We start from the raw sequence: 54,709 nt of genomic DNA on the forward strand, positions 1-54,709 counted from the left end.
CCAGGGCGCGGAACACGTGCGGGGCGTCTCCGGGGTAGCTGGCGTAGTCGCCCGGGCCCAGCTCGACCGGTGCCTCGCTCGGGCCGACCAGGGCCCGGCCCGAGCCGATCATCACGTGCTCCACGGTGCCGGGCATGTGCGGGTCGGAGGCCCGGGTCTCGCCCGGTTGGGCCTCGATCCGGTAGATGTCACGCCGGGCGTTCGGCGGGCAGGAGGAGAGGACGGTGGCCGCGTAGTTGGCCTGCTCGGAGTGGGTCACCGGGCCCTCGCCGGCCCGCAGTACCTTGACGGTCGGGCGCGGCGGGTCGACCAGTCGGCTGAACGGTACGTTCAGCGCGACTCCGAGGGCCCAGAGCGTCTCCACGCTGGGGTTGCCCGCGCCCGACTCCAGCTGGGAAAGCGTCGACTTGGCGATGCCGGCCCGGCGGGCCAGCTCGGTCATCGACAGTCCGCTGCGCTCGCGTTCGCGCCGGATGGACGCGGCGATCTGGCCGATCAGCTCCGTGCCGGAGCCGTTGGCGCCCTCGGGTCGGGCGGTCCGGTCACTCATGGTCGCCACTCACGCGTTCTCCAGGCCCCTTCGGTCGGCTTCCCAATGCTGGTGCCGGTGTCGGCTGGTGTCGACGGGTTCCGGCTGGTTGGCGTTCATGCTGCCACGGCCACCCCGGGGGGTGTTGCCGACCAATCCCGTTCGCCCTGTCGGTCCTCCTGTTCGCCTTGACGAACTGAGCCTACCGGGTTCACCCTGATGGACATGCGTTCGCTACTCCGAACACTGGAACACGCCACCGTGCGCGACATCGCCCTGGTCTGCCTCGCCGACGGGCTGGTCGGTGCCTCCTTCGGCGCCATCAGCGTGTCCGGCGGCCTGCCGCTCTGGGTGCCGATCGCCCTCTCCGTCCTCGTCTTCGCGGGCGGCTCGCAGTTCGCGGCCGTCGGCGTGGTGCTGTCCGGCGGCGGCGCGCTCGCGGCCGTCGCCACCGGACTGGTGCTCAACGCCCGCCTGCTGCCGTTCGGCTTCGCCGTCGCCGATGTCCTCCAAGGCCCTTGGTGGCGAAGGATGTTCGGCGCGCAGATGCTCACCGACGAGAGCGCGGCCTTCGCGTTGCAACACGGCGATCCACGGCGCCGCCGGGCGGCGTTCTGGCTCTGCGGGGTCTCGCTGTTCGTGGCGTGGAACGTCTCGGTACTGCTCGGAGGGCTCGCGGGCGGGCTGATCGGGGACACCGACGTGCTCGGCCTGGACGCGGCCTTCCCGGCCGTACTGCTCGCACTTGTGCTGCCCTCGCTCAAGGACCGCGGGACCCGTACGGCCGCGGCCGCGGGTGCGGTGGTGGCCGTCGTGGTCACGCCGTTCGTGCCGGGCGGGCTGCCGGTGCTGCTGGCCCTGGTCGGGCTGCTGTTCGCCGGGCGGCCGCGGCCGGCAGAGGCACAGGAGTCGCACGGGGAGGCGCCGCCGGATCGGCCGGTGGCGGAGCCGGGAGTTGCCGTGGGGGTCGTGAAGGAGGACGTCCGATGATGCCCTGGTACGCCGTCCTGCTGCTGGCCGCAGGGACGTACGCCTACCGCGTGGCCGGTCCGCTGCTCGGGCACCGGCTCGCGCTCTCCGACCGGCTGCGGCACCTGCTGGCCGTTGCGGCGGCGGTGCTGCTGGTCGCACTGGCGGCGACCGGTGCGCTGACCCAGGGGCACGGCTTCGCCGGGTGGGCCCGGCCGGCGGGAGTCCTGGTCGCGGGCGTGCTCGCGTGGCGCCGGGCACCGTTCCCGGTGGTGGTCGTGGCCGGCGCGGTGACGGCGGCGGTGCTGCGGCTGTGCGGGGTGGGATGACGGCGAGCAATGTTCAGCGAACAGATTTCAGATAACAGATAACAGATTTCGAAATCTGTTATCTGAAATCTGTTCGCTGACATCTGTCACCCGTCACTCGCCACCCTCACCCGTCAGCCGCTCCGCCTGCACCTCGGGCCGCTTGCTGTCCCACAGCATCTCCCACACCTTGAACACGCAGTGGTAGTCCCGCATGCTCCCCCGCGAGATCAGCAGATAGGTGTCCCCGTCCCGCAGCAGCGTCTGCTGCCGGCTGCCCATCGGGTGTTCCGGGGTGTAGGTGGGGACGATCCGCCGCAGCTCCGCGACGGCCTCCTCCCGGGTGCCCTCGACCTCGGCCAGCACCTTGTTGCCCCAGGTCCGGTCCTTGCCGATGCCCACCGTCTCCTCGACGACCAGCGCCCAACGCGCCATGCTGCCCCGCCTCCCCTTCCGCGTTCCGTATCGACTGTGCCCGTTCGGCCCGTTCGGTCCGGCAGATCTCCTCAGCGCACCAGCGACTTGAAGAAGATCATGGTCGGCCGCAGCGCGCCGGTCGGATCGGCCGCGACCTCCGGGACGAGCGCCCGCCACCACACCGCGGAGTCGTCCGGGTCCAGCGGGGCGAGGAACCCGACCGAGGCGCCGCCGTCGACGGTCGCCGTCAGCAACCCGGCGAACTCGCCCACCGAGCCGTCCAGTTCCTCGGCCGTCACCTCGTCGACCACGTACGCCGTGCCGGACATGTCGCCTTCCTCACTCGCTCCCGTCGGCCCCCGGCCGGGCGGGTTGCGGAATACTCGCCGATGTCCCGCCGAGACTACAAGGAGCTTCAATGTCGAAGCCGACCCGGATCGACCCGTCCGACCTGCTCGCGGTCGGCGACCTCCTCACCGACGAGGAGCGGCTGATCCGCGACACCGTCCGCCGGTTCACCGAGGAGCGGATCCGCCCGCACATCGGCGACTGGTTCGAGCGCGGTGTCTTCCCGGCCCGCGAACTCGCCCCCGAACTGGGCGCCCTGGGCGTGCTAGGCATGCACCTGGACGGCTACGGCTGCGCGGGCGCCGGCGCCGTGGCGTACGGGGTCGCCTGCATGGAGCTGGAGGCGGCCGACTCCGGGCTGCGCAGCTTCGTCTCCGTCCAGGGCTCGCTGGCGATGCGCTCGATCCACGCCTTCGGCTCCGAGGAGCAGAAGCAGCGCTGGCTGCCCGGGATGGCGGCCGGTGAGCTGATCGGCTGCTTCGGCCTCACCGAGCCCGACTTCGGCTCGGACCCGGCGAACATGCGCACCCGGGCCGTCCGCAAGGGCGGCGCGGGCGGCGACTGGGTACTGTCCGGCAGCAAGATGTGGATCACCAACGGCAGCATCTCCGACGTCGCCGTGGTGTGGGCGCAGACCGAGGAGGGGGTGCGCGGCTTCCTGGTCGAGCGCGGCACCCGCGGCCTGACCGCGACCGACGTGCACGGCAAGCTCTCGCTGCGCGCCTCCGTCACCAGCGAGCTGGCCTTCGACGAGGTGGTGCTGCCCGCCGACGCCGTGCTGCCCGGCGTCACCGGCCTGCGCGGGCCGCTCTCCTCCCTCAACGAGGCCCGCTACGGCATCCTCTGGGGCACCGTCGGCGCCGCCCGCGACTGCTACACCGCCGCCCTGGACTACGCGAAGAGCCGGATCCAGTTCGACCGTCCGATCGCCGGCTTCCAGCTGACCCAGCAGAAGCTGGTCGAGATGATGCTGGAGGTCGAGAAGGCGTACCTGGTGGCGCTGCGGATCGGCCGCCTCAAGGAGGAGGGCGCGGCCCGCGCGCCGCACGTCAGCTTCGGCAAACTCAACAACGTGCGCGCCGCGCTGGAGGTCGCCCGCAGCGCCCGGACCGTCCTCGGCGCCAACGGCATCACCACCGAGTACCCGGTGCTGCGGCACGCCAACAACCTGGAGTCGGTACTCACCTACGAGGGCACCAGCGAGATCCACACCCTGGTCCTCGGCGAGGCCATCACCGGCGAGTCCGCCTACCGCTGACGGGCCGCCCGCCCCGCCCTGAGCAGCGAAAACCGGTGGCCGGGCCCCTCGCGGCCCGGCTACCGTCCCCACCATGACCAGTCAGCCCGTCCGGCAGCAGCCCCCGACCACCACCCTCTGGCGCCCCACCGGCCCGCAGGAGCTGGCCCTGGTCGAGGCCGCCGACTGGCGCGCCTGGCCGCCCCGGCTGCCCGAGCAGCCGATCTTCTACCCCGTGCTGAACGAGGACTACGCGGTCAGGATCGCCCGCGACTGGAACGTGCCCGCCTCCGGCGTCGGCTACGTCACCCGCTTCGAGGTGGAGACGGACTTCCTCGCCCGCTACCCGGTGCAGCAGGCCGGCGGCCGGACGATCCTCGAACTCTGGGTCCCGGCCGAGGAGCTGGCGGAGTTCAACCGGCACATCGTCGGACGGATCGAGGTCGTCCACGAGTTCCGGCCGGAGCCCTGACGGCCATGGGCGCGCCCGTCCTGCTCACCTCCGCCCAGCCGACCGGCACCACCAGCCTGCTCACCGCGGCCGCCGCCCGCCGGGGCCTGGCCACCGCCGTACTGGCCGGGCCGGACACGGTCGGGCGGCTCGCCGGGCGGCCCGTCCACTGGTACGGCGGGCCGCTCGCCGCGGCCCGGATCGCGGCGCCGCTCGGGCTCGCCCTGCTCGAACCCGCGGACGACTGGCTCGCCCGCCTCCCCGAGGAGTTCACCCGCCGCCGGATCGAACTCACCACCCTCGCCGAGGCCTGGACGCTGCGCCACCCGGCCTTCGTCAAGCCGCCCGCCGACAAGTCCGTCCCGCCCGCGGTCTACCCGGACGGCTCCCGGCTGCCCCGCACCGGCGAGCGGATCGGCCCGGACACCCCCGTCCTGGTCAGCGAGCCGGTGACCTTCGCCGCCGAGTACCGGCTGTTCCTGCGCGACGGCGAGGTGCTCACCGGCAGCCGCTACGCGCGCTTCGGCCGGCTCGACCCGGCGCCGCTCGCCGACGCGGCCACCGCCTTCGCCCGCCGTCTGCTCGACGCCGTCGGCGACACCCTGCCCAGCGCCGTCGCACTGGACGTCGGCCCGATCGCCGACCCGTACGACCCGGCCGAGCACTGGGCCGTGGTCGAGGCCAACCTGCCCTGGTTCGCGAACTGCTACGCCGCCGACCCGGACCGCGCCCTGGACGTCGTCCTGCGGGCGGCGGGGCCGGCCGCCGACCTCGCGGAGTCCGACCGCCGCTTCGTCCGCGCGGCGACCTGCTGACCGCCGCGGTCCCCGACCGGTCGACCGGCTGACGACTGCGAGCCCCGCTCGCCCGGTCGGTCGGCTGACTGCCAGGGGCTCCGACCGGCTGACGGCTACGGGCTCCGACCGGACGACGGGTTGACGAACGCCCGGGCGCCCGCGGAAGGTCGACCTCCCGACACCCCGCGGACACCCGCCGTTCGGCACCCCGTCGCCGCCCGGTACGGCTGGCCGTGAAGCATGGCGCGGTCGGCGGCGCCCTCGGCGGGCGCGGCCGGGTGTGCACGACCGAAAGGAAGCTCCACCATGTCCGCAGCCCAGTGGCCCCGCCCCCGCGTCCTCGTGGTCGGGATCGACGGAGTCCGCCACGACTACCTCGAGCAGGTGCCGATGCCGCGCCTCCAGGAGGTCGCCGAGGCCGGGTTCCTGGTGCCGGTCACCGTCGCGGACTCCACGCCCACCATGTCCGGACCGTGCTGGGCCACCATCGTGACCGGCGTCGAGCCCGCCAAGCACGGCGTCTGGGGCAACCACCTGGGCGGCAACCGGCTGGACGTCTTCCCCGACTTCGCCACCCGCCTCAACCGCGGCGACCGCCGCCGCACCTTCGTCGCGGCGGGCTGGGACCCGCTGATGATCAACGAGTCCGGCGGCCCGCTGTTCCGCGCCCCCGGCCGGCTCTCCTACGTGGCCCCGGCCGAGGACACCCCCGAGGCCTGGGAGGCCGTCGACGAGGAGGTCACCCGGGAGGCCGTCCACGTCCTCGGCACCGCCGACCCCGAGGCCTCCTTCGTCTACCTCGGTGCCGTGGACGAGACCGCCCACTTCCTCGGCTGCGGCGAGGAGTACCGCGCCTCGATGCGCACCGCCGACGAGCGCCTCGGCCGCCTGCTCGACGCCGTCCGCGGCCGGGCGCACTACGCCGAGGAGCAGTGGACCGTCATCGTCGTCACCGACCACGGGCACGTCGACGCCGGCGGCCACGGCGGCCGCACCGTCGAGGAGCGGACCGCCTGGGTCGCCTGCGCCGGGCACGACATCCCGGCCGGCCCGCCCACCGGCGAGATCCGCCACCCCGACGTCGCCGCCCAGGTGTACGCCTCGCTGCTGCGCCCGATCGACCCGCACTGGACCCTCGACGGCCGCCCCTTCCCCGTCGCCCGGCCCGTCCCCGCGACCGTCTGACCCGCCCCCGCCCGCCGCGGGCCGGTGCCCCGGGTGCAGCAGGCCGGGCTGCGGCGGAGCCCCGCTTGAGTCAGGCTCGATCGGGGCTCGGGACGTACCCGAACCCGGCGTGGCAGCCTGAGCGCCGGAGCGGCACGTACCTCCGGGGCCGGGCCCACGGACATACGCCTGAAGGTGGAGACGGTACCCCGTGGGTTGGGTGCAAGATCGCGACCTGGTGGTGACGCTCCGGAAGGTCGGCCCGGGCCACCATGGATACACCCGGACGGCGCACCGTTCAGCCCGGACGGGGAGCGGACGGACCGGCGACGGCCCCGCCCGCACCGGAAGTACTTGAAGTACCCGCAAGTACCTGAAGTACCTGAAGTACCTGAAGCATCGGACGTACCGGACGCACCGGACGCATCGGCACCGCACACGGAGAGGGCAGCCAGGCATGAAGGGCATCGTGAGCAAGGTCGCGCTGGGAGTCGCGGGCACCGGCATGGCCGTCGCCGTGGCAGCGGTGGCAGTCGGCCCGCGGGTGTCCGAGTGGTACGACGGGCGCCACCAGGAGCAGGCCGCCTACGAGAGCGGCTCGCAGGCCAAGGCCGAACGCCGCTCGATGCCGGCCTGGCTGCCCGACAACGCCTCCTCGGTCAGGTACCTGATGTCCACCACCGGCGACGACCGGCTGCTGCGGGCCACTCTCCCCGAGGGCAGGCTGCCCGCCGGCTGCAACACCGGGGTGCCGGGCAAGAGCCCGCACCCGGTGCCGGTCTCGCTCAAGGCGGGCTGGTTCCCGGAGGGCATCGCGGCCAAGGCCAGCGGCACCTGTGGGCACTACAATGTGACGCTCACCGGCAACCAGCTCTACGCGTGGCAGGACGGCGCGACGCTGCAGGCGGCCCTTCGCGCCGAGCACGTCGCCAAGCACTGAGGGTGCTGACCGGGCGCCGATCGCCGATCAGCCGTCCTGACCAGGGAACGAACGGCCCGCCGGGCACCGGAAGGTGCGGGCGGGCCTTCGTCGTGCGCGTGCTGTGGATCGGCCGGTGGGCGGATCCGTCCCGGTGTACCCCTGCCGTCGTCGCGACCTCCGGGCTGCGATAGGACGGATCGCGAACGAACCCCACGTCACCGCGTCCGTTGACCGCGTCCGTTAGGAGAACCATGCCCGGCCCGACCGTCGGTCCCACCGACGACACGTCGACCGCTCACGTACCAGCCCCAGCCCCAGCCCCGGTGACCGGCAGGTCGGCGGCCGCCGGCCGGGCCACCGTCGTCGTCCTCGGCGGCCTCACCGCGCTCGGCCCGCTCACCACCGACCTCTACCTCCCAGGCCTGCCCGCCATCGCCGACGACCTGACCGCCGAGCCGGCCGCCGTCCAGCTCACCCTGACCTTCTCGATGTTCGGGGTCGCGGCCGGACAGCTGCTCTTCGGGCCGCTCAGCGACCGCTTCGGGCGCCGCCCGCCGCTGCTCGCCGGGCTGGTGGTCTACACCCTGTCCAGCGTGGTCTGCGTGTTCGCGCCGAACCTGGCGGTGCTGATCGCGGCCCGCTTCGTCCAGGGCGCTGCCGGATCGGCTGGGCTGGTCATCGGACGGGCCGTCGCCCGGGACCGCTTCCAGGGCGTGGCGATGCTGCGATTCCTCGCCTCGATCGCGCTGATATCCGGGTTGGCGCCGATCCTCGCCCCGATCATCGGGGCGCAGCTGATGCGGTTCACCTCCTGGCGCGGCACCTTCGGGGCCCTGACGGCGCTCGGACTGCTGCTCACCCTGGCCGCGTTCGGCGCGCTGCGCGAGACCCTGCCGCCGCAGGCCCGGAACGGTGGCGGGGTGGGCGCGACGCTGCACGCGATGGGGCGGCTGCTGCGCCACCGGCCCTTCCTGGGGCTGGCGTTGACCAGCTCGCTGGCGTTCGGCGCGCTGTTCGGATATATCAGCGGGTCGTCGACGGTGCTGCAGCACGTCTACCAGGTGTCGCCGCAGACCTACAGCCTGCTGTTCGGGTTGAACTCGCTCGCCATCGTGGTGATGACCCAGTTGAACGGGCGGGTGCTGGCGCCGCGCTTCACGGCGCGGTCGCTGATGCTGGCCGGGCTCGGGGCTGCGGTCGCGGCCGGGGTCGCGCTGGTGCTGCTGACGACGGTGTGGGACTTCGGGCTGGCCGGGTTCTGCCCGCCGCTGTTCGTGCTGATGGGCAGTCTCGGAGTGGTGCTGCCGAATACGGCGGCGCAGGCGCTGAGCCTGGTCGAGCCGCAGACGGCGGGGACGGCCTCGGCGCTGCTGGGGACGGGCAACTTCCTGGCCGGCGCGGTGGTCGCGCCGCTGAGCAGCGTGGGCGGACGGCCGTCGGCGGCGCTACTGGCGGTGGTGGTCCTGGGCTGCGGGGCGCTGGCGTTGGCGGCGTACGCGACGCTGTGCCGGCCGGGGCGGCCGGGGGAGGCGAGCGGGTGACAGCTGACAGAAGACAGATAACAGCTGACAGATGATGAAATCTGTCAGCTGTTATCTGTCATCTGTTCGTCGTCAGCTGTCAGCTGTCCGTCGCCCGTCCTCGGGAACCCCTCGCTGCCGTCAGACGATCGAGAAGTCGTCCCCGTACACGCTTCCCTGCCCGTACCACCCGTGCAGGTACACCGTGACGCTGCCGGAGGCATCGGTGGTGAAGGGGACGGAGAGCTTGGTCCAGCCCGAGGAGATGGTCCAGGTGCTGGCGTTGGCGCCGCCGCTGACGCCCAGGTAGGCGTAGTTGCCCTGCACCCAACCACTCAGCGTGTAGGCGGTGTTGGGCTTGAGCGCCACGGTCTGGGTGCAGTCGCCGGCCTGGCTCGCCGAGGTCGCGGCCTGGAGCGCGTACGAGCCGGAGTGGACCGGTGTGGTCACGATGCCGCCGCCGCTCTGGCAGGTCCACGGGGCCGGCTTGCCGGTCTCCAGATCGCCGTTGACCAGGCCGGTCGACGGGGCCGTGCCGGTGACGGTCAGCGTGTAGGTCGCCGCGTGGCTGCCGGAGGTCGCGCTCCCGGTGACCGTCAGCGGGTAACTCCCGGGCGCCACCGAGGAGGTGGTGGTGATGTTCAGGGTGGCGCTGTTGCCGGCGGTGACGCTGCCGGGGGTGACGGTGGCGGTGACGCCGGCCGGAGCGCCGCCGACCGAGAGGCTGACGCTCTGCGCCGACCCCGCGGTGACCGCTGTCGAGATGGCCGCAGACGCGGACGAACCGGCCGCCACCGTAGCGGAGTTCGGGTTCACCGCGACCGAGAAGTCGCTGGTCGCCGTCGAGCCGCTGGTGAACGGTGCGAAGGTGTGGGTGAAGTCCCAGGTGTTCTGGGTGAGGCCGGAGCAGGAGTCGTCCCCACCCTTGCCCGGGCAGCCGCCGTTGTCGCGCTGGAGCGCCCAGAAGGACAGCGTGTTGATGCCCTTCGACACCGCCCAGTTGTACACGGTGGTCGCGTTTGCCACCGTGAAGGTCTCGGCCGCGCCGAAGTCGTCGATGCCGGGCATCTCGGTGATCCCGATCGAACCCCACAGCTGGGACGGGGACTTGGCCGGGTAGAGGCCGGCCAGCTGGTTGTACAGGCCCTGTGCCGAGGTCTGGGTGTCGGCCGCCATGTCATGGGCGGCGTTGTCGTAGTAGTCGAAGGTCATCATGTTGACGACGTCGATCCGCGCCTTGTTGCTGACGGCGTTGCGCAGCACCGCGAGCCCGTTGTCGGCCAGCCCGCCGGTGGTGGTCGGCAGCGTGTAGGAGAACTGGACGTTGCGCCCGTTGGTGGCGGCCCAGTCCTGCACGAGCTTGATCGCCTTGTTGCGGCGGTCGATGCCGGCCGTGTTGGTCAGCGAGTTGTCCTCGATGTCGAGGTCGATCCGGCTGATGTCGTAGGTGGTGATCAGGTTCTCGTAGGCGCCCGCGATCTGGTTGACGTCGGTGCAGCTGTCGGCCAGTTCGGTGCCGGTGTTGTCGGCGGTGTAGCCGCCGAACGAGGGGATCACGTCCCCGCCGTTGGCGCGGATGGTGGCGATGTCGGCGCCGAAGGTGGCTGAGGACACCGGCTTCGAGGTGTCGCCGTTCCAGTACGGGGTGCAGGAGCCTTTGGTGGCGGCCTGGAGGAAGGCCATCGTCAGGTACTTGGCGCCGGACTGGGCGGCCAGGGTGGCGGGGCTCTGGCCGGTCCAGGATTCGAAGTAGGGCGCGAAAACCCGGGTGGGCAGCGGGGTGGCGGCCTGGGCTGAGCCCGTCCCGGCGGCGACCAGGCCGGCCGAGGCGGCCAGGGTGGCGCAGGCCGTCAGCGCGGCCTGGAGGGTTCGGCGAAGACGCATGGATTCTCCAACAGACTTGGTGGGGCAGGACGTTGGGGATGTCGGGCCGCCGGGGGGCGTCGACGGCCGTGTGGGGTCGGCCGCGCGGGCGCCTGGTCCGGGGCGTTCGGTGCTGGGGTGTTCGATGCGGACGCGGGGGCGTGCGGAACCCGCCGACTCGTGTGGAGGCGGGCGACGGTGCGAAGGTGCGCATGCCGTACGGAGTGGGGGCGGAGTGGAGCAGGGCAGGGCGGTGCCTCAGCCGCCGGTGGCCACACCCCCACAGTGCATCCCGGTCGGATCGACATGCTTATGTTTGGACTAGACCACTGGCCTGTCAAGGGACGTAGCAGTTCGTCAGCAAACGGCCCCGGCTGTCGAAGGGGCGCGATCGGCGGCCAGGTGCGGCGAGCCGCTTCGAGCAGGCGACGTGCATCGGCAGGAACCGGAGTCCGAGGATGCGGCGGTGCGGGTACCAGGTGCGGTGGTGGATGAACCGGGCGTTCCAGTCCTCCTCCGGGTCCCGCGGGAAGGAACCCACGGTGAGCCCGCCAGGCCGACGTCGGACCCCTTGGTCAGGAGGTTGATGCCCTTCATGCTGAAGACCGGTCTTCCCGGCTCACCTTCCAGCGACCCTGCCTCGCTCCCGCGTTTGCTCGTACGGGAGTTCGGCCCGTTCGGCCCATTCGTTCTCCGAGCGGGGTGCGGACCGTGCGGGGGGCGGGGACGCCGATGGCCGCGCACCCGGCGGGCGGGGCGCGGCCACGGCTGCCCGGAGCTCAGGACGCCGGGCGGTTCGGGGGGCGGTGTGGGCGGCGTCAGCGCGGCGCCGGGCAGAGGGTGGCGCGCAGCGCGTCGTCGATCTTCGCTGCGGTGTCCGGTCCGAAGCCCTGCGGATGCTCGGGCGAGGTGAAGTGCTGACTCGCCAGTTCGGCCAGCTTCGCCTTGTCCTTGGGGAACTGGTACATCGCCTGGCACTGCTTGCGGGCCTGTTCCACCACCTGGTCGGGCTTGCCGCCGACGATCGCCGGGTCGATCGCGTTCAGTGCGGCGACCACCTTGCCGGTCAGGTCGGCGTCCGGCTTGGCGGGCAGTCCGGCGCCGGCGGGCGGCGCGGGCTTGGTCGGGGCCGATCCGTCCGAGCCCGGTGCGGAGGCCGGGGCGGAGGGCGCGGACGGTGCGGCCGTCGTGGGCGCCGAGGCGGTCGCCTCTGCGGTGGCACCGGCGGTGGTGGCGGCGACGGTGGGGGAGCCGGCCGCGACGGTGGCCTTGTCCGAGCCCGAGCTGGAGCCGGAACCCGAGCTGGAGCAGGCAGCGAGGCTCACCGCGGCGAGTGCCGTGAGGGAGGCGGCGAGGAGACGAGTGCGCATGGCGCCACACTGTCATGTCCGCGGCGCGGAAGGGAAGGTCTCGTCGGGCGCCCGGGAGGGGCTCGACGCGGCTGACGGCGGCGCGGAGGGAACCCCCTCCGTGCCGCCGTCAGCCGTCAGCCGTCAGCCGGTCCGGCTCGCTCCGGGCCGGTTCACGCCAGGGCCGGGCCGTTCGGACCGTCAGCCGAGCCCGTTGGCCTTCAGCCAGTCCTTGGCCACCGCCGACGGGTCCTCCTTGTCGACCGAGACGCGCTTCATCAGGGCCGTCAGCCCAGCGGTGTCGAGCTTGGCCGACACCGCGTTGAGCGTCGCCGTCGCGTTGGCGTCCACGCCCGCCTTGTTGATCAGCGGGGTGACGTTCTGCGCGCCGAAGACGTTCTTCGGGTCGCTCAGCGGGACGAGCTTGTACTGGACGATCTTCGGGTCGGTGGTGAACACGTTGCCGACCTGGATGCTGCCGTCCTTGAGCGCGTTCGCGGTGGTGTCGGCGGTGGGCTTCCACTCCTTGAAGGTCAGCCCGTAGACGTCCTTGAACTGCTGTTCGCGGCGGGTCTTGAACTCCGGCGGGCCGCCGATGGTGAACTCACCGGCCTTGGCGGCCAGGTCCGCGATGCTCTTGAGGTTGTACTTGTCGGCGGTCTCCTGGGTGACGCTGAGCGAGTCCTTGTCCTCTGCGGGGGAGGAGTCGAGGACCGCCAGCGAGGCCGGCAGAGCCTTGGCCAGCGCCGCGTTCACGTCCTGGGTGGTGACGGCGGTGTTCTTGGCGTCCAGGTAGGCGAGCAGCGCGCCGTTGTACTCGGGTAGGACGGTCAGGTTGCCGCTCTGCAGCTGCCCGTAGAGCACCTCGCGGCTGCCGATGTTGAACTTCTCCTCGACCTTGACGCCCTTGGCCTTGAGGGCCTGCGAGTAGATCGAGCCGAGCAGGACGTTCTCCGGGAAGTTCGCCGAGCCGACGACCACCGTCCCGCCGGAGCCGCCGGAGCCGCCGGAGCCGCCGGAGCCGCCCGAGGCGGCGCCGCTGCCGGCGGCCGTGGAGCCGGAGGAGGCGCTCGTCCCGCCCCCGAGCGGGTTGCTGCTGCCCGAGGAGCCGCAGGCTGTGGCGCCCAGGGCGAGCGCGGCGAGCGTGCCGAGGAGCGCGGCGCGGCGGCTTCTCTTCATTGTCGACATGGTGACAGTTGTCCTTCCGGAGCGGATGGGAGAGGAGGGCCTCAGCGGGTCCGGCGCTGCACGCGCACCCCGGGCGGGAGCGCGAACCGGGCGAGCAGGGCGAAGAACAGTTGGGCGCCGACCGCGAGCAGGACGACCAGCAGTGCGCCACCCACGGTCACCGCGTACTGCCGGGTGGCCAGTCCGTCGATGACGTAGCGGCCGAGGCCGCCCAGTCCGACGTAGGCCGCCACCGTGGCGGTCGCGATCACCTGGACGGTCGCGGTGCGGAAGCCCGCCAGCAGGGTCGGCGCGGCGGACGGCAGGCAGACCTGGAACAGCACCTGCGGGTGGGTCAGCCCGATGCCGCGCGCGGCGTCCCGGACGTCCGGGTCGGTGCCGCGCACCCCCTCGACGGCCGCCACCAGCAGCGGCGGCGCGGCCAGGGCGACCAGCGGGAACAGCACGGCGGTGTCGCCGACCCCGGCGAGGAGGACCGCGAGCGTGACCAGGCCCAGGGTGGGCAGGGCGCGGGCGGCCCCGGCGAGCGCGGTGACCACGGTGACGCCGCGCCCGGTGTAGCCGATCAGCAGCCCGAGCGGGACGGCGAGCAGCGCGGCGAAGAGCAGGGCCTCGCCGGAGAGCAGCAGGTGCTCGGAGACCCGGTGCACGATCGAGTCCGGGCCGCTGCGGCGGTCCGGGGCGGAGAAGAAGTCGCTCAGCCAGTTCAGCCAGTTCACGCGCCCGCTCCCTGCTCCCGGACGGCCCACGGCGCGAGCAGCCGGCGGGCGGCCACCAGCAGCAGGTCGACGGCCAGCGCCAGGGCCGCGATCAGCACGATCCCGGCCACGATCGGGGTCGGGAAGGTGCGCTGGAAGCCGTCGATGAACAGGTAGCCCAGCCCGCCGCGCCCGATCAGTGCGCCGACGCTGGCCAGCGAGATGCTGGACACCGCGGCGACCCGCAGTCCGGCGATCAGGTACGGCACGGCGGCGGGCAGTTCGACGGCGGTCAGGCGGTGCCACGGCCCGTACCCCATCGCGGTGGCGGCCTGCCGGACGGAGTCCGGGACGGCGCGCAGCCCGTCCACGGTGGTCGGCAGCAGGACGGCGAGGGCGTAGAAGGTGAGCGGGATCATCACGGTCGCCTGGGTGGCGAGCCCGGTGTACGGGATCAGGACCACGAAGACGGCCAGCGAGGGCAGCGCGTAGACGATGTTGAAGACAGCGGACAGCGGCTGGTACAGCCGGGGGAAGCGGGCGCAGGCCAGGCCGAGCGGGACGGCCAGCAGCAGGCCGATGAGCACCGGGACCAGGGCGATCACGGCGTGGTCGGCGAGCAGGTTGCCGAGGTAGCCGAGGTGGTCGCCGATCCAGTACCAGCGGACGATCGGTTCATCGTCCACCGTCGGCTCCGTCCGCCGGCTCTTCCGGGTCCGCCGGGTCCGCCGGGTCCGCTGGGTCTTCCGGGGCCGCGGGGTCTGCGGACTTCGCGGACCCCGCCGAGGCTGACGGCTCCGCCGGCTCCGCCTTGGTCATGGTGACGGGAGTGAGCGCGGCGAGGACGGCCTCCCGGCTCGCGGTGCCGAGCGCCCGGCCGTCGGCGTCCAGCGCGACCGCGACCCCGGCGGGGGAGAGCACGGCGGCGTCCAGGGCGGCGCGCAGGGTGTCGGCGTCCGGCCGGTAGCCGCCGACGGGCTGCAGGTCGGTGGCGCCGGCGGCGCGGTCGATCCAGCCGATCGGGCGACGGTCGTCGTCCAGGACCAACTCCCAGCCCCCGTGGCGGAGTCCTTCGCCGACCGGGCGGAGTCGGACGGCCTTCGCTGGCCGCAGGCCGAGGCCGCGCAGGCCCCGGTCGCGGCCGAGGAAGGCGGCCACGCCGTCGTCGGCGGGGGAGGTCAGCAGGGTGTGCGGGTCCGCCAGCTGGGCGATCCGGCCGTGCTCGCGCAGCACCACGACCTGGTCGCCGAGCCGGACGGCCTCCTCGATGTCGTGGGTCACGAACAGCACGGTCTTGCGCAGCTCGGACTGCAGCCGCAGCAGCTCCTCCTGGAGCCCGGCCCGCACCACCGGGTCGACGGCGCTGAACGGTTCGTCCATCAGCAGCACCGGCGGGTCGGCGGCCAGCGCCCGGGCCACGCCGACGCGCTGCTGCTGGCCGCCGGAGAGCTGGAACGGGTAGCGCTTGGCGGTCTCGGGGGCGAGGCCGACCAGCTCGAGCAGTTCCGCGGCCCTGGCCCGGGCCTTCTTGCGGTCCCAGCCGAGCAGGTAGGGGACGGTGGCGATGTTGTCGATCACCTTGCGGTGCGGGAACAGCCCCGCCTGCTGGATCACGTACCCGATGCCGCGGCGCAGCTTGGCGGGTTCCAGTTTCGCGACGTCGGCGCCGTCCAGCAGCACCCGGCCCGAGGTGGGCTCGACCATCCGGTTGACCATGCGCAGCAGGGTGGTCTTGCCGCAGCCGGACGGTCCGACCAGGACGGTTATCCGGCCGGTCGGGACCTCCAGGTCCAGTCCCTCGACCGCGATGGTGCCGTCGGGGTGGCGCTTGCCGGCGCCCTCGAATCTGATCACGGAGTGTTTCCTTGTCAGGGCGCCCCGGGGAGGCGGCGCCTGTGTCGGTCGGTCTTTCGGGTCGGTCGGTTGGCGGCGGCTTCACCGCCCGGGCGTTCTTCCGCCCGCCTGGCTGCCCAGCTTCGGACCGGCGGAAACTCTGATCAGCCTATGACCTGCGTTATCTCCTGTCCCTGATTTACGGCCCGGCACGCGGTGTGACTCACGGCTCAGCCGCCGGGCAGAAGCGAGGTGGCCCCGGCTCAGTCGGCCGGGGACACCCCGCGTGACCTCGGTTCAGTCGCGGCCCGGGCGCGTCGGCAGTCCGGCCGCCGCCCAGCCGACGAAGCCGCCGTCCAGATCGGTCGCCCGGTGCAGCCCGAGCTCGCGCAGCGAGGCCGCGGCCAGGCTGGAGGCGTAGCCCTCGGAGCACACCACGATCACCTCGACGTCGTAGCCCGAGGCCTCGGGGATGCGGTGACTGCCCGTCGGGTCGAGCCGCCACTCCAGGACGTTGCGTTCGATGATCAGCGAGCCGGGGATCCCGCCCTCGGCGGCGCGCTGCGCCGCCGGACGGATGTCCACCAGCAGCGCGCCGTCCAGCTGGGCCTGGTACGCCTCCCGGGCGCGCGGCCGGTGGACGCCCTCCCGGGCCCGCTCCACCAGGTCGTCGATCGTGGTCACCATTGTTCCGGTCCTTCCTCCGAGGTGCGGACGAGCCCGCCGGCCCGCAGGTCGTAGTGCGCCATCGAGCCGAGCGGGGGCGAATAGGCGTGCAGGGTGACGGCCGGGCCGGAGGCGGTGTTGCGCACGTCGTGCACGTACTCCGGGCCGAAGGCGCGGGCGGTGCCGGCCGGGACCCTGCGGATCAGCAGGCCCTGCTCCGGGCCGCCGAGGGACAGCTCCTCCAGTTCGCCGAGCGCGACGGCGAACGCGCCTCGCGAGCCGCCGTGGTCGTGGAAGCCGGTCGACTGGCCGGGCAGCCAGCTGATCAGCCAGACCTCGTGGTCGTCGTCGGCCACCAGACGTCGGTACCAGCGCTCCTCGGTGGAGAGCCGGACCAGGTGGATCCACTGCTCGGGCTGCTCGGCCAGCTCGCGGACCACGGTCCGCAGGGTGCTCGGCGTGAGCGGGGCCCGGGGGGATTCGTCGGCGGGAGGCGTGTCGGGGGCGTGGGGCGGGGTCTCGGCTGCAAGGTCCAGGCTCATGGGGCGTCCTCGGGTGAGGCGGGAACGTCGGGAGGGTGCGCTCGGGTCCGGCGGGCTGCGGCTGCGGCTGCGGCTGCGGCTGCGGCTGCTGTGGCGTGGCCGTGACGGGCGCGGGCCGACGGAGCGGCCCGGCCCGACCGGGCACGGCACACGCGGGTGCCGCCGGGCGGGCGGTTTCAGGACTGCGGGTACGGGTGCGCGGTGCGGGCCCTGGCAGTGGTCACAGGGCGGAACCGGCGGAGCAGAGCAAGGTCAACAGGCACAGATGGAACTCGCCTGGCGCCGCAGATCGACGTGCAGGCGGCAAACCAGAGTGGTGCCGGAGTCCATGCACCGGATCCTTTCCGAGCGGGTCGGACGAAGTCAAGCCGGGGCGCCCGCTTGTTGCGGCCTGTTTCGGCCGGTGAAACGGACGGCGCGATGCCCGGTTCGGCTTCCCGGTTCAGCTCTCGGCTCGTTTCCCGGTTCAGTCCTCAGCCCTCAGCCCTCAGCCCTCAGCCCTCGGCCCGTTCCTCGGCCCGTTCCCCGGCTCGGTCCTCGACGGGCCGGTCCGGTGCTGCGGCCGAGCTGCCCTGTGGTTGCGCGGGCACGGCCGCAGGTGGGGCGGCGCCGGTCGCGGTGGCGGCCGACAGCGCCTGTTCGATCACCGGCCCGGCCTGCTCGCCCAGGTAGCGGCCGAGCGTCTGGTAGGCGTCGAACTGCTGGTGGTCGAACCACTGGTCGCTGGTCTCGTCGTTCGGGAAGGCCCGGTTGGCCACCGCGTAGGACTGCAGCTCGTACGGCATATCGGCGGTCAGCACCGCCTGGAGGACGATCAGGGTGCCGTGCCGCTCGGAACCGGGCTCGCCCTCGACGGCCGGGTAGTGGACGTCCCCGGTGATCACGCCCCGGGCCGAGAGCCGGTCGGAGAGCTGGGCCGCCAGCCCGTGCAGGGGCGTTTCGCGGTCGGCGGTGGCGCTGCCCGGGATCAGCAGCTCCGGTTGGTGCAGGGTGATGACGATGCCGAGCTCCTCGCGGGCCAGGGTGATCGCGGCGGCCAGGTTGGCGGCGTAGCCGGAGTCCCCGCTGGCGTCGATGCACACCGCCGTCCGGACCCGGTGGCGCAGCAGCTCGACCAGCCCGAGGTTCTCGTAGTGCCCGCCGTCGGTGGTGAGCAGGAAGCGGTCGTCCGCGGGGAACCGGCCGGTCAGCTCCCGGAGTTGGTACGGGAGCCGACGGACGGCGGGCTGCCCGGGACGGCGCCAGTCCGGCGCGCCGGACCAGGCCGGGCCGAGCTCGGCGGGGTTGGGCAGCCACGTCCCGAGCCGGGCGTTGGTCACCGCGAACAGTCCCTGGTAGACCCGGGATTGGCGGCCCATCGCGGAGGAGAAAGCGGCGCCGGACACGGCCATCGCGGACTGGACGGTGAGGTCCCGGGCGATGTGCCGCCGGGTGCGCCGCTCCAGCAGGTCGGTGCGCGCGTAGCCGACGTCCGGGCCGCCCACGTAGTCGTACGAGAGAGAGAAGGAGACCGCCCGACGGCCGGGCGGCGTACGGGAGTTGCCGGAGAGGTTGGCCGCCGCCGAGAAGATCACCTGGGGGAAGTCGGGGTGCCGGGCGGCGTAGTGGCTCAGCCAGGTCTGCTCACGGTAGAAGTCGTACTGGCGGGCGAGCGAGCGGCCGCCCTCGGTGGCCCGGCGGACGGCGAACGCCGAGGCCAGGCGCAGCCGGTAGAACGGGTGCAGGCTCATCCAGGTCTGGTCGAGGTTGAGCCCGACCGCGCCGAGCACCAGCGGCAGCAGCACCTGGACGGCCGTCGGCCAGGCGTACCCGGTGGCCACCGCCCAGCCCAGGGCCAGCAGCGCACCCGCCGTCAGGGTGCCGAGGGCGGCCCAGACCACCAGGTACTGCGGGAGGTTGGCGGTCAGCCCGCCGCCGATCCGGCCCGCGCCGCGCAGTGCCCCGGCGGCCGCGCGCACGCCGCTGCCGATCGTCCGGCGGTCGCGCCAGAGTATGCCGAGCAGCAGGGCGAGGTAGCTGAGCACCACGGTCAGGCTGAGTCCGGCGCCGGTCAGTCGCGGGCCCGCCGCCAGGGCCTGCTGGAGCCGGACCGAGCCCCAGGCCAGGCCCGGCACCGCGAGCACCCCGAGGGCCAGCAGCCCGGCCAGCGCGAGCGCGGCGTAGTTGAGGCGGCGCAGCGTGCGCGGCAGCAGCGCGTGCCAGCCGAGTGGCGGGAAGGCCAGCAGCCACAGCAGCCAGCAGCAGGCCGCCGCGGCCAGCAGGACGCCGAGGGCGGCCAGTGCGGGGGCGCGGAACCCCAACCCGCCCGGCACGGCGCCCGGGTGGCGCAGGCCGGCGGCGGACAGCGCGTCCAGGTCGGTGAGCGGGACGGCGTGGTAGAAGCGGCTGAGGCCCAAGCCGAGCACCAGGACGGCGGCCAGCAGCAGGGTGAGCGCCGAGAGCACGCCGCGCAGCAGCGTCCCGAGGGCGACCAGCCACTCGCCGGTGCCGTCGGCGATGTACTTGCTGTGGCGGCGGAGGTGGTCCTCCTCGGGGGAGCCGGGCTCCATCACCGTGTCGGCCGTCAGCCCCGAGACGGCGTGCACCGGGCTGCCGGGCGCGGAGTCGCTGAGCGCGAGCTGCAGGGCGCCCACGGTGTAGCCGCCGCCGGAGACGGAGACCAGGTAGCGTGCCCGTTTCAGCCACGGGCGCAGCGCCTGGAGCGCGCCGAGCGTGACGCAGGCCGAGCGGATGCCGCCGCCGGAGGCGCAGAAGCCCAGTTCGGCGGGCTCGCGGCCGGGCGGCACCCGGCCGGCGTCCCGCCAGTGGGCGTGGGTGTCGGGGGTGCCGGGGGTGCCGGGGGCGTCGGCCACCGGCGCCTTCCGCTGCGGGGGCTCGTGCTGCGGGGGCTCGTGCCGCGGGGGCTCGTGCCGTGACCCGTGCGGCGTGCGGCCGTGCCGGGTGAGGACGGGCCAGGGCGGTATCAGTGCCGGGCGGTCGGGGTCGGCGTCGCCCCCGGGTTTCGCCGTGGCGGGCCGCAGCCCGCGGACGGCGCGGGCTGCCGTCACTGCGAGCAGGCCCGCCGCCGTCACCCCGGCGGGCAGGAGCAGCAGCCGGCTGACGGTGGTGAGCGCAGCCGCCACCGCGAAGGGGGTGCCGGAGCCGGCGTGCTCGAGCCCCGGGCGCAGCAGGAGGTTCGCGCCGAGGTCGCAGCCCGCGGCGAGCAACCCGCCGACCCCGGCCACCAGGGCCGGGCCCAGCCGGTGGCGCCGCCCGAGGACGTACCCGCCGAGCAGCGCCGCGGCCGGCAGTGTCAGCCCGTAGCCGCCGATCAGCCAGAGTTCGGCGCGCAGGGCGGCCAGGTACGTGGCGGAGTGCTCGCCGACCACGGCCTCGACGGCCGCCCGGGAACCGGCCAGCTGCAAGGCGCTCAGCCGCGCCTCCGGCGGCCGCCCCGAGGCCAGCAGGAGACCGAGGGCGAGCGGCAGCAGGGCCCCTGCGGCGAGCAGCAGGCCCGCCCAGGCGGGCAGGGCCGGCGACCGCCCAGCCGGTGCCGACGCACCCGCGGTGCGCTCGTCCGTCGCTGTCATCAGTACCACCCCCCGTTCGGCCCGCTGCCGACCGTCGATCCCCGCGTCCGATCCCCGGATGACCAGCTCGCGACCAGCGCATGATCAGCCCACGATCAGCGCATGATCTGCGAATGATCACCGAAGTCGCCCCGTACGGGCGTCAGATGACGATCTGTCGCACCGTTCAGGCGCGTTCTACCCCGTCGTGGCCGATTCCGCACCCCCGGTGCTCGCTTTCACTCGAATGGGTAAGGAGGTCACCAACGGGGTAGATGAGCCATTCATCCCACCCGGGACCACCTGCGTGTCCGCGTAACAAGATCGCCCCATAGGCGTTACCGCCGACGTATTGTCAGGCGACCGAAGCCCGGCCTACCGTCTACAGATCGCTTTCTACGCACGTAGACCCTTCCCGTAGACCCCTGCGGTTCCCCGAGCGGAGCCGCGGGTGAGACCCGCCCCGTCAACCCTCAGACCGCGGGCCCGACCGCACGGCCGGGACGCGGAGTTGCGGAGGTAACCATGTCGCAGATCGTCCGTGCCGCGCTCGTCCAGACCCGCTGGACCGGCGACCAGGAGAGCATGATCGCGCTCCACGAGCGGTACGCCCGTGAGGCCGCCGCCCAGGGCGCGCAGATCATCGGCTTCCAGGAGGTCTTCAACGCCCCCTACTTCTGTCAGGTCCAGGAGCCCGAGCACTACCGCTGGGCCGAGGCCGTCCCGGACGGGCCGACCGTTGGCCGGATGCGGGACCTCGCCCGCGAACTGGGCATGGTGATCGTCGTACCGGTCTACGAGGAGGAACAGGCCGGCGTGTACTACAACACCGCCGCGGTGATCGACGCGGACGGCAGCTACCTCGGCAAGTACCGCAAGCACCACATCCCGCAGGTCAAGGGCTTCTGGGAGAAGTACTACTTCAAGCCCGGCAACCTCGGCTGGCCCGTCTTCGACACCGCCGTCGGCAAGGTCGGCGTCTACATCTGCTACGACCGGCACTTCCCCGAGGGCTGGCGCGCCCTGGGCCTGGCCGGCGCGCAGATCGTCTACAACCCCTCGGCCACCAGCCGCGGCCTGTCCGCCTACCTGTGGCAGCTCGAACAGCCCGCCGCCGCCGTCGCCAACGAGTACTTCGTCGCCGCCATCAACCGGGTCGGCACCGAGGAGTACGGCGACAACGACTTCTACGGCACCTCCTACTTCGTCGACCCGCGCGGCCAGTTCGTCGGCGACGTCGCCTCCGACAAGGAGGAGGAACTGGTCGTCCGCGACCTCGACCTCGGCCTGATCGAACAGGTCCGCCAGCAGTGGGCGTTCTACCGCGACCGCCGGCCCGACGCCTACGGACCGCTCGCCGAGGCCTGAGGAGCACCGCGATGACCACCCGTGACCCGCAGCAGCGCACCGTCGTCCGCGGCGGCCTCGTCATCACCGCCACCGAGGAACTCCACGCCGACGTCCTGATCGAGGGCGAGCGCGTCGCCGCCCTCGCCCTCACCGGCAGCGCCGCCGCCGAGGCCTGGACCGCCGGGACCGTCATCGACGCCACCGGCCACTACGTCATCCCGGGCGGGGTCGACGCCCACACCCACATGGAGCTCCCGTTCGGCGGCACCGCCGCCTCCGACACCTTCGAGACCGGCACCCGCGCCGCCGCCTGGGGCGGCACCACCACCATCGTCGACTTCGCCGTCCAGCCCGTCGGCGGGGCGCTGCGCGAGGGCCTGGACGCCTGGCACGCCAAGGCCGAGGGCAACTGCGCCGTCGACTACGCCTTCCACACCATCGTCTCGGACGTCAACGAAGCCGTCCTCAAGGAGATGGACGCGCTGGTCGACTCCGGCGAGTCCACCTCCTTCAAGCTCTTCATGGCCTACCCCGGCGTCTTCTACAGCGACGACGGCCGCATCCTGCGCGCCATGCAGCGCGGGGCGGCCAACGGCGGTCTGATCATGATGCACGCCGAGAACGGCATCGCCATCGACGTCCTAGTCGAACAGGCCCTCGCCGCCGGCCACACCGCCCCGCGCTACCACGGCGAGGTCCGGCGCGAACTGCTGGAGGCCGAGGCCACCCATCGGGCCGTCAGGCTCGCCCAGGTCGCCGGCAGCCCGCTGTACGTGGTGCACGTCTCCGCCGCCGCCGCGCTCGACGAGATCGCCCGGGCCCGCGACTCCGGGCTCCCCGTCTTCGGCGAGACCTGCCCCCAGTACCTCTTCCTCTCCACGGACAACCTCGCCGAGGAGGGCGCGGACGGCTTCGAGGGCGCCAAGTACGTGTGCAGCACGCCGCTGCGGCCGCGCGAGCACCAGGAGGCGCTCTGGCGCGGGCTGCGCACCAACGACCTCCAGGTGGTCTCCACCGACCACTGCCCGTTCTGCTACGTCGGGCAGAAGGAACTCGGCCGCGGCGACTTCTCGAAGATCCCCAACGGCCTTCCGGGCGTGGAGAACCGGATGGACCTGCTGCACCAGGCCGTGGTGGACGGGCGGATCAGCCGGCGCCGCTGGGTCGAGATCGCCTGCACCACCCCGGCCCGGATGTTCGGGCTGCACCCGCGCAAGGGCACCATCGCGCCGGGCGCCGACGCCGACCTCGTGGTCTACGACCCCACCGCCGTGCAGACCGTCTCCGCCGCCACCCACCACATGAACGTGGACTACTCGGCCTACGAGGGCCGCCGGCTCACCGGGCGGGCCCGCACGGTGCTCTCGCGCGGCACCGTGGTGCTGGACGACGGCCGTTGGCTCGGCCGGGCCGGGCACGGCACCTTCCTGCGCCGCGACACCTGCCAGTACCTGACCTGACCCCTCTCCCGTCCGGGGCCGCGCGCTGTGTTGATGGCTCTGCGCTTCGCTGAGCTGAGCTGAGCTGAGCTGCGTTGCGCTGAGCGGCGCAGCGCGTGCCGGCCCCGGGTCGCCCTCCCACCCCTCCCGGAGCACCCCATGGACATCGGCCTCGTCCTGCAGACCGACCCGCCCGCCCGCCTGCTCATCGACCGGATGATCCGCGCCGAACAGGCCGGGTTCAGCCACGGCTGGACCTTCGACTCCTGCGTGCTGTGGCAGGAACCGTTCGTCATCTACAGCCGGATCCTCGCCGAGACCGAGCGCCTCACCGTCGGCCCGATGGTCACCAACCCCTCCACCCGCACCTGGGAGGTCACCGCCTCCCTGTTCGCCACCCTCAACGACATGTACGGCAACCGCACCGTGTGCGGCATCGGCCGCGGCGACTCCGCCATGCGGGTCGCCGGACGCCGCCCGGCCACCCTCGACCGGCTCTCCCAAGCCATGCACGCCATCAAGGAGTTGGCCGAGGGGCGCACCGTCGAGGTGGACGGTACCGAGATGCACCTGCCATGGGTCGGCGACGGTGCCTCGCTGCCGATCTGGATGGGCGCGTACGGCCCCAAGGCGCTGGCCCTGACCGGTCGTCAGGCCAATGGCTTCATCCTGCAGTTGGCCGACCCTTACCTCACCGAGTACATGGTCAAGGCCGTCCGGTCGGCGGCCGTCGAGGCCGGGCGGGACCCGGCCGACGTCACCATCTGCGTCGCCGCGCCCGCCTACGTCACCGCCGACGACTCGCCCGCCGCCCTCGCCCACGCCCGGGAGCAGTGCCGCTGGTTCGGCGGGATGGTCGGCAACCACGTCGCCGACCTGGTCAGCCACTACGGCGAGCACTCCGACCTGGTGCCCGACGCCCTCACCGACTACATCAAGAACCGCCAGGGCTATGACTACAGCCACCACGGCCGGGCCGGGAACCCCGACACCGCCTTCGTCCCGGACGAGATCGTCGACCGCTTCTGCCTGATCGGGCCGGCGGAGACCCAGCGCGCCCGGCTCGCCGAACTCCGCTCGCTCGGCGTCGACCAGTTCGCCGTCTACGCGATGCACGACGCGGTCGAGGCGACCATCGACGCCTACGGGGCGGACGTCATCCCGCACCTCTGAACCCGGGGTTCCCGAATTCGTGTTCCCCTGTTCCCCTGATCCCGCATGTGGCAGACGGGAGTTGCCCATGGCCGACACCGCGATCGGCGGCGGCGGACAACGGCGGCACCCCGACGGCCGGGTCGAACTCGACCCGGCCGAGGGGGTGTTGCCGCTCAACGGTTTCACCAGTGACGACCTCCGGCCGGTCCCGGTGCAGCGGCGCACCTGGACCACCTACAACTTCCTCGCACTCTGGGTCGGCATGGCCCACAACATCCCGTCCTGGACGCTGGCTTCGGGCCTGGTCGCGATCGGCATGGACTGGAAACAGGCGGTGCTGACCATCGCTCTCGCCAACCTGATCGTGCTCGCGCCGATGCTCCTCACCGGGCACGCCGGGACGAAGTACGGCATCCCCTTCCCGGTCTTCGCCCGGGCCTCGTTCGGGCTGCGCGGCGCCAACCTGCCCGCACTCATCCGGGCGGCCGTCGCCTGCGCGTGGTTCGGCATCCAGACCTGGATCGGGGGTGAGGGGATCTTCCTGCTGGCAGGCCGGCTGTTCGGCGAATCGTGGCGGACCGCAACGGAGTTCGGCGGCTACCCGTGGACCCAGTGGGCCTCCTTCCTGCTGTTCTGGCTGGTCGAGATGGTCATCATCGCCCGGGGTATGGAGGCGCTGCGGCGCTTCGAGAACTGGGCGGCGCCCTTCGTCATCGTCGGCGCGCTCGCTCTGCTGGTGTGGATCGGCATCAAGGCGGGCGGACTGGGGCCGCTGCTCGACCAGCCGTCGAAGCTGGGCTGGGGCGGCGGGTTCTGGAAGGTCTTCTTCCCGTCGCTGATGGGGATGATCGGGTTCTGGTCCACGCTGGCGCTCAACATCCCCGACTTCACCCGCTTCGGCGGCAGCCAGCGGGCCCAGATCCGCGGCCAGGCGCTCGGCCTGCCGACGACGATGACGCTCTTCGCGCTGCTCTCGGTGCTGGTCACCTCGGGCTCCGCGGCGGTGTACGGCGAACCGGTGTGGGACCCGATCAAGCTCGCCGCGAAGATGGAGAGCCCGGTGGCCCTCCTGTTCGCGCTGCTGACCGTCCTGGTGGCGACCCTGTCGGTGAACATCGCGGCCAACGTCGTGTCCCCGGCCTACGACCTGGCCAACCTGGTGCCCCGGTTCATCAACTTCCGTACCGGGGCGCTGATCACCGGTGTGGTCGGGATCGCCATCTTCCCGTGGAGGCTGACCGCCGACCCGCACGTCTACATCTACGTCTGGCTGGGTGTGGTCGGCGGACTGCTCGGGACGGTCGCCGGGGTGCTGATCGCCGACTACTGGGTGCTGCGCCGCACCAAGCTCCGACTCGCCGAGCTCTACCGGCCGTTCGGCGCTTACTGGTACACCGGCGGGTGGAACTGGCGGGCGGTCACCGCGCTGCTGGTCGGCGGCCTGTTGGCGGTCGGTGGCTCGTACTCCACCACGGATGAGCACGGGGTGAAGCAGGGGCCGTTCCCGGTGGACGGTCTGGTGCCGTTCCTCAAGCCGTTGGCGGACTACGGGTGGGCGGTGGGGCTCGCCTCGTCGGCGGTGCTGTACCTGGTGCTGAGCGGGGCCCAGGGGCGGGGTGGGGCAGCGAGCGACGGGTGACAGATGACAGGTAACAGATGACAGATAACAGCGAACAGATTTCGAAAGCTGTCATCTGTTATCTGTTCGCCGTCATCTGTTCGCCGTCGCCTCCACCGCCGCCAGGACCTTGGCGGCGCCGTCCTCGGTGGCGAGGGCGGCGGCGACGGACCGGGCCCGGGTGCGGTAGCGGGGGTCGTCCAGAGCCTGGCGGATGGAGGCGGCGAGGCGGGTGGCGGTCAGGGTGCGCAGGGGCGCCGGGCCGGGGGAGACGCCGAGCGCGGTCAGCCGGGCGGACCAGAAGGGGGCGTCCAGCTGGCCGGGCACCGGAACGGTCGGGGTGCCGGAGCGCAGCGTGGCCGCCGTGGTGCCCGCGCCCGCGTGGTGGACGGCGGCGGCGGTGCGCGGGAACAGCCAGTCGTGCGGGGTGTCGTCGATGGTCAGCACGGTCTCCGAGTCCTCGGCGGCCAGCCCGCTCCAGCCGGACTGCAACAGGAGGCGGACCCGGGCGGCGCGGGCGGCGGCGAGGACGGTCGCGGTGAGCCGCTCGGGCTCGGGCACGACCAGGCTGCCGAAGCCGACGAAGACCGGGGGCGGTCCGGCGGCCAGGAAGTCCAGCAGTCGCCGTGGGGCCTGCCAGTCGGCGCGCTCGGCGGGCCACCAGTACCCGGCCACGTCCAGCCGGGGATGCCAGTCCGTCGGTCGGGGGACGACCCGCGGTGAGAAGCCGTGCAGGACGGGGTGGTCGCGCCGGGCCCGGGCGACGCCGAGCGGCGGCAGGCCGAGCCGTCGGCGCAGTCCGCGGACGGCCGGGACGAACAACTGGTCGGTGGCCACCTGGACGGCGTGCCCGGCGAGCAGGTTGCCGGGACGTCCGAGCGAGCGGGCGCCGGTCACGGCGGGGGCGAACTCGCGGGTGGGGGAGAGGGGTTGGAGGTACAGCCCGATGGTGGGGATGTCGGCCGCCTCGGCCACGACCTGCCCGAGTGCGCTGGTGGTGCTGGTGGTGAGCAGCAGGTCGGTGCCGAGCGCCGCCGCGTCCGCGATGCCCTCGCCGAGGGCGGGCATGAACCTCCGCCCCAGGCGCAGGAGTTGCAGGACGACGCCGGGTCCGCCGCCGGCCCGCAGCAGTCGTCGGCCCTCGGCGGAGGCGAGTTCGGCGCGCGGGTCGACGGGCAGGGGGCGGAACTCCAGGCCGGCGGCCCGTACCGAGTCGGCGAAGGTGGTGTGGGTGGCGACGGCCACCTGATGTCCGGCCGCCCGCAGGCGGACGCCGAGCCCGGTGAAGGGGGCGACGTCGCCCCGCGAGCCGGCGGTGGCGATCAGGATGCGCATGGCCGCAGTATTTCGGCGGGTGCGACCGCCGGGAAGGACGCCACGCGCGGACCGCCCGGTTCCGGGTGGCCGGATCGGGGCGCCAGGCCGGACCGGCCGGAACCGGCGCGGCGGGCGACGGCGTCTCCCGGTGCAGAGCGCGCGGGACGGGGCCGTCGCGCCACGGACGGGAGGGACGGGTCGGATGAGCGTCATAGCGTGGATCGTGCTGGGCCTGGTGGCCGGAGCCCTGGCCAAGCTGTTGCTGCCGGGGAGGGACCCGGGCGGCCTGATCGTGACCACCCTGATCGGGATCGCCGGCTCCTTCGTCGGCGGCTGGATCGCCTCGCACTTCCTGCACCGGTCGATCACGGCGCGCTTCTTCGACGGGCCGACCTGGGTGGCCGCGATCGGCGGCGCCCTGGTGCTGCTGATCGTCTACCGACTGCTGTTCGGCAACTCGCGCCGCTGACGGACGAGCTCCGGTGCGGCCCCCGCGCCCGGGAGGGGCGGGGCGGGGCCGCGAGGAGATCCGTCGGCCGGAGCGGCGGCGCCCGGATGCCGGGATGCCGGGATGCCGGTTGGAGCCGGTCCTTTGCCGGCGCTGGAACGGTGCGAGGCCCTCGTACGTCCTTCCGGTCGGACCCGGGGGCTCGACGGGGTCGTCACACCGATGACGCAAGGGGCGGCGGATGAGCTGGATGGCGTGGATCGTGCTGGGCCTGGTGTCGGGGACGCTGGCCAGGATGGCGATGTCGAGGGGGGAGCGCGGTCTGATCGGCAGCACCCTGATCGGGATCACCGGTTCCTACATCGGCACCTGGATCGTCCTGCACTGGATGCACGGGACGGTGAAGCTGAGCCTGCTCGACGTCACGACCTGGGTGTCGGCGATCGGCGGCGCGATGGTCCTGCTCCTCGGCTACAAGGTGCTCCGCTTCCTCGCCCGCCGCTGACCGCCCGGCGTTGACCGCCCGCTGCTGACCACCGGGCGCCGACCGCGGGGCGAGGAACCCGGGGCCGGGCCTGTCCCGGCGCTTCCGGCGCTCCGGCTACCGGGCGGCAGCCCAGTCCGGCAGCTCCTCGCAGGCCGCGAGCCAGTCGGCCGGCACGTCCGCCGGCCCGGTGCGGGCGGCGACCACGCCGGCGGCGATGGCGCAGGTGGTGTCCATGTCGCCCCAGCCCTCCAGGGTGTGCCAGATCGCGTCGGGCAGCGAGTCCAGGTGCCCGGCGGCGGACCAGAGGGCGAACGGGACGGTGTCCGGCGCGGAGATCATCAGCCCGGAGCCGAGCACATTGGCGGCGTGCCTGATGCTGGTGTGCTCCGGCATCCGGGCGGCGATCCGCAGGCCGGAGCGGACGTCGCTGTCCGGCAGCCGGTCGGCGACCTCGGTGAGCAGCTCGGCTCGGCCCGGCGCCCGCCCGCCCCGGCTGCGGACGGCCAGCGCCGCGGCGAGCGCCACCGCCACCGCCCCGGCGACCGCCTCGGGGTGGAAGTGGGTGGTGAGGGCCTGGAGTTCGGCCTGCCGGGCCACCTCGTCGAGGTCCTCGGCGAACCAGGCGCCCAGCGGGGCGACCCGCATCGCGGCGCCGTTCCCGTACGAGCCCTGGCCCTCGAACTGGCCCGAGGTGATGGCGTGCCAGTCCCCGCCGGCACCGATCCCGCGCAGCACCCGGTGCATCGACGGGCCGTACTTTCGCTGGTACTCACGGGCGTACTCGGCCGCGAACTCCCCGGCCAGCGCGTCCTGCCGGACCTCGCCGTGGGCGGTGAGGTGGCGGACCAGGACGAGGGTCATGGCGGTGTCGTCGGTCCAGTGCCAGGGCGCCGGGCGGACCAGTCGGGCCGCCAGGGCGGCGGGCGCCTCGTCCACCGGGACGGAGAACCACCGGTCGCCGAAGGCGTCGCCGAGCGCGAGCCCGCGCAGACTGTCCAGGACCGCACCGGCCGCACGCATGTCATCCTCCAAGTGAGATCAACTGTGTGCGACAGTCTGCCCGACGCGACGAGGCGCCGACGACCGGATTTCCTTCCGGTCGTCGGCGCCTCGTCGTCCGGCGGTCAGCCACCCCCGCTCAGGTCCGGCCGTTTCAAGGCACGGATGCCTCGGAGCCCGGCCTTTTCACAGCCGGGGCGTTTCGGAGCGCGCGCTGTTTCAGGGCGCGGTCGGCTCGTACCCGGCCGGCTCGGGGCTCGGCTTCGAGGACTTGCCCTTCAACCCGCCGAGTACGAGCTTCCACACCGCCGCGAAGCGCTCGTCGGCGGTCGGCTCGGACCAGGTGGAGGCGAAGACCGGGTTGTGGAAGGGGGCCGTGGCGTCGAACACGGCGCGGGCGGTCGAGGGGACGTGGGCGAGGCGGAAGTCCTTCTCGTCCATGCCGTCGTGGACGATCTGGGCGATCTGCTTGACCAGCGTCTCGATGTGCGCGTCGACCACGGCGCTGTTCTCCTCGGCCAGCACCAGGTAGGTGGCGAACAGCTCCGGGTCGTCCAGCGCCTTCTTGCGCTTGGCCTCGAACAGCGTGGTCAGCCAGCGGTGGAGGCGGTCGACGGCGCCGCCGGTGTCGTTCGCGACCATCTCCAGGTCGTAGTGCGCCTGGTTCAGCCAGCGCTGGGTGACCGCCTCGCGCAGGGCCGCCTTGCTGGCGAAGTGCCGGTAGACGCTGCTGTGGCTGACGCCGAGTTCCCGGGCGACGTCCACGACGGTGGCCTTGGCCGGGCCGAACCGCCGGAGGGCTTCCTCCGCCGCGATCAGGATCTGCTCGGCGGTGAGTGCGGTGTCCGTGGTCACGGGGCCGTCCTTAGGGTCGTGCGGTCAGGGTGGTGCGGAGGGTTCTCGCTGGTCAGCGTCGGCCGGTCGGTGTCGGCCGGTCAGCGCTCGCTGTCCAGGCGCGCCATCTGCGCGGCAGCGTACCGGTCGCCGGCTGCTGCCCCGGCCGGGACGGCGGCCTCGATGGCGGCGAGGTCGTCCGGGGTCAGGGTGACGTCCAGTGAGCCGAGCGCCTCGGCCAGCCGGTCCCGGCGGCGGGCGCCGACCAGCGTGACGACGTCCTCGCCGCGCGAGGCCACCCAGGCGATGGCGATCTGGGCGACGCTGGCGCCCTTGGTGGCGGCGACCGCGCGCAGCGCCTCGACCAGCGCGAGGTTGTGGGCCAGGTTGTCGCCCTGGAAGCGCGGGCTGTGGGTGCGGAAGTCGGTGCCCGCGAGCGAGCGGTCCGGGTTCCAGTGGCCGCTGAGCAGGCCGCGGGAGAGCACACCGTACGCGGTGACGCCGATGCCGAGTTCGCGGGCGGTGGGCAGGACGGCCGCTTCGATGGAGCGGCTGAGCAGCGAGTACTCGATCTGCAGGTCGCTGATCGGGTGGACGGCGGCGGCCCGGCGCAGGGTGTCGGCGCCGACCTCGGAGAGGCCGATGTGGCGGACGTAGCCGTCCTTCACGAGGTCCGCGATGGCACCGACGGTCTCCTCGATCGGGACCTTCGGGTCGAGGCGGGCCGGCCGGTAGACGTCGATGTGGTCGGTGCGCAGGCGGCGCAGGGTGTACGTCAGCGCGGTCTTGGTGGCGGCCGAGCTGGTGTCGTAGCCGAGCCACTGGCCGTCCGGGCCGCGCTGGGCGCCGAACTTCACACTGATCTGCACGCCGTCGCGGTCGCGGCCGCGCAGGGCTTCGTGGATCAGCAGCTCGTTGTGGCCCATGCCGTAGAAGTCGCCGGTGTCGAGGAGGGTGACCCCGGCGTCCAGGGCGGCGTGGATGGTGGCGATGCTCTCGGCCTCGTCGGCCGGGCCGTAGAGGTCGGACATGCCCATGCAGCCGAGGCCGAGAGCGGAGGTGACGGGGCCGGTGGCGCCGAGGGGACGCTGGGCGGGGCGGGCGGTCGAGGCCATGGGTGCTCCAGGGACGGGTGCGGCGCCGGAAGGCGGGGGCGGTGTGACCCGGATCTCACTATGCACGACAGCGAACAGATTTCAAAATCTGTTCGCTGTCTTTTGTCATTTGTTCGTAGCGCCGCACTCCGCTACGCGTACGGCCCCGGTGCGCGCAGCAGGTGGGCGCGGGCGGGCGGCAGGTTGCGCCACACCGTGCGCTCGCCCAGCCCGTACGTCGCCTCGAAGCGACGCAGCAGCCGCACCACCGCCCGGTGGCGGGCGCTCCGGCGGGGGCCCGAGGTGAGGGTGCGGGCCGTCGTGGTGCCGAGGTAGCCGAAGTAGGTCAGCTCGCCCCCCGGGGTCAGCAGCCGCAGGTAGAGGTCGAGGATGTTCCGCACCAGGGCCGGCTCGAAGTTGGTGAACGGCAGCCCGGACACGATCACGTCGTACCGCTCGCTGCCGCCCCCGTCCTCGGGCCCGCCCCCTCCTTCGGGCCCGGCTGCCGCCTCCGGCAGCTCCTCCACCCGGCAGGCCGACAACCGCAGACCCACCCCAGGCCTGCGTGCGGCCAGGGCGGGGTCCTCCCGCAGTCGGTCGGCGAACCGCGGGTTCGCCTCGACCACGTGCAAGCGGTCGCCCGGGCGCAGCACCTGGGCCAGTCGGCGGGTCACCACGCCCGTGCCGGCGCCGACCTCCAGCACCGAGATCGGACGGTTCGGGCGGCTGAGGGCCGGTACCACCAGCGCGTTCACCAGTGCCGGCCCGCTCGGCGCGAGCGCACCGGTGTCGTGGAAGGTGCGCAGCGCCTCGGCGAGGAACAGCAGGTGGTCCCCGCCGTGCGGCGAACCGTGCGGGTCGTGCGGAGAGCGCGGGTTGTACGAACCATGCGGGCCGGGCAGGTCATGCGGGTCGTGCGAACTGTGCTGCTGTGGAGGCGAATCGGGGCTCGGGTGGAGCTGTTCGGTCGTCATGGCACCGACGCTAGACAGGCCTGAAGTGCCTCGGATCGGCCGGTGAGCGGCGCTCACCCCCGACGAAAGTCGAGGGTGCCGCCGTCCGGAAGAAGGGGGTGCCGCGCTTCCGTCCGCCCGTAGCATCGAGCGAGCGGATGCGAACCGATGCGGGGGCGCGAATCCACGGACGAGCGGACGAGTAGACGAACGGACGAGCGGACGAGCGGACGGGATCGGGTGGGAGGAGCTCCATGCGCACAGGCCTGCTCGGCTGGTACGGCCCGGAGCACCGGCCCTGGGCCGACACGCTGTTGCTGCTCGGCATCCTCGGCCTCGCCGTCGAGGAGGGCGTCTCCCAGTGGCTGCACACCGACGGGCCGCTGCGGGTGCCGCGGACGGCGGTGGCCGCACTCGCCGCGCTCTCGCTGTTCCTCGCCCGCCGCCACCCCGTCGCCTCGGCCGTCCTGCCGGTGCTCACCGGTGGCCTGTTCAACCGGGCCTTCCCCGGCCTGATCAGCATCTACCACCTGGCCGCCCTCGGCCGGGTCGGCCCGGCTGCCGTCGGCGGCGCGGTGATCGCCGTGGTCACTGCCACCCGGGCGGACTCGCTGGTCGGCTGGGCCGGCACCACCGGCTCCCAACTCCTCGTCCAGGCAGCCACCCTGTCCTTCGGGCTGTGGTTGCACGGCCGCCGCGTGCTGATCCGCACGTTGCACGCCCAGGTCGAAACCCTCCGCCGGGAGCGGGAGTTGCGCGCGGAGCAGGCCCGGTCCGCCGAACGCGCCCGGATCGCCCGGGAGATGCACGACGTGCTGGCCCACCGGCTGAGCCTGCTGGTGCTGCACGCCGGAGTGCTGCGTGACCAGGCCCGGGCCGGTACCGTCGCCGTCGACCAGGACCGGCTCACCCACCGCCTCGAACTCCTGCGCACCGCCGCCGCCCGATCGCTGGACGACCTGCGCGACGTCCTGGGCGCCCTGCGCGCCGACCCGCCGGAGCGCCCCGCCGCCGAGGCCGAACCGCCCGCACCGACCGGGGCGCCGCGCGTCCCGGCACCCGCCCTGCGCGACCTCACCGACCTGGTCGACGAGGCGAACCAGGCCGGGCAGCAGGTCGAACTCGCCCTCTCCGGAGACCCGGAGGCCGTGCCCACCACCCACCGGCTCGCCGTGCACCGGGTGGTCCAGGAGGCACTCACCAACGCCCGCAAGCACGCCCACGCCGCGCCCGTCACCGTCCGGGTCGGCTACGGTGCACCGGCGACCACCGTCGAGGTCCGCAACGGTCCGGGCGGGACCATGCCGAACGGGCCGGTCACCGGGGGCGGGTACGGGCTGGTCGGGCTCGGCGAACGGGTCGGTGCCCTGGGCGGTCACCTGGACGCGGGCCCGGACGGCGCCGGCGGCTTCCGACTCTCCGCCCGGCTGCCCGCCCCGGACCGGCCGCCGCTGGCGGTGCCGACCTCGGGGCCTCCGCAGGGAGCGCCCTCGCCGTCCAAGCCGGCGCTCCCGAACTCTGCGCTCGCGAACTCTGCGCTCGCGAACTCTGCGCTCCCGAACTCTGCGCTCCCGAAACCTTCGCCGCCGAGGGCCCCGCGCTCGAAGTCCTCGCCGTCGAAGTCCCAGCAGCCGAAGGATGGCGCATGATCCGCACGATGGTGGTCGACGACGACGCGCTGGTGCGCCTCGGCCTGGTCGACCTCCTCGCCCAGGACCCGGCCCTGACCGTGGTCGCCGAGGCCGCCGACGGGTTGCAGGCCGTCGAGTTCGCCCGCGACCGCCGGATCGACGTCGCGCTGATGGACATCCGGATGCCCCGGCTGGACGGGATCGCCGCCACCCGGCGACTGCGCCAACTCCCGGACGCCCCGCGGGTCATCGCCCTCACCACCTTCGACCTGGACGAGTACGTGTACCAAGCGCTCGCCGCCGGGGCCGACGGCTTCCTGCTCAAGGACACCCCGCCCGCCGAGATCGCCCGGGCCGTCCACGTGGTCGCGGCCGGCCAGGGGATGCTGCACCCCGCCGCCGCGCGACGGCTGATCGACCGGTACCACCGGGTCGGCGCGCCACGCTCCGTCGCCGCCCGCGGCCGGATCGCCGGGCTCACCCCGCGCGAGACCGACGTGCTGCGGGAACTCGCCGACGGGCTGTCCAACGCTGAGATCGCGGGCGTGCTGGGGATGCGGGAGAGCACCGTCAAGGCGCACGTCAGCCGGATCCTGACCACGCTCGGCGTGGCCAACCGGGTCCAGGCGGCGCTGCTCGCACGGGATGCGGGGCTGGTCGGGGACGGCGCCTGAGGGTGGGCGCTCGCGAGGGCAGGGCGGGGCGCAGCGTCGGACGGTGTTCACGCGGATGTTCCCCGGCCGTCGGTCCGGGCTTCGCCGCGGGCTTCCCTGAGCCGCCGCGTGCCTCCGGTTGGTACCGCCCGCTGAGCCGTTGTCACCCATCCGGCGTGGAAATGCCGTGCCTTGGTGGTTTGCGCTGCCGAACCCCGGCGGCGGGTCCATGGTGGAGATGGGCGCGATCCGGCGACCGCGCCCGCGCGTCGATCCGGGCCCAACCCCGGGCACCCGCCGCTTCCTCCGACGGGTGCCCGAAAGCGGGGCCCGTACCGGCACGCTGGGAGCAGGGCCACCTCGCAGGAAACCGAACGGTTCTTCTAGGCTCACATCTCGGCTTCCCTGCGGCGGTCCGGCCCTTGCGCCCGCCACCAGGAAGCCGCCGTCCACGGGGCTCCGGGCGGAACCGGGGCCACCGGATCGAGCGAGGAGGACGCAATGCCAAGCACGCCGCCCAACCGTTCCACCGCACTTGAGCCAGACGGGCCGTTCCGACGGGCCGTCCAGCATCCCGGCCGACCGGCGCGGTCCGGCGGGGCCTGGCACCCGGGCGGGAGCGGTCGGCAGGTACGGCCGCTGAATACCGGCGGCGGTCGCGGAGGCGAGCGTTGAGTCCCCAGATCGTCGGGTCGCCGACCGCACCGGATGCCGCCGCGGAACCCGACCGCGTACCCGCGGCCGTGACCGTTCCCGTGACCGTTCCCGCTGCGGCCGATGGTGAGGCCGTGGCCGTCGTAGCCGGACCCGTGGTGGTCGGACCTGCTGTGGCCGGTTCGTCCACCGCCGGTCCCTCCGCCGCCAGTCCTTCCGGCACCGGCCCGTCCGCCGTCGCCACCGCCGTTGCCGCTGCGGCCAAGTCCGGTGCCACGGCGGCCGGGTCCACCGCCGTCGGTGCGACTGCCGCCGGCACCGCCGCCACGATCGGCACCGCGGCCCTGCCCGGACTGCCGCAGGCGCTCAGCGCCCGGGCCCGTACCCTCGCCGGTGCCGTCCGGCGCCGTTGCGCGGACCTGGCGGGAATCGAATCACCGAGTGGCGACGCTCCCCGACTCGACGCGCTCGCGGAGGAGTTGGAGGCGGGATTCCGGGCCACCGGGGCCATCGCCCGACGTGAACCCGGGCCGGCCGGTGACCACCTGGTGCTGGAGTGGGAGGGCCGGGACGAGACCCTGCCACACCTGCTGATCGTCGGCCACCACGACACCGTCTGGCCCGTCGGCACCCTGGCGGACTGGCCGGTCGCCGAGCAGGACGGGCGGCTCACCGGGCCCGGTGTGGTCGACATGAAGGGTGGACTCGCCATCCTGGAGGGCGCGTTGGCGCTGCTCGCGGACCTGGGGCAACGGCCGCACCGCACCGTACGGCTGGTCGTGGTGTCCGACGAGGAAGTCGGCAGCCCGGACGGGCGGCGCCTCGTCGAACGCCAACTGCGCGGCGCGGCAGCCGTCCTGGGGCTGGAGCCGCCGCATCCGGACGGGCGGTTGAAGACCGCGCGGCGCGGCAGCACCCGGGTGCGGGTCACCGTCACCGGTCGGGAGGCCCACGCGGGCAACGACGCCCACGACGGGGTCTCGGCGGTGGACGAGCTGGTCGACCAGCTGGTCCTCGTCCGCGGCCTGGCCGGCCAGCCCGGTACCGAGCTCAACACCGGTCGGATCAGCGGCGGTTCACGGGCGAACGTGATCGCCGGAAGGGCCGAGGCGGAGCTCGGCCTGCGATTCTCCACCACCGAGGCGCAGCGCCGCACGCTCGACAACCTCGCCCGGCTGACCGCGCTGCGGCCGGGGGCGAGGGTACGAACGGAGGTGCTGTCCAGTCGGCCGGCCTGGCCCGAGCGGACCGGCAACCCGCTGCTCAGGCACGTGCGTTCGCTCGCCGCGGTGCTCGGGCAGCAGCTCGACGGCGCCCCGGCGGGCGGTGCCGGGGACACCAATCTGCCCGGCTCGCGCGGGCTGCCGACGCTGGACGGCTTCGGCGCGGTGGGTGCGGGTGCCCACGCCCGGCACGAGTACATCCGACTGGACCAGCTCGCTCCGCGGATCGCCCTGCTGGCGGCGCTGCTCGCGGTGCCGCTGCCGCGGCTGCGGGACCGTGCGGAGGGGTGATCATCCGCGGTTGACGGTTGACGGTTGACGGTTGACGGTTGACGGTTGACGGTTGACGGTGAGCAGGTGACAGCGAACAGATAACAGCTGACAGATTTCAGATTATGTCAGCTGTTATCTGTTTTCTGTTCGCTGTTCCCTGTTCCCTGTGTTCGCCACGCCACTCCCTTGCCATCCCTCTGCCCCGCCGCGCAGAATGGTACCGACCGAACGGTCAGTCGGTTGGCGCCCCAGGCGCCGGAGCGGGAACACGAGCGGGAACACGAGAGGGGACCGTGGTGACAACAGAGGTGGCAGAGGCGGTCCCCGCGCAGACGCCGGAGGACCGGTTCGACGCGGTGATCGCCGCCGAGCAGCGGATCGAACCCCGGGACTGGATGCCCGACGCCTACCGGGCCACCCTGATCCGCCAGATCGCCCAGCACGCCCACTCCGAGATCATCGGCATGCAGCCGGAGGGTAACTGGCTCACCCGGGCCCCCTCACTGCGCCGCAAGGCGATCCTGCTCGCCAAGGCCCAGGACGAGGCGGGCCACGGCCTCTACCTCTACGCCGCCGCCGAGACCCTCGGCGTCGACCGCGCCGAGCTCACCGAGAAGCTGATCAGCGGCCGACAGAAGTACTCCTCGATCTTCAACTACCCCACCCTCACCTTCGCCGACGTCGGCGTGATCGGCTGGCTGGTGGACGGCGCCGCGATCTGCAACCAGGTCCCGCTCTGCCGTTGCAGCTACGGTCCTTACGCCCGCGCCATGGTGCGGGTCTGCAAGGAGGAGTCCTTCCACCAGCGCCAGGGCTACGAGCTCCTGATGACCCTGATGCGCGGCACCGAGGGCCAGCGCCGGATGGTCCAGGACGCGGTCGACCGCTGGTGGTGGCCGTCGCTGATGATGTTCGGCCCGCCGGACGCCGACTCGCCGAACACCGCCCGCTCGATGGCCTGGCGGATCAAGCGCCACACCAACGACGAGCTCCGGCAGCGCTTCGTCGACATGACCGTCCCGCAGGCCGAGCACCTGGGCGTCACCCTCCCCGACCCCGAGCTGCGCTGGAACGAGGGGCGCGGCGGCTGGGACTTCGGTGAGCCGGACTGGTCCGAGCTGACCAGGGTCATCCAGGGCCAGGGCCCGTGCAACGCCCAGCGGGTCGACCGCCGCCGGGCCGCGCACGAGGACGGCGCCTGGGTGCGCGAGGCGGCCGTCGCCTACGCCGCCAAGCGTGCCGCCGAACACGCCGCAGCCGCCGAGCGGCACACCCCCGAACAGGAGAACGGAAAGTGACCGAGCCCCAGGCCGAGCGCCGGCCCGCGCCCCAGTCCGAGCCCGCGGCACGGCAACAGCCCCAGTCCAAGGCGGGCTGGCCGCTGTACGAGGTGTTCGTGCGCCCCCGGCGCGGCCTCAACCACGTCCACGTCGGCTCGCTGCACGCCTCCGACGACCGGATGGCGCTGCTCGCCGCGCGCGACCTCTACACCCGCCGCAACGAGGGCGTCAGCCTCTGGGTGGTCCGCTCGGACGCGATCACCGCCTCCACCCCGGACGAGCGCGACCCGTTCTTCGAGCCCAGCGGCGACAAGGTCTACCGCCACCCGACCTTCTACGACATCCCCGAGGATGTCCCGCACATCTGACGGGGGAGCCACCGTGCACGACCACACCACGTCCGCCACCGAGGACGACCACGTCTACCTCAGCCTCGCCGGGGCCGCCCCCGGCCCCGAGGGCGAGGGCCGCTGGGCGTACGGGACGGGCTTCTCCGACCCGCTGCTCGGCGTGGACACCGCCCTGCCCGCCGGCCTGGCCGGTGCCGACCTCGCCGCCTACTGCCAGATGCTCGGCGACGACGCCCTGGTGCTCTCCCAGCGGCTGATCGAGTGGTGCACCCGGGCGCCCGAGCTGGAGGAGGAGGTCGCGCTCGCCAACCTGGGCCTCGACCTGCTCGGCCAGGCCCGGCTGCTGCTCACCCGGGCCGGTCAGGCGGACGGCTCCGGCCGCACCGAGGACGACCTGGCGTACTGGCGGGAGGAGCACGAGTTCCGCAACGTCCGCTTGGTGGAGACCCCGAACGGCGACTTCGCGTACTCGATCGCCCGGCTGCTGCTGTTCGCCACCGCCCGCGGCGCGCTGTACGCGGCGCTGAGCGCCCACCCGGACCCGGTGCTGGCCGCGGTCGCGGCCCGGGGCGTCAAGGAACTGGCGTACCACCGCGAGTACGCCACCGCCTGGACGCTGCGGCTCGGCGACGGCACGCCGTACTCGGCGGAGCGGATGCAGGCCGGGCTGGACGCGGTCTGGCCGTTGCTGGAGGAGCTGTTCACCGCCCACCCGGTGGAGCTGCGGGTCGGCGTCGATCCGGCGGTGCTGCGCGAGCCGGTGCTTCGGGAGCTCGCCGCCGTCGTCGCCGAGGCCGGGCTGACCGTGCCGGAGGTCCCGCCGCTGGCCACCGTGCTGGGCCGGGCCGGCCGGGACGGCGTGCACACCGAGGAGCTCGGTCCGCTGCTCGCCGAGCTGCAGGTGGTGGCCCGCGCCCACCCGGGGGCGACGTGGTGACGGGCACTGCGGACGTGACGGGCAGCGCGGACGTGACGGGCACCGCGGACACCGTCCGCGAGGCGGCCTGGTCGGTCGCCGCGGGCGTCCCCGACCCGGAGCTGCCCATGCTCACCCTGGCCGACCTGGGCGTGCTGGCCGAGGTGGAGGTGGACGGCGGCAGCGGTACGGTCACCGCCTGGCTGACCCCGACCTACTCGGGCTGCCCGGCCGTGGCCGAGATGGCCGCCGACGTCGACCGCCGGCTGCGCGCCGCCGGGTACCCGGACGTCCGGGTGCGGCTGCGGCTGGACCCGCCGTGGTCCACCGACCTGATCACCGCCGAGGGCCGTCGCAAGCTCGCCGAGGCGGGCATCGCCCCGCCGCGTCCGACCTCGGCGCTCGCGCCCGGGGCCGGGCCGGTCCCGCTCACCCTCGGCCCCACCCGCGCGGGAGCCGCGGCCCCCGTGCCCTGCCCGCACTGTGGTGGCGCCGACACGGAGGAGCTGTCCCGCTTCGGGTCCACCGCCTGCAAGGCGCTCTGGCGCTGCCGCGCCTGCCGCGAGCCGTTCGAACGCGTCAAGGAGATCTGAGAATGCCCGCCGCCTCGTCCGCCGCCGCCCCGGCCGGCTCCTCCGTCCCCGCCGCGACCTCCGCCGCGACCTCCGCCGCGACCTCTGCCGAGGCCGTCCGCCCGGCCCGCCGTCCGAGCTTCCACCGGCTGCGGATCGACCGGGTGGAGCAGCTCTGCGAGGACGCCGTCGCGGTGACCTTCGCGGTGCCGGACGGCCTGGCGGCCGAGTACGCGTTCCGGCCCGGGCAGACCCTGACCCTGCGCAGACTGGTGGACGGAGTCGACGAGCGCCGCTCGTACTCGATCTGCGCCCCGGTGGGCGGACCGCTGCGGATCGCCGTCCGGGAGGTGCCCGGCGGGCTGTTCTCGCGCTGGCTGGTGCGCGAGGCCCGGTTCGGCGAGGAGGTCGAGGTCCTGACCCCGTCCGGCCTGTTCACCCCCGAGCTCGGCGTCCCCGCCGACCACGTACTGCTCGCGGCGGGCTCCGGCATCACCCCGATGCTGTCCATCGCCGCCTCCGTGCTGGCCGCCGACCGCCGCTCCACCGTCACCCTGCTCTACGGCAACCGGCGCAGCGACACCGTGATGTTCGCTGACGAGCTGGCCGACCTCAAGGACCGCTACCTCGGCCGGTTCCAGCTGGTCCACGTGCTGTCCCGGGAGACCAGGGACGCCGAACTGCTCAGCGGTCGGCTGGACCCGGAGCGGGTCCGGGCGCTGCTGGCGGCCCTGGTGGACGTCGGCGGCGTCGGGCACTGGTGGCTGTGCGGCCCGTTCGGCATGGTCGCCGGGGCGAAGGAACTGCTTGCCGACCTGGCAGTGCCCGGCGAGCGGGTGCACCAGGAGCTGTTCCACGCCGAGGACGAGCCGCTCGCCGAGCGTGACGAGGACTGGGACGGCGCCGACGGCGAGGCCGGGGCCGCGACGGGCGAGCGCAGCGAGGTCACCGTCGTCCTCGACGGCCGGGGCAGCACCCTCACCCTCCCGCGCGACCGCTCGATCCTGGACGGCGCCCAGCGCTCCCGCCCCGACCTGCCGTTCGCCTGCAAGGGCGGGGTCTGCGGCACGTGCCGGGCCCTGGTCACCGAGGGGGAGGTGGAGATGCGCCGCAACTTCGCCCTGGAGGAGAAGGAGCTGGCGGCCGGCTACGTCCTCACCTGCCAGGCCCGTCCGGTCACCGACCGGGTCACCGTCGACTACGACCGCTGACTCCTGCAGCTCCTGCCCGTTGCGGCTCCCGGCCGCTACGGTGGGCTACCCGCGGGACAAGCTCTACGCTCGTCCGCCGTCCGCGCTGCTCGGCAACTCGCCGCCGGCGACGGCCAGTCGCGCGAGGTGCTGGTGCTGGTGGGGGTGCTGCTGGGCGGGTGGGCCGAGGTCGAGCGCGACCGGTTCGGCGGTCGGGTACCGGACGTGGGCTGACCCGGGTCACACCGTGGCCGGGGCGGGTGCCGGCGCGACGTCCCGCGTGGTCTGCTCGGCGGTCGCCTCCGCGGTCTGGTGCGCGGTCTCGTGCGAGGCCTCCTTCGCCGGCTCCCCGAGCAGCTTGACCAGGTCGTTGACGGCGGCGCGGCCCGCCCGGTTGGCGCCGATGGTGCTGGCGGACGGGCCGTAGCCGACCAGGTGGACGCGCGGGTCTGCGGTGGCGCGGGTGCCGGTGAGCGCGATGCCGCCGCCGGGGGAGCGCAGGCCGAGCGGGGCGAGGTGTCCGACCTCGGGGCGGAAGCCGGTCGCCCAGATGATCGCGTCGACCGCCAACTCCTGGTCGCCCCAGGCGACTCCGTGTTCGGTGAGCCGGTCGAACATCGGTCGGCGCTGCAGCGCGCCCAGTTCCTCGGCGCGGCGGTAGGCGACGGACGGGCCGAGGCCGGTCACGCTCACCACGCTGCGCACCGGCAGGCCCCGGCGGACCCGCTCCTCGACCTTGGCGACCACCGCGCGTCCGTACTCGGGGGTGAACGGGCCCTCGTGGTACACCGGTTCGGAACGGGTGACCCAGACCGTCTCGCCGACCGCGGCCACCTCCGACAGCACCTGGATCGCCGAGGCGCCGCCGCCCACCACCAGGACCCGCCGACCCGCGAACTCCTCGGGGCCGCGGTACTCGGCGTAGTGCAGCTGGCGGCCCGCGAAGCGGCCCGGGTAATGAGGGAGGAAGGGGCGGGTCCAGGTGCCGGTGGCGTTGATCAGCGCACGGGCGGACCAGGTGCCGTGGTCGGTCTCGACCAGCAGGCGGGAGTCGGGGCGCTCGGACTCGGCGCGTACGGCGCGCACCGCGACCGGGCGCACGACCGGCAGCGCGTGCCTGGCCTCGTACGCCGTGAAGTACCCCGGCACCACCTCGCGCGCGCGGGCTTTCGGGTCGGGCGCCGGGAGTTCGGCGTCCGGGAGGTCGTGGAAGCCGTGCACGGTGGCCATCCGCAGGGACGGCGAGCGGTGCGCCCAGGCGCCGCCGGGGGTGGCGTTGGCGTCGAGCACGACGAAGCCGCCGTCGGCTCCCTCCCGGTAGGGGGCGAAGCCGCGGCGGCCGAGGTGGTAGGCGGCGGACAGCCCCGCCTGTCCGGCGCCCACCACCAGGACGTCCACGCGCCGCCGGGCGGCCTCGCCGCTTGCCTTGGTTGCACCGTAAACAGTCACGCACGTGAAACATCGCGGGGTCGGCGACTGTTCCCGCTCGGTGACGAGGGGCGGGGCGGAGCGGAGCGGGCCGGGCCGGGGCGGGCCAGCAGGGCCAGGGGTGGGCCGGGGTCTCAGCCGATCGGCGAGATCACCGCGGCGGTGCCGTACGCGCAGACCTCGGTGCCGACGTCCGCGGCCTCCGTCACGTCGAAGCGCATCATCAGCACCGCGTTGCCGCCGCGCGCCTTGGTCTGCTCGATCAGCCGCTGCATCGCCTCGTTGCGGCTCTCGACCAGGGTCTTCGTCAGACCCCTCAGCTCGCCGCCGATCAGTGACTTGAGCCCGGCGCCGATCTGGCTGCCGAGGTGGCGGCTGCGCACGGTCAGTCCGAAGACCTCGCCGATCACGTGGTCGACCCGGAAGCCGGGGATGTCATTGGTGGTCACGACCAGAACGTCGGCGTTCGGGCCCTGCCCGCCGCCGTACTCGTTGATGTCAGCCATGGGGCCCATCCTGCCGGTGTCGTGCGTCCGAGTGACAGAGGCGCGGCCGGGACGTGGCCGAGAAGGTCCCCGGAAGCTGGTTCGGACCGGTGATCGGGCGGCGGAAAAGCCGTACCGTAGCCCCATGGGCGAGCGAAGCGATCATCCGCAGGGGCCGGGCGCGGCAGAGTACTCCGGCGCGCCGGAGATCGAGGCGACCGTGGTGCTGGGCCTGCGGATCAACGACTGGCCGGCGCTGCGCGCGGCCGCGATCAGGGCCGTCGAGGAACTGGACTTCGACGGCGTCGACCCGGCCGGCCAGCGCCGCGAACTGCTGCGCGAGGTGGCCGAGGACGCCAACGCGGCGCTCGGCGCGCTGCTCCACCCCGACCGGCTGGTGGCCGCCATCCCCGGGGTCGAGGCGATCGGCGGCACGCTGGAGATCAGCGTCACCGAGGACTTCACCCCGGACTTCGCCGAACTGTTCCCACTGGACGGCGAGGACGAGGACGGCGGCGCGGGCGCCGACTGGACCCTCACCCCGCGTACCGCCTGTCTGCTGCACGCCCAGCTGCTCGGCCTGGCCGACGCCGCCTACGACGACCTCGACGAGCACGGCGACGACCCGGTGGTCGACGGCGAGGACATCGACTGGACGGTCTACGCCCGGCTGCCCCAGCGCACTTGGCGGCTCCACCGGGGCTGGCGGCGCACCATGGCCCGCACCTTCGACGACCTGGCCGACGACCTCGCGCTCGGCGAATGGCCGCTGCCGCGCTGCCTCGCCGAGGAACTCGCGCTGCGGATGGCACTGGTGGACGCCCGGACGCTGCTGGGCTCCCAGCCCGAGTCGGTCGCCGACATGATGGGCGACCTGCCCGCCGACCTGTACGACTACGACTGGGACGGCTGCCACGACGAACTGTTCGGCGTCTTCGGGCCGGACGACGGGGACCCGGAGCTCGGCGCGGAGCAGCGCACCGAACTGCTGCTGGCCGCGACGCACCCCGAGGGCTGGTTCCTGATGTACGAGGACGCGGAGGAACGGGACCCGCAGCGCGGCTACCGCCGCTGAACGGACGTCGGGAGCGGCGGCCGGGTGGCCCGCCGCCGGGGCACGGCGGTGGACGGGCGGCTAGGCTGCGGATATGTCCGATGTGTCTCGTTCATCTGGTTCATCCGGTGCGTCCGGCATGCGTGGTGTGCCCACGGGGGAGTCGGGTTCGGACCGGTGCGGTGCGGTGGCGGCGGGTGCGGACGAGTCGGTGCTGGGCCGGATCGCGCTCGGGCTGGACGGTGTGCGGGCGGCGCAGCGCGGGCGGACCGCCGAGGCGCGGGCCAGCTTCGAAGCCCTGTGGGAGGAGTTGGGGGAGCGGGACGTCTTCCACCGGTGCGTCCTGGCGCACTACCTGGCCGACCTGCAGGACGACCCCCGCGCCGAGTTGGAGTGGGATCGGCGGGCCCTCGCGGCCGCCGACTCGCTGACCGCCGAGCGCGCCCGGACCTACGGGCCGGCGCTCCAGGTGCGGGCCTTCTACCCCTCGTTGCACCTCAACCTGGCCTCCGATCACCTCAAGCTAGGGGAGCCGGACCTCGCGCGCGAACAGCTGGAACGGGCGGTGCGGAGCCTGGACGCGCTGCCGGAGGACGCGTACAGCGCGGGGATCCGGGCGGCGGTGGACGAGCTGCGGCAGCGGCTGCGTTGACCGGCTGCGTTGACCGGCTGCGTTGAGCGGCGCGGGGTGGGCCGGGGGTGGGCCGGGGGTGGTGGTGGCCGGGCTGGCATGCTGGACGGGTGACTTCTCCGTTCGACGCCCCGGCTCCCGTTCCCGCCCCCGACGACGTTCCCGGCCCCGAGGACCGCGACGCGCGGCCTCAGTACGTGCTGCCGCTGGTCGTCCGGTTGGAGAAGGCCACGCCGCCGGGGCGGACGGACGCGCTGGAGACCTCGGCGCGGGCGGTGCTGACGCTGCTCGCCGACCCTCGGGTGACCGAGGTGGACGGGGAGTGGACCGAGCGGGTCGCGGCCTGGGAGGACGCCCGGATCCGCAAGGTGGTCCGGCGGGCCCGGGGTGGGGAGTGGCGCCGGGCCGGGGAGCTGCCCGGCATCACGGTGCGGGGGCGGGAGGCGGAGGTGCGGGTGTTCCCGCCGATCCCGCTGGACGGCTGGCCCAAGGACCTCGCCAAGCTCCAGGTCTCCGGCACGGACCTGGAGGAGACCATCGAGGCCGGCGCCCCCGAGCCCGGGCTGCCGGTGCTGTGGCTGAACCCGGAGCTGGAGATGAGCGCGGGCAAGACCATGGCCCAGACCGGGCATGCGGCGCAGCTCGCCTGGTGGCGGCTGGACGAGGCGCAGCGCAAGGAGTGGGCGGAGTCGGGCTTCGCGCTCGCGGTCCGCACGGCGGCGCCGGAGGCGTGGGAGGAGCTGGTCCGCAGCGGGCTGCCGGTGGTCCAGGACGCCGGCTTCACGGAGATCGCCCCGGGCAGCTGCACGGTGATCGCGGAACACCCGGCGCTGCGGTGAGGGTGGCGGCGGACAGATGGCAGAAAACAGATGACAGCGAACGGATAACAGATAACAGCGAACAGATTTCGAAATCTGTTCGCTGTTATCTGTTTGTTGTCATCTGTCACCCAATGCCCGTCGCCCGCTATCCGTTCGAGGCCCGTCGGCGGCGCATCGCCCGCAGTCCGCCGTAGCCGGCCGCTGCCGTCCAGAGCGCCATGATCAGCAGCCCGGTCCAGTGTCCGTAGTGGATGCCCGGCTCGGTCCGGGTGCGCATCGCGTACAGGCCGCCCCGGTCGGGCAGGAACTGGCCGGCTTCGCGGACACCGGGGATCGCGGCCAGCCAGGTGGTGCCCAGGAACACCATCGGTGTGAGCAGGCCGAGGGCCGCGCTGAAGTTGCCCAGCATCGCGGTCAGTCCGAGGCAGAGCAGCACCATCAGCGGGTGGTAGAGCACCCCCGCCAGGAAGCTGCGCGCCAGGCCGGGGGTGGAGAAGTCGAGGCCGGCGGTGGCGTGGACGGCGAGGAAGCAGCCCGCCGTCGAGACCAGGCCCAGCAGCAGGCCCAGCGCGGCGCCGAGGGCGAGCTTGGCACCGTACAGTCGGCCGCGCCGGGGGACGGCGGTGAGCGAGGTGCCGAGCATCCGGGTGTTGAACTCCTGCCCGATCAGCAGGATTCCGAGGCAGGCCACGGCGACGTGGCCGAACAGCAGCCCGAAGTAGATCATGTCGGCCGGGTCCTTGCCGGAGCCCGGCGCAGGCGGTCCCTCGCTGGCGCCGACGGCCGCGGTGATGCCGACGGTCAGTGCCAGGCCGGCCAGCGGGGCCGCCCACTGCGAGGGCAGGGTGGTGAACTTGATCCGCTCGGCGCGCAGGGCGTTGCCGAAGGCCATCGCCATCTCTCTTTCGTCCAGGGGTACTTGGGGCGATTCCGGCTCACCGGCCGGTGCGCTGCAGGGCGCGCAGGCCGCCGTACGCCGCCAGGGCCGTCCAGAGCGCCATGATCAGCAGCCCGGTCCAGTGCCCGTACGTGGTCCGCGGGTCGTCGGTGTAGCGCATCGCGTACTGGCCGGCTCGGTCGGGCAGGAACTGGACGGCGTCCCGCGCACCGGGTACGCCGGCGAGCAGGGGGGAGAGCAGGAAGACGGTCGGGGTCAACAGGCCCATGGCGGCGGTGAGATTGCCGAGCCGGGCGGTCACGCCGAGGCAGAACACCACCAGCAGGGCCGGGTAGAGCACTCCGGCCGTGGCCGCGCGGGCGAAGGCGGGGCCGTGCCAGTCGGCGGGGACGGTGGCCGCGTACCCGGCGAACGCGCCCGCGGTGCCGAGCGCGCCCGCGCCGAGGCCGACCAGGGCGCCCAATGCCAGTTTGGCACCGTACAGTCGGCGGCGCCGGGGGACGGCGGTGAGCGAGACGTCGAGCATCCGGGTGTTGAACTCCTGGCCGATCAGCAGGACTCCGAAGGAGACCAGGGCGGCCTGGCCGAAGTTGAGCCCGTAGAAGACGCCGACGCCCGGGTCGTCGGTGAGGTGGTGGTCGGCGTCGCGGAGTACCGCGCCGACGGCGGTGGTGACACCGGCGGTGAGCAGGACGGCCAGCAGCGGCGGGAGCCAGAGCGAGCGCAGGGTGGTGAGCTTGATCCGTTCGGCGCGAAGGGTGTTGAGGTTCACGCGGCGGCCTCGGCGCGGTACTCGACGCTGTCGGCGGTCATCCGCATGAACGCCTCCTCCAGCGAGTCCTGTTGGACCGCGATCTCGTACAGCACCACGCCGTTGGCGGCGGCCAGCGCGGCGATCCGCTCGGGCTCCGCGCCGGTCACCTCCCAGGCCCCGCCGTCGACTTCGGTCGCGTCGAGGCGGTGGTCGCCGGCGCCGAGCAGGGCGGCCAGCCTGGCGGGGTCGACGGCCCGCACCCGGATCCGGGACCGGCCGTGGCGGTCGATGAACTCGGCGGTGGCCGCGTCGGCGAGCAGCCGACCGCGGCCGATCACCACCAAGTGGTCTGCGGTGAGGGCCATTTCGGTCATCAGGTGGGAGGAGACCAGCACCGCCCGGCCCTCGGCGGCGAGGTCGCGAAGCAGGGTGCGGATCCAGCGGATGCCTTCCGGGTCCAGGCCGTTGACCGGTTCGTCCAGCAGCAGCACCGGCGGGTCGCCGAGCAGGGCGGCGGCCACCCCGAGGCGCTGGCGCATCCCGAGCGAGAACCCCCGGATCCGCCGCTCCGCAGCCTCGGCCAGCCCGACCTGGGCGAGCACCTCACCGACCCGCCGCTCCGGCAGGCCGTTGCTCGCGGCGATCCAGCGCAGGTGGCCCCGCGCCGTGCGGCCGCCGTGCAGGGCCTGGGCGTCCAGCAGCGCGCCCACCTGCCGCAGCGGCTGGGCGAGTTCGGCGTACGGGCGGCCGCCGACCAGGGCTCGCCCGGCGGTGGGGCGGTCCAGGCCGAGGATCAGCCGCATGGTGGTGCTCTTCCCGGCGCCGTTCGGGCCGAGGAAGCCGGTCACCACGCCGGGCCGGACGTCGAAGGACAGCTCGTCGACGACCCGTCGGCCGTCGTACTCCTTGGTCAGGCCCTGGATCTCGATCACGGCCGTCCTCCCTCCTCGCAGGTGGTCACCGTCCTTGCTCCGGACGGTGGTTCCATTCGACCGGAACGGGCCGGTCGGGCGGATCCCGCCGCAGCGGGGATCCGCCTCCCTCCCGGGAGGGAGGTCGCGGCGGTCCCGCGGGGGAGCCCGGGCGGCCGCTGAGCTGGCAGGATGGCCGGGTGCCAGGAATGACCGCGTCCCGGTTGAGGGACGGAGCGACCAGGATCCTCGCCCCGCTGGTGGCCGGGGCCACGTACGCCCGGATGCTGCACCTGCTGGTCGGGTGGATCTTCGCGGGCGTCGTCCTGCTGGTCTATCCGGGGACGTACCACAAGACCCTCGGCGAGATCGTGGTGAAGGCCGTCGCGGTGGACGCCGTGCTGCTGGCGCTCATCGCGCTCGTCCCGGCGGCGCGGCGGGCCGAGGGTGTGCAGGCCCGGTTGCTGCTGGTGCCCGACCGCGAGGAGGACATCGGCGTCGAGCCCTCCCGTTCCGGGGCGGACCGGCGGCGCATGGCCGGCTGGCTGATCGGGCGGGTGGCGCTCGGTACGGCGGTCGGCTTCGCGACGGTCGTCGGGCTCACCCGGGCCTACGACCTGCTCACCGGTCCGGATGCCGTCCGGTACCTGCTGCCCGCGCCGCTGGTGGTGCTCGGCTACGGCTGGCTGGTGATCGGCGCCGGTCGCCTCCAACTCGCTATGGCAGAAGGCCTGTTGGGTCCGTCTCCGGCGGAGCGGCTGGCGGAGGCGGAGCTGCGGGCCGAACGGCTGCTGGAGCGCAACCGGCTGGCCCGTGAGTTGCACGACTCGATCGGCCACGCCCTGACGGTGACCGTCCTCCAGGCCGGCGCGGCTCGCGAGGTCGGGGACCCGGCCTTCGCCGCCAAGGCGCTCGAAGTCATCGAGGAGACCGGGCGGCGGGCGATGGAAGACCTCGAGCGCACCCTGGTGCTGCTGCGCGAGACCCCGGCGGGCGGCGCGGGCGGCGCGGGCGGCAACGGGACGGGTGGGTACGTGACGGGCGGGCAGGGGGCGGCCACCGAACAGCCCGGCATCGACCAGCTGCCCGCGCTGTTCGACACGGCCCGCGCGGCGGGCAGCCCGGTCGAGGCGTGGATCGAGGTGCCGCCGGGAGTGCTGCCCGGGGTGCTCTCGCGCGAGACCTACCGGATCGTCCAGGAGGGCGTCACCAACGCGCTCAAGTACGCGCCCGGCGAGCCGGTCGCCGTCCGGATCGCCGTCCGGGACGGACGGTTGGAGCTGAGCTGTGCCAACCGGTTGGTGGCGCTGCCGGGCCGGGGCGGCCCCGGCCGGACGGGCTCGCGCAAGGGCGGCAAGGGGCTGCGCGGCATCCGGGAGCGCGCCGCACTGCTCGGCGGCGAGGCGACGGCCGGGGTGACCGCCGGGGGGACCGCATCCGGGGCGGCCGGTGACGGGGGTGCGGAGTGGGTGCTCGACGTCCGGCTGCCCCTACGCTTGGGCGCGTGACGAATGATCTTGCAGGCGGGGCCGGGGCCGGGAGCGGGAGCGGAGGCGGCACTGGCATGACCGACGTCCTGCTCGCCGACGACGAGGGACTGGTCCGGGCCGGACTGCGGGCCGTTCTGGAGGCCCAGGGCGACCTGCGGGTGGTCGGCGAGGCGGCCGACGGCGCGGAGGCGGTGGCCCTGGCCCGCGCGCTGCGCCCGCAGGTGGTGCTGATGGACGTCCGGATGCCCGTCCTGGACGGCCTGGCGGCCACCCGCGAACTGCTGCGCCCCCGCGCCCCGGGGGAGTCGCCGCCGCGGATCCTGGTCGTCACCACCTTCGAGAACGACGACTACGTCTACCAGGCGCTGCGCGCGGGTGCCGACGGCTTCCTGCTCAAGCGCAGCCGTCCGGCCGAGATCGTCCACGCGGTACGGCTGGTGGCGGCCGGCGAGTCGCTGCTGTTCCCGGCCGCCATCCGCCGACTGGCCGCCGGGCACGGCAACCCCGCCGCCCGCGCGGCGATGGACCGGGCGGCGCTGACCGGGCGCGAGGCCGAGGTGCTGCGGCTGATGGCGCGCGGGCTCAGCAACGGGGAGATCGCCGAGCGGCTGGTGCTCGGGGTGCAGACGGTCAAGACGCACGTCAGCGGCGTGCTGGCGAAGCTCGGCGCGCGGGACCGCACGCAGGCGGTGATCGCCGCGTACGAGTCGGGGTTCGTCGAGCCGTCGGAGTAGCCCCACCGCCGGAACGCTTCCGGTGGTGGCTGTGGTGGCTGTGGTGGCTGTGGGGTCGGCGGGGTCGGCGGGGTCGGGCCCGGGCGTGGTCAGGCCGGGTAGGCGTGGGTCTGGGTGGCCTTGACCGAGGCCCAGACCGCCGCCCCCGGCGCCAGCCCCAGTTCGGCGACGGCGGCCGGGGTGAGGTCGGCGGCCATCGGCAGGGCGCCGGCGAGTTCGGCGCGCACCTGGTCGCCGTGCAGGTCCAGGCCGATGACCTCGGCCGGCCACAGGTTGCGGGCGCTGGACTGCGGCCGCTCCCGGTAGAGGGTGACGGCGGAGGGCGGGAAGGCCACGAACGCCGGTCCGGACAACTCCTCCGCGGTGGTCAGGACGGTGCCGTCCGGGAGGGTGACCCGGGTGCCCTCGGCCCGGCCCTGGTACAGGTTGAGGCCGACCAGGCGGGCGATGTAGTCGGTGCGCGGCCGGCGGGCGACCTCCGCCGGGCTGCCGGACTGCACCTCGCGGCCGTCCTCGATCACCACCAGCCGGTCGGCCAGCACCATCGCGTCCAGCGGGTCGTGCGTCACCAGTACCGCAACGGCCTCGAACTCGGCCAGATGGAGCCGTAGTTGGGACCGTACGTCGAGCCTGGTGCGGGCGTCCAGGGCGGCCAGCGGCTCGTCCAGGAGGAGCAGTCGGGGGCGGACGGCCAGGGCCCGGGCGAGTGCCACCCGCTGGGCCTGGCCACCGGAGAGCCGGCCGGGGCGTACCGCGGTCTGCCCGGTCAGGCCCATCCGCTCCAGCCAGGCCGCGGCCTCGGCCCGGGCCTCGCGCTTGGGGCGGCCCTGGCAGCGCGGGCCGAAGGCGACGTTGTCGAGTGCGCTGAGGTGCGGGAACAGCAGGTAGTCCTGGAACACCACGCCGACCGGCCGCTGTTCGGCCGGGGTGTGCAGGCGCCGGGCCGGGTCCTCCAGGACCTGGCCGTCCAGCCGCAGGTGGCCGTCGGTGAGCGGGAGCAGGCCCGCGAGGGCGCGCAGCGCGGTGGACTTGCCGGCGCCGTTCGGGCCGAGCAGCGCGATCACCTCGCCCGGGGCGGCGTTGAGCGTCAGGTCGAGGGCGAACGCGGCGCGGTCGACCCGCAGGTGGGCGTCCAGGGCGTTCACGGCGTCCAGGGCGTTCACGGCGTTCACCGCGGCGGGAGTGGCGGGGACGGAGGCAGCAGGCGTGGTGGCAGCGGGCGTGGTGGCAGCGGAGGGTGAGGCGCCGTCCGGCGTCGGGATGTTCATCGGTTCGACCGTCCTGTCGGCGTCCAGGGTGACGGGGGCGGCGTCCGGTTCCGGGGTCACGGGGTCGACACCCAGCGGTCGCGCAGGCCGACCAGGACGGCGACGGAGACCACCAGCAGTACCAGCGACAGCGCGATCGCGGCCTCCGGGTCGGACTCCATGGCCAGGTAGACGGCCAGCGGCATGGTCTGGGTGCGGCCCGGGAAGTTGCCCGCGAAGGTGATCGTCGCGCCGAACTCGCCGAGCGCCCGGGCCCAGGCCAGGACGGCTCCGGCGGCGATCCCCGGGGCGATCATCGGCAGGGTGACCCGGCGGAACGCGGTCAGCCGGGAGGCGCCGAGGGTCGCCGCCGCCTCCTCGAAGCGGGGATCGGCCGCCCGCAGCGCGCCCTCCACGCTGATCACCAGGAAGGGCATCGCCACGAAGGCCTCGGCGATCACCACCCCGGTGGTGGTGAAGGGCAGGGTGATGCCGAACGCCGAGTCCAGCCAGGACCCGACGATGCCGCGCCGCCCGAGCACCAGCAGCAGCGCCACACCGCCCACCACCGGCGGCAGCACCAGAGGCAGGGTGACCAGCGCCCGGATCACCCGCCGGCCGGGCAGCTCGGCGCGGGCCAGCAGCCAGGCCAGCGGGACACCGAGGACCAGCGACACCGCCGTCGCGGCCGTCGCGCAGATCAGCGACAGCCGCAGGGCGTCCCAGACGGCGGCGCTGGTGAGCTGCTGGGACAGGCTGCTCCACGGTGCCCGGGCGAGCAGCCCGACCAGCGGCAGGATCAGGAACGCCAGGCCTAGCAGCGCCGGGAGCAGCAGCGTGACCGGGACGCGCTGCGCGCCCGGGCGGCGCGCGCCACTGCGGCGGCCCGGCAGGGTCCGCGCGGGCCCTGCCGGTGCCGGGGCGACGTGGTCCTCGCCGGGGTCGGTGCCGCCCCGCCGGCCCTGGGCGGCGCCGCGGTCGCGGCCGCGCCCCTGGCCGGGTGCGGGGTCGGTGGTGCGGTCCTTCACGGCGCCTGGAAGCCCGCCGCGGTCAGCACCTGCTTGGCTTCGGGCGACTGGGCGTAGGCGACGAAGGCGGCGGCGCCGTCCTTGTTCGGCGCCTTGGCCAGCGCGGCGATCGGGTAGTCGTTCACGGCCTTGGCGGCCTCGGGGAAGTCCACGCCGTCGATCTTCGCAGCATCGGCCTGCACATCGGTCTTGTACACCAGCGAGGCGTCGACCTCGCCGAGCTCGACCTTGGTCAGCGCGCCCTTGACGTCCTGCTCCAGGGTGACCGGCGTGAGGTCGACGCCGGCGGCCTTCAGCGCGGTGAGGGCGGCGGCGCCACAGGGCACCTCCTTCGCGCAGAGCGCGACCTTCACACCGGAGCCGGTGAGGTCCTTGAGGCCCGCGAGGTGCTTGGGGTTGCCCTTGGGGACGGCGATGGCGAGGGTGTTCCTGACGAAGGTCGTCGGCCGGCCGCTCGCGCCGCCCGCGTCGGTGACCGTCTTCATGGTGGCCGGACTGGCGGCGGCGAAGACGTCCGCCGGGGCACCGGAGTTGATGCTGGTCGCGAGAGCGGAGCTGCCGCCGAAGTTGAACGTGACCTTGGTGCCCGGGTTGGCGGCCTCGAACTTCTTGCCGAGCTCGGTGAAGGTCTCCTTGAGGGAGGCGGCGGCGAACACGGTGATGGCGCCCTTGGCCTTCGGGGCGGTGGCGCCGTCGGTGCCCGTGGCACCCGTGGCACCCGTGGCGGCGGTGGTCGCGGCCGAGGAGGCGGAGGCGGAGCCGGAGGCCTTGCCGCCGTCGCTGCCGCAGGCGGTGGCCCCGAGGCTGAGGGCGAGGGCCGCCGCGGCGGCGGCGGCGAGTCTGCGGGTGGCGGTGCTGCGGGTGCTCATCGGTGCTTCCCCTCCAGGGTTCGCGCCGGAAGGGGCGCGGAGGCGTGACCGCAGGTGCGGCCATGATGGCGATCATAGTGCCGCAGATGCGAGCGATAAATCCTCTGTCGCATCGCACAGCGAGGGCGGCTCGGGGGCCTCGGGGCTGCTGTGCGAAGGCTCAAACGTGCGTGGACGGTTCGGGGCGGTCGCGCGGCGCGGGTTCGGCGTGGCGGAGCGGCGGAGCGGCGGCGTACGGCCGGTGGAAAACCCGTCGCGTCCGGGTGGGTGGAACGGTCAGAGTGGGCGCAGCCCGTACGTGCGGCCGGCCGTCGGCCGCCCGGGCCCGACGGTCGATCCGAACGGATCCACGGGGAGGAGTCCGCCCATGTCCACGCTGCGCGTCACCGCCGAGAAGCTGGTCATCCTGGAGCACCCGAATGCCGATGCCCTGGAGTTGGCGCAGGTCGGCCTCTACCGGGCGGTGGTCGCCAAGGGTGTCTACCGGACCGGCGACCACGCCGTCTACATCCCCGAACAGGCAGTCCTGCCCGATGAGTTGGTCGATGAGCTGGGCCTGACCGGCAAGCTGGCCGGCGGCGCGGCGAACCGGGTGAAGGCGGTGCGGCTGCGCGGGGAGCTGTCGCAGGGCATCGTCTGCCGGCCCGGCGCGCTGGCCGGCACGGACCTGGCCGGGGCCGCGGCGCGGGGCGAGGACTTCGCCGAGCTCCTCGGGATCGTCAAGTGGCAGCCCCCGGTGCCGACCTCGATGAGCGGTGACGTCCTCAGCGCGCCCGACCTGCTGCCCTGGGTGGACATCGAGAACCTCAAGCGCCACCCCGACGTCTTCGAGCCCGGTGAACCCGTGGTGGTGACCGAGAAACTGCACGGCAGCTGCTGCCTGGTCACATACACCGCCGCCACCGGTGAGGTGCGGGTCTCCTCCAAGGGGATCGGCGCCCAGGGGCTGGCGCTCGTCGAGGACGAGCGCAACCTGTACTGGCGGGCGGTGCGCGCGTACGACATCCCGGCGGTGGCGGCCCGGTTGGCCGAACGGCTGGGCGCCGAGCGGATCGGCGTCTTCGGCGAAGTGTTCGGCGAGGGCGTGCAGGACCTGACGTACGGGGCCTCCGCGCGCACCGAGCGCCCCGGGTACGCGGCGTTCGACGTGTCGGCCGTGGTGGACGGGCAGCTGAAGTGGCTGTCGGCCGCCGAACTCCTCGACGGCGAGCTGCCGTTGGTGACCGAACTGTGGCGCGGCCCGTTCGACACCGCGACGGTGCTGGCCCACGCGCAGGGCCGGGAGGCCCACTCCGGGCGTGAACTCCACCTGCGCGAGGGCGTGGTGGTCCGGCCGGTGGTCGAGCGCTGGAGTCCGGTGCTCGGCGGGCGGGCGATCGCCAAGGTGGTCAGCGACGCGTACCTGACCCGCAAGGGCGGCACCGAGTACGAGTGAGATCGAGTGGCATCAAGTGGCATTGGAGCGGCATCAAGTGGCATCGAGTGGGCTCGAGTGCGAGTGGGTCGGTCGCGGACCCCGACCCGCCCCCTTCTTCTCTTCCGTGCGGCTTCCTCGGCTGAAAACCCGTCAGTAA

At 73.6% G+C, this 54,709-nt stretch carries 55 protein-coding genes (1 of these 55 cut by a window edge); 28 read left to right on the plus strand and 27 right to left on the minus strand.

Going from position 1 to position 54,709, the window contains the following annotated elements; translation table 11 throughout:
- On the minus strand, window positions 1-550 hold the 5' portion of the coding sequence (locus ABTY61_RS08225; RefSeq protein ID WP_350504122.1) for a helix-turn-helix domain-containing protein. It extends 41 nt beyond the left edge of the window; 550 of the gene's 591 nt are visible here — the first part of the coding sequence; it begins with the start codon at window positions 548-550; the stop codon falls past the left edge of the window.
- Between the two features lie 204 nt (window positions 551-754).
- Here ABTY61_RS08225 and ABTY61_RS08230 point away from each other — a divergent pair, with 204 nt between their 5' ends.
- Both ABTY61_RS08230 and ABTY61_RS08235 read left to right on the plus strand, forming a co-directional pair.
- Window positions 755-1,519: an AzlC family ABC transporter permease gene (locus ABTY61_RS08230; RefSeq protein ID WP_350504123.1), complete on the plus strand. Its 765-nt coding sequence runs from the start codon at window positions 755-757 to the stop codon at window positions 1,517-1,519.
- Window positions 1,519-1,827, plus strand: a complete 309-nt coding sequence (locus ABTY61_RS08235) for an AzlD domain-containing protein (RefSeq protein WP_502895250.1) — start codon at window positions 1,519-1,521, stop codon at window positions 1,825-1,827. The genes ABTY61_RS08230 and ABTY61_RS08235 overlap by 1 nt, the downstream gene beginning before the upstream one ends.
- Before the next feature lie 93 nt (window positions 1,828-1,920).
- Here ABTY61_RS08235 and ABTY61_RS08240 read toward each other — a convergent pair whose 3' ends face one another.
- On the minus strand, window positions 1,921-2,241 hold the full coding sequence (locus ABTY61_RS08240; RefSeq protein WP_350504125.1) for a hypothetical protein: 321 nt from the start codon (window positions 2,239-2,241) through the stop codon (window positions 1,921-1,923).
- A 71-nt stretch (window positions 2,242-2,312) separates the two neighbouring features.
- Window positions 2,313-2,552 (minus strand): hypothetical protein, encoded by a 240-nt coding sequence (locus ABTY61_RS08245; RefSeq protein WP_350504126.1) that lies wholly within the window; start codon window positions 2,550-2,552, stop codon window positions 2,313-2,315.
- 89 nt (window positions 2,553-2,641) lie between these two features.
- On the opposite strand from ABTY61_RS08245, the gene ABTY61_RS08250 reads away from it, so the two are divergent.
- The 6 genes from ABTY61_RS08250 to ABTY61_RS08275 all read left to right on the plus strand — a co-directional run bounded on the left by ABTY61_RS08250 (window position 2,642) and on the right by ABTY61_RS08275 (window position 8,683).
- Window positions 2,642-3,829, plus strand: a complete 1,188-nt coding sequence (locus ABTY61_RS08250) for an acyl-CoA dehydrogenase family protein (protein ID WP_350504127.1) — start codon at window positions 2,642-2,644, stop codon at window positions 3,827-3,829.
- 73 nt (window positions 3,830-3,902) lie between these two features.
- Window positions 3,903-4,280, plus strand: a complete 378-nt coding sequence (locus ABTY61_RS08255) for a hypothetical protein (RefSeq protein ID WP_350504128.1) — start codon at window positions 3,903-3,905, stop codon at window positions 4,278-4,280.
- A 5-nt stretch (window positions 4,281-4,285) separates the two neighbouring features.
- On the plus strand, window positions 4,286-5,074 hold the full coding sequence (locus ABTY61_RS08260; RefSeq protein ID WP_350504129.1) for an ATP-grasp domain-containing protein: 789 nt from the start codon (window positions 4,286-4,288) through the stop codon (window positions 5,072-5,074).
- Between the two features lie 288 nt (window positions 5,075-5,362).
- On the plus strand, window positions 5,363-6,241 hold the full coding sequence (locus tag ABTY61_RS08265) for an alkaline phosphatase family protein (RefSeq protein ID WP_350504130.1): 879 nt from the start codon (window positions 5,363-5,365) through the stop codon (window positions 6,239-6,241).
- A 436-nt stretch (window positions 6,242-6,677) separates the two neighbouring features.
- A complete protein-coding gene (locus ABTY61_RS08270; RefSeq protein ID WP_350504131.1) occupies window positions 6,678-7,160 on the plus strand; it encodes a hypothetical protein in 483 nt (160 codons plus the stop codon).
- Between the two features lie 305 nt (window positions 7,161-7,465).
- Window positions 7,466-8,683: a multidrug effflux MFS transporter gene (locus ABTY61_RS08275; protein WP_350504132.1), complete on the plus strand. Its 1,218-nt coding sequence runs from the start codon at window positions 7,466-7,468 to the stop codon at window positions 8,681-8,683.
- Window positions 8,684-8,803: 120 nt separating this feature from the next.
- Here the strand turns inward: ABTY61_RS08275 and ABTY61_RS08280 are convergent, their stop codons facing one another.
- The 11 genes from ABTY61_RS08280 to ABTY61_RS08330 all read right to left on the minus strand — a co-directional run bounded on the left by ABTY61_RS08280 (window position 8,804) and on the right by ABTY61_RS08330 (window position 20,370).
- A complete protein-coding gene (locus ABTY61_RS08280; RefSeq protein WP_350504133.1) occupies window positions 8,804-10,546 on the minus strand; it encodes a glycosyl hydrolase family 18 protein in 1,743 nt (580 codons plus the stop codon).
- A gap of 316 nt (window positions 10,547-10,862) precedes the next feature.
- Window positions 10,863-11,066, minus strand: a complete 204-nt coding sequence (locus ABTY61_RS08285; protein WP_350504134.1) for a hypothetical protein — start codon at window positions 11,064-11,066, stop codon at window positions 10,863-10,865.
- Between the two features lie 277 nt (window positions 11,067-11,343).
- Window positions 11,344-11,895: a hypothetical protein gene (locus ABTY61_RS08290; protein ID WP_350504135.1), complete on the minus strand. Its 552-nt coding sequence runs from the start codon at window positions 11,893-11,895 to the stop codon at window positions 11,344-11,346.
- A gap of 180 nt (window positions 11,896-12,075) precedes the next feature.
- Window positions 12,076-13,053, minus strand: a complete 978-nt coding sequence (locus tag ABTY61_RS08295; protein WP_350504136.1) for an ABC transporter substrate-binding protein — start codon at window positions 13,051-13,053, stop codon at window positions 12,076-12,078.
- A 50-nt stretch (window positions 13,054-13,103) separates the two neighbouring features.
- Complete coding sequence (locus ABTY61_RS08300; protein ID WP_350504137.1) at window positions 13,104-13,781, minus strand: ABC transporter permease; 678 nt, start codon at window positions 13,779-13,781, stop codon at window positions 13,104-13,106.
- Window positions 13,778-14,446 (minus strand): ABC transporter permease, encoded by a 669-nt coding sequence (locus ABTY61_RS08305; protein WP_350504138.1) that lies wholly within the window; start codon window positions 14,444-14,446, stop codon window positions 13,778-13,780. Before ABTY61_RS08305 ends, ABTY61_RS08300 begins: the two co-directional genes overlap by 4 nt.
- Window positions 14,436-15,614, minus strand: coding sequence for an ABC transporter ATP-binding protein (locus ABTY61_RS08310; protein WP_350504139.1), 1,179 nt, complete (start codon window positions 15,612-15,614; stop codon window positions 14,436-14,438). Before ABTY61_RS08310 ends, ABTY61_RS08305 begins: the two co-directional genes overlap by 11 nt.
- Before the next feature lie 276 nt (window positions 15,615-15,890).
- Window positions 15,891-16,280 (minus strand): rhodanese-like domain-containing protein, encoded by a 390-nt coding sequence (locus tag ABTY61_RS08315; RefSeq protein WP_350504140.1) that lies wholly within the window; start codon window positions 16,278-16,280, stop codon window positions 15,891-15,893.
- Window positions 16,274-16,801, minus strand: a complete 528-nt coding sequence (locus ABTY61_RS08320) for a cysteine dioxygenase (RefSeq protein ID WP_350504141.1) — start codon at window positions 16,799-16,801, stop codon at window positions 16,274-16,276. Before ABTY61_RS08320 ends, ABTY61_RS08315 begins: the two co-directional genes overlap by 7 nt.
- 252 nt (window positions 16,802-17,053) lie before the next feature.
- Window positions 17,054-17,131: a putative leader peptide gene (locus ABTY61_RS08325; RefSeq protein WP_101948289.1), complete on the minus strand. Its 78-nt coding sequence runs from the start codon at window positions 17,129-17,131 to the stop codon at window positions 17,054-17,056.
- A gap of 164 nt (window positions 17,132-17,295) precedes the next feature.
- Window positions 17,296-20,370, minus strand: coding sequence for a hypothetical protein (locus tag ABTY61_RS08330; protein ID WP_350504142.1), 3,075 nt, complete (start codon window positions 20,368-20,370; stop codon window positions 17,296-17,298).
- A 504-nt stretch (window positions 20,371-20,874) separates the two neighbouring features.
- Between ABTY61_RS08330 and ABTY61_RS08335 the strand changes: the two genes are divergently transcribed.
- The 4 genes from ABTY61_RS08335 to ABTY61_RS08350 all read left to right on the plus strand — a co-directional run bounded on the left by ABTY61_RS08335 (window position 20,875) and on the right by ABTY61_RS08350 (window position 25,932).
- A complete protein-coding gene (locus ABTY61_RS08335; RefSeq protein ID WP_350504143.1) occupies window positions 20,875-21,717 on the plus strand; it encodes a nitrilase-related carbon-nitrogen hydrolase in 843 nt (280 codons plus the stop codon).
- Window positions 21,718-21,728: 11 nt separating this feature from the next.
- Window positions 21,729-23,159: a dihydropyrimidinase gene (gene hydA / locus ABTY61_RS08340; protein WP_350504144.1), complete on the plus strand. Its 1,431-nt coding sequence runs from the start codon at window positions 21,729-21,731 to the stop codon at window positions 23,157-23,159.
- Between the two features lie 138 nt (window positions 23,160-23,297).
- Entirely contained in the window at window positions 23,298-24,311 is a 1,014-nt protein-coding gene (locus tag ABTY61_RS08345) for a TIGR03842 family LLM class F420-dependent oxidoreductase (protein WP_350504145.1), read from the plus strand.
- A gap of 67 nt (window positions 24,312-24,378) precedes the next feature.
- Window positions 24,379-25,932 carry an NCS1 family nucleobase:cation symporter-1 gene (locus ABTY61_RS08350; protein WP_350504146.1) on the plus strand — a complete coding sequence of 518 codons (1,554 nt, stop codon included), beginning with the start codon at window positions 24,379-24,381 and terminating at the stop codon, window positions 25,930-25,932.
- 72 nt (window positions 25,933-26,004) lie between these two features.
- Here ABTY61_RS08350 and ABTY61_RS08355 read toward each other — a convergent pair whose 3' ends face one another.
- Window positions 26,005-27,246, minus strand: coding sequence for a glycosyltransferase (locus ABTY61_RS08355; protein WP_350504147.1), 1,242 nt, complete (start codon window positions 27,244-27,246; stop codon window positions 26,005-26,007).
- 184 nt (window positions 27,247-27,430) lie between these two features.
- Between ABTY61_RS08355 and ABTY61_RS08360 the strand changes: the two genes are divergently transcribed.
- On the plus strand, window positions 27,431-27,697 hold the full coding sequence (locus ABTY61_RS08360) for a GlsB/YeaQ/YmgE family stress response membrane protein (protein ID WP_350504148.1): 267 nt from the start codon (window positions 27,431-27,433) through the stop codon (window positions 27,695-27,697).
- Between the two features lie 220 nt (window positions 27,698-27,917).
- Window positions 27,918-28,181 carry a GlsB/YeaQ/YmgE family stress response membrane protein gene (locus tag ABTY61_RS08365; RefSeq protein WP_350504149.1) on the plus strand — a complete coding sequence of 88 codons (264 nt, stop codon included), beginning with the start codon at window positions 27,918-27,920 and terminating at the stop codon, window positions 28,179-28,181.
- Between the two features lie 96 nt (window positions 28,182-28,277).
- On the opposite strand, the gene ABTY61_RS08370 is transcribed toward ABTY61_RS08365, so the two are convergent.
- The 4 genes from ABTY61_RS08370 to ABTY61_RS08385 all read right to left on the minus strand — a co-directional run bounded on the left by ABTY61_RS08370 (window position 28,278) and on the right by ABTY61_RS08385 (window position 32,064).
- Window positions 28,278-29,183 (minus strand): ADP-ribosylglycohydrolase family protein, encoded by a 906-nt coding sequence (locus ABTY61_RS08370; protein WP_350504150.1) that lies wholly within the window; start codon window positions 29,181-29,183, stop codon window positions 28,278-28,280.
- 198 nt (window positions 29,184-29,381) lie between these two features.
- Window positions 29,382-30,017 carry a TetR/AcrR family transcriptional regulator gene (locus tag ABTY61_RS08375; RefSeq protein ID WP_350504151.1) on the minus strand — a complete coding sequence of 212 codons (636 nt, stop codon included), beginning with the start codon at window positions 30,015-30,017 and terminating at the stop codon, window positions 29,382-29,384.
- Window positions 30,018-30,097: 80 nt separating this feature from the next.
- Window positions 30,098-31,111, minus strand: coding sequence for an aldo/keto reductase (locus tag ABTY61_RS08380; protein WP_350504152.1), 1,014 nt, complete (start codon window positions 31,109-31,111; stop codon window positions 30,098-30,100).
- A gap of 131 nt (window positions 31,112-31,242) precedes the next feature.
- Window positions 31,243-32,064, minus strand: a complete 822-nt coding sequence (locus tag ABTY61_RS08385; protein WP_350504153.1) for a class I SAM-dependent methyltransferase — start codon at window positions 32,062-32,064, stop codon at window positions 31,243-31,245.
- Window positions 32,065-32,297: 233 nt separating this feature from the next.
- On the opposite strand from ABTY61_RS08385, the gene ABTY61_RS08390 reads away from it, so the two are divergent.
- From ABTY61_RS08390 to paaE, 8 genes are all read left to right on the plus strand, one after another.
- Entirely contained in the window at window positions 32,298-33,692 is a 1,395-nt protein-coding gene (locus ABTY61_RS08390; RefSeq protein WP_350504154.1) for a sensor histidine kinase, read from the plus strand.
- On the plus strand, window positions 33,689-34,348 hold the full coding sequence (locus ABTY61_RS08395) for a response regulator (RefSeq protein WP_350504155.1): 660 nt from the start codon (window positions 33,689-33,691) through the stop codon (window positions 34,346-34,348). The genes ABTY61_RS08390 and ABTY61_RS08395 overlap by 4 nt, the downstream gene beginning before the upstream one ends.
- Before the next feature lie 767 nt (window positions 34,349-35,115).
- Window positions 35,116-36,495 (plus strand): M20 family metallopeptidase, encoded by a 1,380-nt coding sequence (locus ABTY61_RS08400; RefSeq protein WP_350504156.1) that lies wholly within the window; start codon window positions 35,116-35,118, stop codon window positions 36,493-36,495.
- Between the two features lie 275 nt (window positions 36,496-36,770).
- Complete coding sequence (gene paaA / locus ABTY61_RS08405; RefSeq protein WP_502895241.1) at window positions 36,771-37,775, plus strand: 1,2-phenylacetyl-CoA epoxidase subunit PaaA; 1,005 nt, start codon at window positions 36,771-36,773, stop codon at window positions 37,773-37,775.
- Between the two features lie 83 nt (window positions 37,776-37,858).
- On the plus strand, window positions 37,859-38,125 hold the full coding sequence (paaB, locus tag ABTY61_RS08410) for a 1,2-phenylacetyl-CoA epoxidase subunit PaaB (RefSeq protein ID WP_217680971.1): 267 nt from the start codon (window positions 37,859-37,861) through the stop codon (window positions 38,123-38,125).
- A complete protein-coding gene (gene paaC / locus ABTY61_RS08415; protein WP_350504158.1) occupies window positions 38,109-39,044 on the plus strand; it encodes a 1,2-phenylacetyl-CoA epoxidase subunit PaaC in 936 nt (311 codons plus the stop codon). Before paaB ends, paaC begins: the two co-directional genes overlap by 17 nt.
- Before the next feature lie 32 nt (window positions 39,045-39,076).
- Complete coding sequence (gene paaD / locus ABTY61_RS08420; protein WP_350504255.1) at window positions 39,077-39,616, plus strand: 1,2-phenylacetyl-CoA epoxidase subunit PaaD; 540 nt, start codon at window positions 39,077-39,079, stop codon at window positions 39,614-39,616.
- A 2-nt stretch (window positions 39,617-39,618) separates the two neighbouring features.
- On the plus strand, window positions 39,619-40,806 hold the full coding sequence (gene paaE / locus ABTY61_RS08425; RefSeq protein WP_350504159.1) for a 1,2-phenylacetyl-CoA epoxidase subunit PaaE: 1,188 nt from the start codon (window positions 39,619-39,621) through the stop codon (window positions 40,804-40,806).
- Between the two features lie 219 nt (window positions 40,807-41,025).
- On the opposite strand, the gene ABTY61_RS08430 is transcribed toward paaE, so the two are convergent.
- Both ABTY61_RS08430 and ABTY61_RS08435 read right to left on the minus strand, forming a co-directional pair.
- Window positions 41,026-42,234 carry an NAD(P)-binding domain-containing protein gene (locus tag ABTY61_RS08430; protein ID WP_350504160.1) on the minus strand — a complete coding sequence of 403 codons (1,209 nt, stop codon included), beginning with the start codon at window positions 42,232-42,234 and terminating at the stop codon, window positions 41,026-41,028.
- A 113-nt stretch (window positions 42,235-42,347) separates the two neighbouring features.
- Window positions 42,348-42,719, minus strand: coding sequence for a YbjQ family protein (locus ABTY61_RS08435; RefSeq protein WP_350504161.1), 372 nt, complete (start codon window positions 42,717-42,719; stop codon window positions 42,348-42,350).
- Window positions 42,720-42,843: 124 nt separating this feature from the next.
- Here ABTY61_RS08435 and ABTY61_RS08440 point away from each other — a divergent pair, with 124 nt between their 5' ends.
- The 3 genes from ABTY61_RS08440 to ABTY61_RS08450 all read left to right on the plus strand — a co-directional run bounded on the left by ABTY61_RS08440 (window position 42,844) and on the right by ABTY61_RS08450 (window position 45,222).
- A complete protein-coding gene (locus ABTY61_RS08440; protein ID WP_350504162.1) occupies window positions 42,844-43,773 on the plus strand; it encodes a hypothetical protein in 930 nt (309 codons plus the stop codon).
- 118 nt (window positions 43,774-43,891) lie between these two features.
- A complete protein-coding gene (locus ABTY61_RS08445; RefSeq protein WP_350504163.1) occupies window positions 43,892-44,404 on the plus strand; it encodes a hypothetical protein in 513 nt (170 codons plus the stop codon).
- An 89-nt stretch (window positions 44,405-44,493) separates the two neighbouring features.
- The gene (locus tag ABTY61_RS08450) at window positions 44,494-45,222 is read left to right on the plus strand and encodes an aminoacyl-tRNA hydrolase (protein WP_350504164.1); all 729 of its coding nucleotides are present in this window, start codon (window positions 44,494-44,496) and stop codon (window positions 45,220-45,222) included.
- A 127-nt stretch (window positions 45,223-45,349) separates the two neighbouring features.
- Here the strand turns inward: ABTY61_RS08450 and ABTY61_RS08455 are convergent, their stop codons facing one another.
- From ABTY61_RS08455 to ABTY61_RS08465, 3 genes are read right to left on the minus strand one after another with little or no spacing between them, the layout of a single operon-like run.
- Window positions 45,350-46,102 (minus strand): hypothetical protein, encoded by a 753-nt coding sequence (locus ABTY61_RS08455; protein WP_350504165.1) that lies wholly within the window; start codon window positions 46,100-46,102, stop codon window positions 45,350-45,352.
- Between the two features lie 37 nt (window positions 46,103-46,139).
- Complete coding sequence (locus ABTY61_RS08460; RefSeq protein WP_350504166.1) at window positions 46,140-46,874, minus strand: hypothetical protein; 735 nt, start codon at window positions 46,872-46,874, stop codon at window positions 46,140-46,142.
- On the minus strand, window positions 46,871-47,788 hold the full coding sequence (locus tag ABTY61_RS08465) for an ABC transporter ATP-binding protein (RefSeq protein WP_350504167.1): 918 nt from the start codon (window positions 47,786-47,788) through the stop codon (window positions 46,871-46,873). Before ABTY61_RS08465 ends, ABTY61_RS08460 begins: the two co-directional genes overlap by 4 nt.
- A gap of 188 nt (window positions 47,789-47,976) precedes the next feature.
- On the opposite strand from ABTY61_RS08465, the gene ABTY61_RS08470 reads away from it, so the two are divergent.
- Window positions 47,977-49,275 (plus strand): sensor histidine kinase, encoded by a 1,299-nt coding sequence (locus ABTY61_RS08470; protein ID WP_350504256.1) that lies wholly within the window; start codon window positions 47,977-47,979, stop codon window positions 49,273-49,275.
- 56 nt (window positions 49,276-49,331) lie between these two features.
- Window positions 49,332-49,991: a response regulator transcription factor gene (locus ABTY61_RS08475; protein ID WP_350504168.1), complete on the plus strand. Its 660-nt coding sequence runs from the start codon at window positions 49,332-49,334 to the stop codon at window positions 49,989-49,991.
- An 89-nt stretch (window positions 49,992-50,080) separates the two neighbouring features.
- On the opposite strand, the gene ABTY61_RS08480 is transcribed toward ABTY61_RS08475, so the two are convergent.
- The 3 genes from ABTY61_RS08480 to modA all read right to left on the minus strand — a co-directional run bounded on the left by ABTY61_RS08480 (window position 50,081) and on the right by modA (window position 53,135).
- A complete protein-coding gene (locus ABTY61_RS08480; RefSeq protein WP_350504169.1) occupies window positions 50,081-51,319 on the minus strand; it encodes an ABC transporter ATP-binding protein in 1,239 nt (412 codons plus the stop codon).
- Window positions 51,316-52,131, minus strand: a complete 816-nt coding sequence (locus tag ABTY61_RS08485; protein WP_350504257.1) for an ABC transporter permease — start codon at window positions 52,129-52,131, stop codon at window positions 51,316-51,318. Before ABTY61_RS08485 ends, ABTY61_RS08480 begins: the two co-directional genes overlap by 4 nt.
- A gap of 131 nt (window positions 52,132-52,262) precedes the next feature.
- On the minus strand, window positions 52,263-53,135 hold the full coding sequence (gene modA / locus ABTY61_RS08490) for a molybdate ABC transporter substrate-binding protein (protein WP_350504170.1): 873 nt from the start codon (window positions 53,133-53,135) through the stop codon (window positions 52,263-52,265).
- Between the two features lie 367 nt (window positions 53,136-53,502).
- On the opposite strand from modA, the gene ABTY61_RS08495 reads away from it, so the two are divergent.
- Window positions 53,503-54,570 carry an RNA ligase (ATP) gene (locus ABTY61_RS08495; protein WP_350504171.1) on the plus strand — a complete coding sequence of 356 codons (1,068 nt, stop codon included), beginning with the start codon at window positions 53,503-53,505 and terminating at the stop codon, window positions 54,568-54,570.
- Window positions 54,571-54,709 lie beyond the last annotated feature (139 nt).

This window comes from Kitasatospora sp. NPDC096128, assembly GCF_040303105.1.
Taxonomy (GTDB): domain Bacteria; phylum Actinomycetota; class Actinomycetes; order Streptomycetales; family Streptomycetaceae; genus Kitasatospora.

What these genes read in the sequence shown, in the direction of transcription:
- ABTY61_RS08230 (WP_350504123.1), top strand. Translation starts at nt 755, where the DNA reads ATGCGTTCGCTACTCCGAACACTGGAACACGCCACCGTGCGCGACATC.
- ABTY61_RS08235 (WP_502895250.1), top strand. Translation starts at nt 1,519, where the DNA reads ATGCCCTGGTACGCCGTCCTGCTGCTGGCCGCAGGGACGTACGCCTAC.
- ABTY61_RS08240 (WP_350504125.1), bottom strand. Translation starts at nt 2,241, where the DNA reads ATGGCGCGTTGGGCGCTGGTCGTCGAGGAGACGGTGGGCATCGGCAAG.
- ABTY61_RS08245 (WP_350504126.1), bottom strand. Translation starts at nt 2,552, where the DNA reads ATGTCCGGCACGGCGTACGTGGTCGACGAGGTGACGGCCGAGGAACTG.
- ABTY61_RS08250 (WP_350504127.1), top strand. Translation starts at nt 2,642, where the DNA reads ATGTCGAAGCCGACCCGGATCGACCCGTCCGACCTGCTCGCGGTCGGC.
- ABTY61_RS08255 (WP_350504128.1), top strand. Translation starts at nt 3,903, where the DNA reads ATGACCAGTCAGCCCGTCCGGCAGCAGCCCCCGACCACCACCCTCTGG.
- ABTY61_RS08260 (WP_350504129.1), top strand. Translation starts at nt 4,286, where the DNA reads ATGGGCGCGCCCGTCCTGCTCACCTCCGCCCAGCCGACCGGCACCACC.
- ABTY61_RS08265 (WP_350504130.1), top strand. Translation starts at nt 5,363, where the DNA reads ATGTCCGCAGCCCAGTGGCCCCGCCCCCGCGTCCTCGTGGTCGGGATC.
- ABTY61_RS08270 (WP_350504131.1), top strand. Translation starts at nt 6,678, where the DNA reads ATGAAGGGCATCGTGAGCAAGGTCGCGCTGGGAGTCGCGGGCACCGGC.
- ABTY61_RS08280 (WP_350504133.1), bottom strand. Translation starts at nt 10,546, where the DNA reads ATGCGTCTTCGCCGAACCCTCCAGGCCGCGCTGACGGCCTGCGCCACC.
- ABTY61_RS08290 (WP_350504135.1), bottom strand. Translation starts at nt 11,895, where the DNA reads ATGCGCACTCGTCTCCTCGCCGCCTCCCTCACGGCACTCGCCGCGGTG.
- ABTY61_RS08295 (WP_350504136.1), bottom strand. Translation starts at nt 13,053, where the DNA reads ATGAAGAGAAGCCGCCGCGCCGCGCTCCTCGGCACGCTCGCCGCGCTC.
- ABTY61_RS08315 (WP_350504140.1), bottom strand. Translation starts at nt 16,280, where the DNA reads ATGGTGACCACGATCGACGACCTGGTGGAGCGGGCCCGGGAGGGCGTC.
- ABTY61_RS08320 (WP_350504141.1), bottom strand. Translation starts at nt 16,801, where the DNA reads ATGAGCCTGGACCTTGCAGCCGAGACCCCGCCCCACGCCCCCGACACG.
- ABTY61_RS08325 (WP_101948289.1), bottom strand. Translation starts at nt 17,131, where the DNA reads ATGGACTCCGGCACCACTCTGGTTTGCCGCCTGCACGTCGATCTGCGG.
- ABTY61_RS08330 (WP_350504142.1), bottom strand. Translation starts at nt 20,370, where the DNA reads ATGACAGCGACGGACGAGCGCACCGCGGGTGCGTCGGCACCGGCTGGG.
- ABTY61_RS08335 (WP_350504143.1), top strand. Translation starts at nt 20,875, where the DNA reads ATGTCGCAGATCGTCCGTGCCGCGCTCGTCCAGACCCGCTGGACCGGC.
- hydA (WP_350504144.1), top strand. Translation starts at nt 21,729, where the DNA reads ATGACCACCCGTGACCCGCAGCAGCGCACCGTCGTCCGCGGCGGCCTC.
- ABTY61_RS08345 (WP_350504145.1), top strand. Translation starts at nt 23,298, where the DNA reads ATGGACATCGGCCTCGTCCTGCAGACCGACCCGCCCGCCCGCCTGCTC.
- ABTY61_RS08350 (WP_350504146.1), top strand. Translation starts at nt 24,379, where the DNA reads ATGGCCGACACCGCGATCGGCGGCGGCGGACAACGGCGGCACCCCGAC.
- ABTY61_RS08355 (WP_350504147.1), bottom strand. Translation starts at nt 27,246, where the DNA reads ATGCGCATCCTGATCGCCACCGCCGGCTCGCGGGGCGACGTCGCCCCC.
- ABTY61_RS08360 (WP_350504148.1), top strand. Translation starts at nt 27,431, where the DNA reads ATGAGCGTCATAGCGTGGATCGTGCTGGGCCTGGTGGCCGGAGCCCTG.
- ABTY61_RS08365 (WP_350504149.1), top strand. Translation starts at nt 27,918, where the DNA reads ATGAGCTGGATGGCGTGGATCGTGCTGGGCCTGGTGTCGGGGACGCTG.
- ABTY61_RS08370 (WP_350504150.1), bottom strand. Translation starts at nt 29,183, where the DNA reads ATGCGTGCGGCCGGTGCGGTCCTGGACAGTCTGCGCGGGCTCGCGCTC.
- ABTY61_RS08380 (WP_350504152.1), bottom strand. Translation starts at nt 31,111, where the DNA reads ATGGCCTCGACCGCCCGCCCCGCCCAGCGTCCCCTCGGCGCCACCGGC.
- ABTY61_RS08385 (WP_350504153.1), bottom strand. Translation starts at nt 32,064, where the DNA reads ATGACGACCGAACAGCTCCACCCGAGCCCCGATTCGCCTCCACAGCAG.
- ABTY61_RS08390 (WP_350504154.1), top strand. Translation starts at nt 32,298, where the DNA reads ATGCGCACAGGCCTGCTCGGCTGGTACGGCCCGGAGCACCGGCCCTGG.
- ABTY61_RS08395 (WP_350504155.1), top strand. Translation starts at nt 33,689, where the DNA reads ATGATCCGCACGATGGTGGTCGACGACGACGCGCTGGTGCGCCTCGGC.
- paaC (WP_350504158.1), top strand. Translation starts at nt 38,109, where the DNA reads ATGTCCCGCACATCTGACGGGGGAGCCACCGTGCACGACCACACCACG.
- paaE (WP_350504159.1), top strand. Translation starts at nt 39,619, where the DNA reads ATGCCCGCCGCCTCGTCCGCCGCCGCCCCGGCCGGCTCCTCCGTCCCC.
- ABTY61_RS08435 (WP_350504161.1), bottom strand. Translation starts at nt 42,719, where the DNA reads ATGGCTGACATCAACGAGTACGGCGGCGGGCAGGGCCCGAACGCCGAC.
- ABTY61_RS08440 (WP_350504162.1), top strand. Translation starts at nt 42,844, where the DNA reads ATGGGCGAGCGAAGCGATCATCCGCAGGGGCCGGGCGCGGCAGAGTAC.
- ABTY61_RS08445 (WP_350504163.1), top strand. Translation starts at nt 43,892, where the DNA reads ATGCGTGGTGTGCCCACGGGGGAGTCGGGTTCGGACCGGTGCGGTGCG.
- ABTY61_RS08455 (WP_350504165.1), bottom strand. Translation starts at nt 46,102, where the DNA reads ATGGCGATGGCCTTCGGCAACGCCCTGCGCGCCGAGCGGATCAAGTTC.
- ABTY61_RS08470 (WP_350504256.1), top strand. Translation starts at nt 47,977, where the DNA reads ATGACCGCGTCCCGGTTGAGGGACGGAGCGACCAGGATCCTCGCCCCG.
- ABTY61_RS08475 (WP_350504168.1), top strand. Translation starts at nt 49,332, where the DNA reads ATGACCGACGTCCTGCTCGCCGACGACGAGGGACTGGTCCGGGCCGGA.
- modA (WP_350504170.1), bottom strand. Translation starts at nt 53,135, where the DNA reads ATGAGCACCCGCAGCACCGCCACCCGCAGACTCGCCGCCGCCGCCGCG.
- ABTY61_RS08495 (WP_350504171.1), top strand. Translation starts at nt 53,503, where the DNA reads ATGTCCACGCTGCGCGTCACCGCCGAGAAGCTGGTCATCCTGGAGCAC.